Source organism: Polyangium sp. 15x6, from assembly GCF_029960785.1.
Taxonomy (GTDB): domain Bacteria; phylum Myxococcota_A; class Polyangia; order Polyangiales; family Polyangiaceae; genus Polyangium.
In genome coordinates this window covers 1-44278 of record NZ_JASBQE010000099.1, presented here as the reverse complement: position 1 = coordinate 44278, position 44278 = coordinate 1, and the positions used below count along the sequence as shown (strand labels likewise).

Annotated in this window: 37 protein-coding genes, 1 tRNA gene and 2 pseudogenes; 23 read left to right on the top strand and 17 right to left on the bottom strand. The window is 69.3% G+C overall.

The window, feature by feature from the left end; translation table 11 throughout:
- Both QHF83_RS42920 and QHF83_RS42915 read left to right on the top strand, forming a co-directional pair.
- Window positions 1-313 (top strand): annotated as a pseudogene (locus QHF83_RS42920) (hypothetical protein); the annotation flags it as partial.
- Window positions 314-349: 36 nt separating this feature from the next.
- On the top strand, window positions 350-1297 hold the full coding sequence (locus QHF83_RS42915; RefSeq protein ID WP_282423890.1) for an HNH endonuclease: 948 nt from the start codon (window positions 350-352) through the stop codon (window positions 1295-1297).
- A 153-nt stretch (window positions 1298-1450) separates the two neighbouring features.
- Here QHF83_RS42915 and QHF83_RS42910 read toward each other — a convergent pair whose 3' ends face one another.
- The 3 genes from QHF83_RS42910 to QHF83_RS42900 are packed head-to-tail and all read right to left on the bottom strand — an operon-like array spanning window position 1451 to window position 4398.
- Window positions 1451-2794 (bottom strand): hypothetical protein, encoded by a 1344-nt coding sequence (locus QHF83_RS42910; protein WP_282423889.1) that lies wholly within the window; start codon window positions 2792-2794, stop codon window positions 1451-1453.
- Between the two features lie 15 nt (window positions 2795-2809).
- Window positions 2810-3328 (bottom strand): hypothetical protein, encoded by a 519-nt coding sequence (locus QHF83_RS42905; RefSeq protein ID WP_282423888.1) that lies wholly within the window; start codon window positions 3326-3328, stop codon window positions 2810-2812.
- Between the two features lie 2 nt (window positions 3329-3330).
- Complete coding sequence (locus QHF83_RS42900) at window positions 3331-4398, bottom strand: hypothetical protein (protein ID WP_282423887.1); 1068 nt, start codon at window positions 4396-4398, stop codon at window positions 3331-3333.
- Between the two features lie 1142 nt (window positions 4399-5540).
- Between QHF83_RS42900 and QHF83_RS42895 the strand changes: the two genes are divergently transcribed.
- Both QHF83_RS42895 and QHF83_RS42890 read left to right on the top strand, forming a co-directional pair.
- Window positions 5541-6410, top strand: a complete 870-nt coding sequence (locus QHF83_RS42895; protein ID WP_282423886.1) for a diguanylate cyclase — start codon at window positions 5541-5543, stop codon at window positions 6408-6410.
- Between the two features lie 349 nt (window positions 6411-6759).
- Window positions 6760-7089 (top strand): hypothetical protein, encoded by a 330-nt coding sequence (locus QHF83_RS42890; RefSeq protein WP_282423885.1) that lies wholly within the window; start codon window positions 6760-6762, stop codon window positions 7087-7089.
- A 116-nt stretch (window positions 7090-7205) separates the two neighbouring features.
- On the opposite strand, the gene QHF83_RS42885 is transcribed toward QHF83_RS42890, so the two are convergent.
- Together QHF83_RS42885 and QHF83_RS42880 are read right to left on the bottom strand one after the other, a co-directional pair.
- Window positions 7206-8006: a hypothetical protein gene (locus tag QHF83_RS42885; protein WP_282423884.1), complete on the bottom strand. Its 801-nt coding sequence runs from the start codon at window positions 8004-8006 to the stop codon at window positions 7206-7208.
- Window positions 8007-8124: 118 nt separating this feature from the next.
- Window positions 8125-9600, bottom strand: a complete 1476-nt coding sequence (locus QHF83_RS42880) for a virulence-associated E family protein (RefSeq protein ID WP_282423883.1) — start codon at window positions 9598-9600, stop codon at window positions 8125-8127.
- 150 nt (window positions 9601-9750) lie between these two features.
- On the opposite strand from QHF83_RS42880, the gene QHF83_RS42875 reads away from it, so the two are divergent.
- A complete protein-coding gene (locus tag QHF83_RS42875; protein WP_282423882.1) occupies window positions 9751-9912 on the top strand; it encodes a hypothetical protein in 162 nt (53 codons plus the stop codon).
- 235 nt (window positions 9913-10147) lie between these two features.
- Here QHF83_RS42875 and QHF83_RS42870 read toward each other — a convergent pair whose 3' ends face one another.
- Together QHF83_RS42870 and QHF83_RS42865 are read right to left on the bottom strand one after the other, a co-directional pair.
- Complete coding sequence (locus QHF83_RS42870; protein ID WP_282423881.1) at window positions 10148-10420, bottom strand: hypothetical protein; 273 nt, start codon at window positions 10418-10420, stop codon at window positions 10148-10150.
- 576 nt (window positions 10421-10996) lie between these two features.
- Window positions 10997-11263: a hypothetical protein gene (locus tag QHF83_RS42865; protein ID WP_282423880.1), complete on the bottom strand. Its 267-nt coding sequence runs from the start codon at window positions 11261-11263 to the stop codon at window positions 10997-10999.
- Window positions 11264-11351: 88 nt separating this feature from the next.
- Between QHF83_RS42865 and QHF83_RS42860 the strand changes: the two genes are divergently transcribed.
- Window positions 11352-12128 carry a hypothetical protein gene (locus QHF83_RS42860; RefSeq protein WP_282423879.1) on the top strand — a complete coding sequence of 259 codons (777 nt, stop codon included), beginning with the start codon at window positions 11352-11354 and terminating at the stop codon, window positions 12126-12128.
- A 243-nt stretch (window positions 12129-12371) separates the two neighbouring features.
- On the top strand, window positions 12372-12800 hold the full coding sequence (locus QHF83_RS42855; protein ID WP_282423878.1) for a hypothetical protein: 429 nt from the start codon (window positions 12372-12374) through the stop codon (window positions 12798-12800).
- A 608-nt stretch (window positions 12801-13408) separates the two neighbouring features.
- Here the strand turns inward: QHF83_RS42855 and QHF83_RS42850 are convergent.
- Window positions 13409-13543: a hypothetical protein gene (locus tag QHF83_RS42850; RefSeq protein WP_282423877.1), complete on the bottom strand. Its 135-nt coding sequence runs from the start codon at window positions 13541-13543 to the stop codon at window positions 13409-13411.
- Window positions 13544-13902: 359 nt separating this feature from the next.
- On the opposite strand from QHF83_RS42850, the gene QHF83_RS42845 reads away from it, so the two are divergent.
- Window positions 13903-15309: a tyrosine-type recombinase/integrase gene (locus QHF83_RS42845; RefSeq protein WP_282423876.1), complete on the top strand. Its 1407-nt coding sequence runs from the start codon at window positions 13903-13905 to the stop codon at window positions 15307-15309.
- A gap of 331 nt (window positions 15310-15640) precedes the next feature.
- On the opposite strand, the gene QHF83_RS42840 is transcribed toward QHF83_RS42845, so the two are convergent.
- Both QHF83_RS42840 and QHF83_RS42835 read right to left on the bottom strand, forming a co-directional pair.
- Window positions 15641-15715: transfer RNA gene (locus QHF83_RS42840), tRNA-Thr, on the bottom strand.
- Window positions 15716-15862: 147 nt separating this feature from the next.
- Window positions 15863-16582 (bottom strand): TSUP family transporter, encoded by a 720-nt coding sequence (locus tag QHF83_RS42835; RefSeq protein ID WP_282423875.1) that lies wholly within the window; start codon window positions 16580-16582, stop codon window positions 15863-15865.
- Window positions 16583-16667: 85 nt separating this feature from the next.
- Here QHF83_RS42835 and QHF83_RS42830 point away from each other — a divergent pair, with 85 nt between their 5' ends.
- Window positions 16668-17501, top strand: a complete 834-nt coding sequence (locus tag QHF83_RS42830; protein WP_282423874.1) for a LysR substrate-binding domain-containing protein — start codon at window positions 16668-16670, stop codon at window positions 17499-17501.
- A gap of 4 nt (window positions 17502-17505) precedes the next feature.
- Here QHF83_RS42830 and QHF83_RS42825 read toward each other — a convergent pair whose 3' ends face one another.
- From QHF83_RS42825 to QHF83_RS42815, 3 genes are all read right to left on the bottom strand, one after another.
- Window positions 17506-18918, bottom strand: coding sequence for a sigma 54-interacting transcriptional regulator (locus QHF83_RS42825; RefSeq protein WP_282423873.1), 1413 nt, complete (start codon window positions 18916-18918; stop codon window positions 17506-17508).
- A 101-nt stretch (window positions 18919-19019) separates the two neighbouring features.
- Window positions 19020-20792: an adenylate/guanylate cyclase domain-containing protein gene (locus QHF83_RS42820; protein WP_282423872.1), complete on the bottom strand. Its 1773-nt coding sequence runs from the start codon at window positions 20790-20792 to the stop codon at window positions 19020-19022.
- The gene (locus QHF83_RS42815; RefSeq protein WP_282423871.1) at window positions 20789-22531 is read right to left on the bottom strand and encodes an OmpA family protein; all 1743 of its coding nucleotides are present in this window, start codon (window positions 22529-22531) and stop codon (window positions 20789-20791) included. The genes QHF83_RS42820 and QHF83_RS42815 overlap by 4 nt, the downstream gene beginning before the upstream one ends.
- A gap of 162 nt (window positions 22532-22693) precedes the next feature.
- Here QHF83_RS42815 and QHF83_RS42810 point away from each other — a divergent pair, with 162 nt between their 5' ends.
- From QHF83_RS42810 to QHF83_RS42790, 5 genes are all read left to right on the top strand, one after another.
- Window positions 22694-25036 (top strand): FecR domain-containing protein, encoded by a 2343-nt coding sequence (locus QHF83_RS42810; protein WP_282423870.1) that lies wholly within the window; start codon window positions 22694-22696, stop codon window positions 25034-25036.
- Window positions 25033-26547: a serine/threonine-protein kinase gene (locus QHF83_RS42805; RefSeq protein WP_282423869.1), complete on the top strand. Its 1515-nt coding sequence runs from the start codon at window positions 25033-25035 to the stop codon at window positions 26545-26547. Before QHF83_RS42810 ends, QHF83_RS42805 begins: the two co-directional genes overlap by 4 nt.
- A gap of 185 nt (window positions 26548-26732) precedes the next feature.
- Window positions 26733-27236, top strand: a complete 504-nt coding sequence (locus tag QHF83_RS42800; protein WP_282423868.1) for a hypothetical protein — start codon at window positions 26733-26735, stop codon at window positions 27234-27236.
- On the top strand, window positions 27233-28795 hold the full coding sequence (locus tag QHF83_RS42795; RefSeq protein ID WP_282423867.1) for a fused MFS/spermidine synthase: 1563 nt from the start codon (window positions 27233-27235) through the stop codon (window positions 28793-28795). The genes QHF83_RS42800 and QHF83_RS42795 overlap by 4 nt, the downstream gene beginning before the upstream one ends.
- Window positions 28785-29291, top strand: a complete 507-nt coding sequence (locus QHF83_RS42790) for a hypothetical protein (RefSeq protein WP_282423866.1) — start codon at window positions 28785-28787, stop codon at window positions 29289-29291. Before QHF83_RS42795 ends, QHF83_RS42790 begins: the two co-directional genes overlap by 11 nt.
- On the opposite strand, the gene QHF83_RS42785 is transcribed toward QHF83_RS42790, so the two are convergent.
- Window positions 29266-30153 (bottom strand): hypothetical protein, encoded by an 888-nt coding sequence (locus tag QHF83_RS42785; RefSeq protein WP_282423865.1) that lies wholly within the window; start codon window positions 30151-30153, stop codon window positions 29266-29268. The two genes, QHF83_RS42790 and QHF83_RS42785, sit on opposite strands and share 26 nt — an antisense overlap.
- 408 nt (window positions 30154-30561) lie before the next feature.
- Here QHF83_RS42785 and QHF83_RS42780 point away from each other — a divergent pair, with 408 nt between their 5' ends.
- Window positions 30562-32157 (top strand): HNH endonuclease signature motif containing protein, encoded by a 1596-nt coding sequence (locus tag QHF83_RS42780; protein WP_282423864.1) that lies wholly within the window; start codon window positions 30562-30564, stop codon window positions 32155-32157.
- A gap of 543 nt (window positions 32158-32700) precedes the next feature.
- Here the strand turns inward: QHF83_RS42780 and QHF83_RS42775 are convergent.
- Window positions 32701-33846: an acyl-CoA dehydrogenase family protein gene (locus tag QHF83_RS42775; RefSeq protein ID WP_282423863.1), complete on the bottom strand. Its 1146-nt coding sequence runs from the start codon at window positions 33844-33846 to the stop codon at window positions 32701-32703.
- 107 nt (window positions 33847-33953) lie between these two features.
- Here QHF83_RS42775 and hxsC4 point away from each other — a divergent pair, with 107 nt between their 5' ends.
- From hxsC4 to QHF83_RS42740, 7 genes are all read left to right on the top strand, one after another.
- The gene (gene hxsC4, locus QHF83_RS42770) at window positions 33954-34991 is read left to right on the top strand and encodes a radical SAM protein HxsC4 (RefSeq protein ID WP_282423862.1); all 1038 of its coding nucleotides are present in this window, start codon (window positions 33954-33956) and stop codon (window positions 34989-34991) included.
- Window positions 34992-35124: 133 nt separating this feature from the next.
- On the top strand, window positions 35125-35976 hold the full coding sequence (locus QHF83_RS42765; protein WP_282423861.1) for an ATP-binding protein: 852 nt from the start codon (window positions 35125-35127) through the stop codon (window positions 35974-35976).
- 52 nt (window positions 35977-36028) lie between these two features.
- Window positions 36029-37756: a serine/threonine-protein kinase gene (locus QHF83_RS42760; RefSeq protein WP_282423860.1), complete on the top strand. Its 1728-nt coding sequence runs from the start codon at window positions 36029-36031 to the stop codon at window positions 37754-37756.
- A 7-nt stretch (window positions 37757-37763) separates the two neighbouring features.
- Entirely contained in the window at window positions 37764-38759 is a 996-nt protein-coding gene (locus QHF83_RS42755) for a hypothetical protein (RefSeq protein WP_282423859.1), read from the top strand.
- Between the two features lie 35 nt (window positions 38760-38794).
- Window positions 38795-39922, top strand: coding sequence for an acyl-CoA dehydrogenase family protein (locus tag QHF83_RS42750; protein WP_282423858.1), 1128 nt, complete (start codon window positions 38795-38797; stop codon window positions 39920-39922).
- On the top strand, window positions 39919-40674 hold the full coding sequence (locus QHF83_RS42745; RefSeq protein WP_282423857.1) for an AgmX/PglI C-terminal domain-containing protein: 756 nt from the start codon (window positions 39919-39921) through the stop codon (window positions 40672-40674). The genes QHF83_RS42750 and QHF83_RS42745 overlap by 4 nt, the downstream gene beginning before the upstream one ends.
- A gap of 71 nt (window positions 40675-40745) precedes the next feature.
- Window positions 40746-40910, top strand: coding sequence for a hypothetical protein (locus QHF83_RS42740; RefSeq protein ID WP_282423856.1), 165 nt, complete (start codon window positions 40746-40748; stop codon window positions 40908-40910).
- Between the two features lie 366 nt (window positions 40911-41276).
- On the opposite strand, the gene QHF83_RS42735 is transcribed toward QHF83_RS42740, so the two are convergent.
- Window positions 41277-42413 (bottom strand): acyl-CoA dehydrogenase family protein, encoded by a 1137-nt coding sequence (locus QHF83_RS42735; RefSeq protein WP_282423855.1) that lies wholly within the window; start codon window positions 42411-42413, stop codon window positions 41277-41279.
- A gap of 9 nt (window positions 42414-42422) precedes the next feature.
- Window positions 42423-43898: a hypothetical protein gene (locus tag QHF83_RS42730; protein ID WP_282423854.1), complete on the bottom strand. Its 1476-nt coding sequence runs from the start codon at window positions 43896-43898 to the stop codon at window positions 42423-42425.
- Window positions 43899-44056: 158 nt separating this feature from the next.
- Between QHF83_RS42730 and QHF83_RS42725 the strand changes: the two are divergent.
- A pseudogene (locus tag QHF83_RS42725) lies at window positions 44057-44278 on the top strand (hypothetical protein); the annotation flags it as partial.

Here is a 44278-nt window from a genome sequence, read left to right as displayed (position 1 = left end):
CGCTCGCCGGGGTCATGGTCGAGCCGAGCGAGGCCGAGGACCAGGGCGCCTCGATGGGGAGCGCTCGCGGCCGTCCTCGCGCGTCGAGCCGCGCCGCCCGGGGGAAGAGCACGAGCACGAGCTCGCGGCCGTCCTCGCGGCGCTCGCGGCGCTCGCCGGGGTCATGGTCGAGCCGAGCGAGGCCGAGGACCAGGGCGCCTCGATGGGGAGCGCTCGCGGCCGTCCTCGCGCGTCGAGCCGCGCCGCCCGGGGGAAGAGCACGAGCACGAGCTCGCGCCGCTCGCGGCGCTCGCCGGGGTCATGGTCATGCTAGGCTAGGTCGACGGCCATCTGACGCCGAATGAGAACGATGAAGTGCATCATTTGTCTAGCCGACAATCCCCCTAAGAAACTCTCCAAAGAGCACATTTTTCCCGAAGCCGTTGGAGGAACACTGACGACGAATAGAGTGTGCAAGCCTTGTAACGATGTTCTAGGCCAAGTCGCGGACGCGCCATTAACGAATCACCCGCTCATCGGGCTTGTTCGTAACCGTCTCGGCCTCTCGGGGAAGGGAGGTTATCTGCCTAATCCACTGGAGCGAGGCACGCTACACGATGACCCGGACGTCAAAGTTAGAATCGAACAACGAAGCGGCGGGAAGCCGTATATCTACACGATACCCAGCATTAAAAAGGTCGACAACGGCGAGGGGGCGGAGCTGCATTTTTGCGTCGACGCACGCGACGCCAACAGACTCGGCGATATCATAAATAAGAGCCTTGCCCGCGAAGGTGCACCACCGCTGAACGAAGACGAAATCGCGCGGATTGCATCACGGGTCACCTGTACAGAGAACCCTACAATTAATGTGCCCTTGTCGCTCGATGTTACCCACTATCGACGAGGGATACTGAAGATCGTTTACGAACTCGCACATCTGTGGCTCGGCGATCGATACCTGGACGACCCGGCCGCGCCGGACATTCGCAATTGTATGCGGGATGCTCACATGCCTTATGAAATCGCGCGCAAGTACGCCATTCGTGGCCAGATTTCGTTTGGTTCGGAGCACTGGTCGTTGCCGTTCTGGAAGAATGAGCCGGATTCCCTTATCGGAGTCGGGCTTGCTTCACAGAACGCCGTTAGCGTATATGTGCGAATCCTTGGTGTGTTCGATGCTATGATCCCCGTCACGGAACATCGCTCTGACTACCCTCATTTTACGAATCAATTTATCCTGATTGATGCGGCAACCGGACGCAGAAGGGCTTCGACGTTCGCTGATGAAGTCAAGCGAATGGCGCACAGCGGGTGACCCGTAGGGCGGTGCCCGCGCATTCCCGCTGGCGAAGTATGCCGCGCGCCGCTTGCGATGCTACTCGTCAAGCGTAGCGGCCAGGATCACAGTCGCCTCTTGCTGGGTCCGATTGTCCAGGAAGACGGAAGGGAACCGCGAGGGGAGCGGCGCTCAATTCGGGACGAACACCCCGCGCCCGTCCCGACCTTGCCCGCGGGCGCGCGCCTCGGCCGCGTTTCGTTCGTCCTCGGCCCGCATCGCCGCGAGCCTCGAATCCGTCCCTCGCCCCTGCTTCTCCTCGTATTCGAGCGCCGTCCGATCGCCCTGCGCCACGAGGCGCGCATGATCGGCGCGGAGCATCGCCCGGGGCTTCCCGCCCGGATCGCGTAGAAGCAAGCGCGCCCGCTCCTCGCTGGTCAAGGTCCGCCCGTGGTTTCCCTCGTGCAATCGATCCGACAGGCTCCATTGCGTCGAGAGTGCTCGCATGATCGCGATATCGATCGTGTACGATTGCCGCTCGGCTTCGGTCCGCTCCTCGGCGGGTCTTCCCAGGAACCGACCGAGCATCACGGCCGCCTCGGCGAGCTTCGGAGTCACCGGCTCGAATTCGCTCCCCACCTTGCGCGCATCGACGCCGGCCTCGTGCGCCTCGGCCGCGAGCTCGCCGAGCATCCCGCGCGCCTCGCGTTCCAGCTCGCCCGCGAGCGCAAGCATGGCAACCGCGGGCGCAGCGTGCGAATACCAGCGCTCGACATCGGCGAGGGATTCGAGGACGGCACGAGCGGCGGCGCGGCGCTCCTCGGCCTCGGCCTTGATCTGCTCGGCCCGATGCGGCTCCGCCGCGAGCGCTCGCCGATCGCCCGCCTCGGCCGCGTCGAGAGCGGCGAACACCTCGGCGCGGAGGGTTCCGGCACGCGCGCGCGCCTCGCCGAACGCCTTGCGCGACATGTCGAGGATCGCCGCGAGCTTCGGCCCTGGGTGCGTCGAGACGTAGGCCGCGCTCGCCTTCTGCGCGTCCTCTTCGGCCCGCACGATGCGCGCCTCGGCCTCGGCCCGATCGGCGTCCGCGCGAGCCCCCTCGAGACGGATGCGCGCCGCCGCGAGCGCCGCGCGGGCCTTTTCGAGGGACGCGCCGGCCGCGTCATGCCGCCGCGAAAAGGACGCGAGGATCCCAGCGGCGCGCGCCTCGGCTTGCTGCGCCGCCGCGAGCGTCGATGCCGCGCGCTCGTCATCGGGAGCCGAGGCCGCAGCGTCCTCGGCCTCGTGCAGCGCCCGAAGCGCCGCTTGATGCGCGCGCTGCGCGTCCTCGTAGGGCATACGGGCCGCCGCAAGCGCCGCCCGCGCCTCGGCCTCGGCGCGCTCGCATTCGAGGACGGTCGCCTCGGCGCGCTGGACCTCGACAGAGGGCGGCGAGGGGGGAGCGGGCGGCAATGCCGGGCGAGACGGGGGCGCAGCGGGCGCGGGCGCGGAGGTCCCCCCGAGAGCGGAAAACAGACGGCCGAGAGGGTTTTTCATGGGAAACGCTTCCTTTCATCGAGCGCCGCCCGCGGGCGGCGAAACACTCATTGCGGCGGCGCGATCGGCTTCCGCGACGATGGGCGATATCGTGGGCGGAGAGAGCGCAGCGGCGGCGCGGCGGTACGCTTCCGCCAAAGCCTCGGCCGCGCGAGCGGCGAGCGCCGGATCCTTGCGCTTTGCCTTGACGAGCATCGGGGCAATGATGTTGATCGACCGATGCTCGTTTTGAATGGTCCATCCGGGCGTGCGGCACGCCGCGCCGAGGACGTGCATGACCTCGTGACAGACGGCCTCGGGCCATTGCCGTAGCTGGCGAAACGTGCGGGGCGTGCAGATCCGGATCCGTGCGGTCCGCGCAACGCGATCGGCGTCGCACAATCCCGCCATGCGTTCGCCCTTCGCCGGGTATCCCGCGCCCGCGTCGTTGCACGGGTAGCGAAGATTCTCGACGTGGCGCGCCTCGATCGTCCAGTCATCGAGGCCGAATGCCTTTTGCCAAAATGCCACCTCGGCCGCGAGGTTCGGGAGCACGGTCAACCCTCCAATGCGGTCGCGAGGCGGACCGCGGTGATCGTTCGTCCGGACGCATCGACGGGCGCGAGGCCGCTCGCGTCGTCGCCCGCCTCGGCCGCGAGCTCGCCGCGCGTGACGAGCACGAGCACGGCGGCGCGCGCTTCCTCGAGGGACATCCCGCCCACGTGGACCTCGAGGACGAGCACGGGCGCGGGGATCGGCGCAGAAGGATCCAGCGCGGCGAGGGACCGCGCCGCTGCGAGGACGGCCGCCCCTGCTTCGGAGAGCTCCGGGGCATCATCGAGGCGCGCCTCGTTCGCAGGGACCTCGGCGAGCTCGTGCACGGACGCGGGCGGCGCGTCGAGAGCGTGATCCGGATCGGCCTCGGCCGGCACATCGAGGCCGGCCTCGTGAGCCTCGCGCGTCGCGCTCGCGGCGAGCGTCGGAAGCGCCGGCCGGGCGTCGAGAGCTTCCTCGGCCTCGGCGGGCGCAGCGGCGGCGCGAGAGGATGCCGGGCGGCGAGCATCTTCGAGGCCGCGCTCGTGCTCGCCGATCGGCTCGCGCGGCTCGCGGCGAGGCGCCTCGGCCTCAGCGGGCGCGGACGGGGGACGATCGGCCGGACCGGCATCGACGGGAGCGGCGGGCGGCGCGGCTCCGTTCGTCTCGACAGACGGGCGCAGCGGGCGCGCCTCGGCGAGCACGGGCGCGACGTCGAGAGGCGGATCGGCGAGGGCAGCGGCAAGGGGGGCGCTCGTCCCGATCGAGCGGCGCGCAGCGGCCGAGGACGGGCGCCTCGGCGAGCGCGGAGGCGGGCGCGCATCGAGGCTCACGACGTTGCGGCCCGCAGGCGCCTCGGCGAGCGCGGGCGCGGAGGATGCGCGCAGCGGGATCGGCTCGCGCGGCTCGCGCGGACCGGCATCGACGGGAGAGACGCGGCGAAGGGCGCGAGGCGGCGCGGGCGGCGCGTAGCCTCGGCTGGACAGATGGCCGAGCATCGTGCGCCGGGCGTATTCGTTCCTCGCGATCCCGGCTTCCTCGGCCGCTGATTGTAGCGCCTCGGCCTCGGCCCGCGTGAGCCGAAAGGACACGAATTCCGAGGCCGGCTCACTGAAACATCGTCGGGGGCGGCCCATTGTGCACGCGGAGCATAGCAGCGCGGCGCGATTATGGCCAGAAGCGAGGAGCATCGAGGCGCGTTTTTCGCGAATAGCGTGCACGAAACGCGAGCGGCAAGGGGAACCGGCAGCGACATTCACGTGCACGATACGCATGAGATCGCAGGATTCGCCGTGTTCCCAGCGTCACCGACGATTTCGACGCGTTGGGGCTTTCGCGGGAAAGTCGCCTCCCTTGTGCCTGAAAATCCCCCTATACTGTTTAGAATGCACAGCCTCGCCAAACTGTGCAAAGCTCCTCGGCCATCGTGCGAGGAGCACGAGCGGCCGCGCGAGGGGTGTAAGCTACCTCTGATTGGCCTAGGGTTGGCCAACAGATTGGCCAGAGATTCCCCAATGGTTTCAGCGGAGTGTCCAATCGGCCAATCTGTCCAAGGGGTTCGCTCAACATCTTCCACGTGTACACGTGCGCGTATCGCGTGCGCGCCTCCCCTTCCGGCGGAAGGGTGCTGCATGTTCTCTATGTGTGCGCGTACGCTTATGCTTGGACACATTGGACACGTGTGCAGATGAGGCGGGATCGCAAGGCTTTTTGCGGTGTCCAATCTCTGGCCAATCTGCGGCCAATCTCCCAAGACTGGCCAGGGGGAGCCACGGGAAACGCCGCGTTTCCGGACCTCGAGAGCATCGAGGGGGGGGCGAGCACGAGCGCCGCGAGCACCCTGCCAACCGCACCCCCTCGCCGCTCTCCCCACGTGCGCGCAGCGGCGGCGCGGAGCACGAGCGGCGCCTCGGCGCGCGCATGGTCCCCCCAGCGCCCCGCGGACCTCGCCGAACGCCAGCGGGCCCCCATCGCCGCGAGGACGCCCGGTAGCAGCTCCCAACGGGCCCGAGGTCCCCCCGTCCCCTTCGATGCGTCCTCGGCCCCCCAGCGCCGCCCGTGAGCCGATCGGCGAGCGCCGGCCGTCGCACCCCGCGCGAGGAGCACGAGCACGCGGCCGATGTAGGGCGCCCGGCCATCGAGCACACGCAGCGGCTCCCACGCCCCCAAGGCCGCCGAAAAACAAGCGCTTCTTGCTTGCCTGCTCCCTTGTCGAACGTGGTACGATGGCATTATGAGCCGGACGGACGCGCGGATTAGGGAAATGCAATTTTTGGCACGGTTGGATCGTGGTGAGCTCGAATTTGTAGCACCGCCAGAGCGCGTCGAGGACCAGCAAATGATCATGTCATTTATTGCTGATGGTTATTGTAATGACGGCCTCGATGCACTGGAACGCTTGACGCGCTTGATGCCGCATCAGATAACAGACACGCAAGAAAGCGAGCGCTCGCGCAGTATGCTGAAAGTAATCAGGCGCGTGCCTTTGACGCTCAAAATCACCCACAAGGGCCGAGTGCGCCTTTCCGAGCTTCAGCAACAACTCCGCACTGGCCGCGGCCGAGATCCCACGGAGCTATGCGTGGCGATGCGGCACATGGAGACTGAGCTGGCGATTGCTTTGCTGTCCGCGAGCAATGAGACCCCCTTGTCGGTCGCGTACCTCGACATGAATGGGCTCAAGGCGATCAACGATAAGCACAGACACGCGGGCGGGAATAGGGCAATTAAGGCTTATCTTGAAGCCGTTATTGCGACGTTCGGCGAGCGCGGCGAAGCGTACCGTGGAGAGGGAAGCGATGAAGTCGTCGTCATCCTGCCCAATGTAGATGATGCAGCCGCCGCAAAGCTTCTCGACAATTTCGCGCGGCAGCTTGCGAAGGATCCCCTTGTGCTCGATGGGGAGGAGCTGATCCTCACGGCCTCGTGCGGGAGCGCATGCACTACGGATCCCAACCTGGACGCCAAAACCATTGGCGATCTCGCTGACAAGGCACAATACCGCGCGAAATACGAATCGAAAAAGCATGACCCACGCGTGAGTGCGATCGCGGTGGGCGCTGGCGATGTGAAGATATTCAACCCACACACGCGCGACGTCTAGGCAGCGCAGCGTATGCGAGGGGTCAGCACGCCGATCGCCCTGCCTTACCCGTCCTCGGCCGGTGCGCCTGTCACGACGCGCGAGCCGCGCCGAGGCGCCTCGATGCCCGTCCGGTCCCTCGATGGCACGTAGAGGCCGCTGCGCGCCGCCGCGGGCGATCGAGCGCTCGGCCGCGAGGGGGACGAGCGACGCGAGCGCGTGCACGTAGAGCCACGCGCGCCATGTCCGCTGCGCCCGTTGGTCTGTCCGCCCGCGCGTCGAACGCCGCGAGCCCGGACCTCGAAAGTCCAGTGCCACGCCCGCCCTTTCGACGTGACACGTCCAGCGTCGCATGTAACCATCCGCCCCCATGGCGCCAAAGAATCAACATGACCAGCAGGCCGACAAGGACCTCGCAGACCGCCGGGCGTGGCCGATCTATGAACGTGGACTCGACGCCATCAGCGATCCTGACGAAGCTCTGGCATTCGCCACCTACGGCCCGTCTAATGGGGAGCCAGGAAGTATCTTTTATCACAACCTTGGCTGCTACTTGCAGGACAATCCAATGGACCGCCCTGCAAAGTACGAGCTAAAGGCCATCCTTCGTTTCGTGCGGCGCGCCGAGGCGGCTGGACATTACAAGTCCGGGTCAGGGGACGCCTGCGAAGCATACATGCAGAAAGTCTACAATCTGTAGGCGTGGCGCACTCCCGGCCGAGCGCCCGCGTCTGTTCGCCACCCAGACGGCCGGCGTACTCGTCCCCATTGGCCTCGGCGCGCCACCCATCGAGCCCCCGCCCGGCCTTGCATTCGTCACGCGCGAGCGCTGGGATCGGCCTCGTGCTCGCCGCGCTCGCCGCGCTCGCCGCGCTCGCCGCCCGCTTCGGCCTCGCGTCCGGCCTCGTGCCCGCTGCGGTACGCTTCCCACGTCTCCCCCCACGACGCGCCTACGGGCGGCGCGAGCTCGTACACCTTTACCCCGCGAGCCGCGAGGCGCCGCGCGAGCTCGTATCCGTGAGGGCGCGGGATCGACACTTGGACACGCTTGCCCGGCGCGAAGGGGAGCCCATCGAGGGGGAGCCATTCGGGCCAGGGCACGACGTAGGCGACGGCCGCCCGCCCGCGCGCCTCGGCGTATGCGAGCAAGGCGAGCGCGTCCAGGGCATCAGGGACGAGCACCTTGCGCGCATCCCTCGCCGCTTCCGCCGGACCGATCCGAAGCAGGCCGCGAGCGCGCCGCCCGGGGGGCCATATCGTGACGGGAAAGCGTTCGTCAGGCGGTAGGAGCGAGCGCCGGGCGAAGGTGCGCTCGTGCTCGTGCTCCGCGCCCGCCTCGGCCGTCCAGGGGATCAAGAGACGATGCGCGGGCCATTGCGGGCGCATGCCGCCCGCGTCGAGACGCGCGAGCCCAGCGCCGACGAGCTCGGCCGTGGAGAGCGCACGCGCGAGGACATCGAAGGCAGGGAGCGCCGTCCACCCCGCGCGGCGCGCATGGCCGAGCAATCCAGCACGGTCGAGAGCGTGCGCAATGGGCGCAGCGTGATCGCTCTCGAGGGAACCGAGACGCGCGAGGGTGTCCAGCACGCGAGCGAAGGGCGCATCATCGAGGCGCACGCGCGGCGAGGCGGAAGCAGGCGACGAACGCGCGGGCGGCCGTCTGCCCGACGTCGAGCCCCCTTGCGACGCCGGGCGGCGCGGAGGGTTCCCATATCGGCCGTGAGGGCATATACGGTCAGTCATAGCAAAACCCATCACAATGGTCGTCCGGACGATTCGGGCCGAAATAACCGTTTGGCATGCATTCCGAATTGCTACAACAGCCATTTTTGCACGGACGACAGCTACATTCCGGCGTAATCGTGCAGCGGCACCCGTACCGGCCTCGCGGGCGCGTGTCCACGGGTCGAGACGGCGAGGCGGGAGCGGGTTCCGCCGGGTCGTTCGCGCCCGCGTCCTCGCGCGGTAGCTGCGCGCCTGCCTCGGCGCTCGCCGCGTTTTTCGCGGGTCGCTTGTAGACGGTCTCCCTGCGGCCGTCGCGGCGCTCGCGGCCGTCCCTGATCCAGCCCGCACGAGCGAGGCACGTAGCGGCCCGGACGCTCGCGCCATGGTCCATTCTGGATGCATCGAGCTTGACCGCGTGCTCCAGGATCTCTGAGATCGTGACCGCCTCGCGCGTCGGCTTTTCCAAGTAATCGTCAACGAAACCCTGCCAGGCATCGCCGAGGCGGCGCTTCTCGGCCTCGGCCGCGCACACGGCCTTTTCCTCGGCTGTCTCGGGCCACCAGCGGCGAGAATCAGGATCCGGATCCTCGTATCGCGCAAGCGCCTCGGCGAACAACAATTCGCGCTCGGCCGCGAGCGCGCCGAGGTCCGCCTCGTGCGTGCAGCGCACGGGCCAGAAACGCCGGTTTTCGTCGTCGCGGAGGTACGTCCCGAGCGCGTTCGGGTTGACCGTTCCCGCGAACACGCATTGCCTCGGCGCGGTGTCCGCCGCTTTCGCGTATGGTCGGCGGTAGTGATCCTCCTGCGTCGCGAGGAACGCCTTGACCCTGGAAACCTCGGCCTTGTGGATCCCATCGAGCTCGGCCATCTCGACGCACCAGCGCCCGCGCAGGACCTCGAAACGGTCCTTGCTCGTCCAGTCGATCGACGCGTCGGAGAACCACGTCGCGCCGAACAGGGTGCGCAGCGTCGTGCTTTTCTTGATCCCCTGGAGTCCTTCAAGGATCAACATCGTGTCGACCTTCTCCCCGGGCCGCATCGCCCGTGCCACGGCCGACACGAGAAACCAGCGCGACACGAGGCGCACGTACTGCGTATCAGGCGCGCCGAGGTGACGGATCAACCACGTCTCGAGGCGTTTTTCGCCGTCCCATCGAAGGCCGCGCAGCCAATCACGGATAGGGTGGATCCGGCGCTTTTTCGCCACAAGCTCGGCCGCTGCGTAGCACTGTGGCGGGGTCAATTCGAGCTCGTAACGGCGCACGAGCCATGCCTGTAGCTTCGTGACGTCCGTCTCCGTCCACTGCGATAGCGGCGCGCCGTCGTCGTCGTCGGGGTGCCACGGCGGCGAGTGAATGCACACGATCGCAGCGACGAATTCATCCCACGCGAAGACGCCTTGCCACGATTCGTCATGCGAAAGAATCGTGATGGCATTTGCTGTGACGTGGCGAATTTTGCGGCTGTCGCGCGTGTACGTGTACACGATGGCGGACCGCCAATCCCCCGGGGGATGGTCAGGCGCTCGCGGCTGGGATCGCTTGCGCCCGCGGGCCTTGCCTTGCGCCTCGGCGCCCTTCGACGGGCGAGGGGAGGAAGCGCGCTTGTCCTCCTCGCCAGGCGGACGGCCGCCATCATGCTCGGCCTCGGCCTCGCATGGTTCGCCGCGAGCCTCGGCCGTCCCGATCGCCGCGCCCGCCTCGGCCTTGCGCGGAAGCTCCCCAGCGTCGACAGGGCGGCCGTCGAGAGCATCGAGGGCATGCTCATCCTCGCCGGTCCCATTGCATTCGAGTTCTGATTTTGCTAGCTTCATGTCCTCTCGACCATCCGCGGCCGTCCGGGTGTCCCCCCGGGGCGGCCGTTTTTCTTGGTACACAATCCCAGCGCACACGATCGCCGCTCGCGCGAGCCATCGCAGCGCGCACCTATCCCGCCGCGCCGCCCTCCTTTCGACGCGTCCCCCTGCAATGTCATTGCGAGGGCGCGAGCGCCGCCCGGCATCGAGGCCGAGGACGCTCGCGCCTCGCGTTCGTTCAGGCGAGCGCCGCCGCGCCGCCCGGCATCGAGGCCGAGGACACTGCGCCGGCCGTGGTCGCGGTATCGTTCGCCGCGAGCCGATCGAGCGCCGCGCCGAGCTCTTCCCGGATCGCGTCCAGGTTCGCGCGGGCCCGCTCGAGAGCGATCCGCGTCTTCCTCGAGACGGGTTTTCCGCCGAGCACGTGCCCCGCGGTGATCGGGTGAAGGTCCGCCGCGCCAGCGACGAGCAGAACGCGCTGTCTATCGTTCAGTCTGTCGAGGTTTCGCATAGCTGGCCGATACTATCCACGACGCGCACGAGGCACGCAAGCCCATTTCGTGCACGTACGTGTGAGCATAATCGAGCGTCAATGCTATGCAATCGGCTGGGATCCCCGTCATGCATACCGCTCGATTGGCGAGGGTTGCCGCTCGATTGCTCGCGCGGAGGTCCGGCCGGGCGAGCGTCGGAATCTTGCTCCCCGCGGACCGGGCGGGGGACGGGCGAGCCGATCGAGCCGCGCCGCGAGCTCGTGCACGTCGAGCCGGCGCTCGTCCTTGGCCTGTTGCGCCCGCTGGGGCCTCGGCCTCGGCCCCCAGCGCCGCCCGGCGTCGCACGTCGAGCTGCACCCCGCGAGCTCTTGGCCAGGCGCTCGTCCTCGGCGAGCCGGCGCTCGTCCTCTTCGGCCTCGGCCGCGAGCTCGTGCACGTCGAGCCGGCGCTCGTCCTCGGCCCGCTGCGCCCATGGTCCGCGGTCCCTTGGCCCGGCGATCATCGAGGGCGGCGCGGAGCACGCTCGTCCTCGGCCGCGCCGCGAGTTCGTGCACGTCCACCGATCGCAAGCGCCCGGCCTCGGCCGCGAGGAGCTACGCCCGGCCGGACCTCGGCCCCCTCGCCGAAAACTTGGGGATCTCGAGGACGGACCACACGATCCCGCGCATGGCGACGGGGAAAGCGAGCACGAGTAAGCAGGGCAAGGGCGATGCGCGGCGCAAGGCCGCGAGCGCCGCAACGAAGAGCGCCGCCGCGACGAAGAGCGCCGCCGCGACGAAGAGCGCCGCCGCGACGAAGAGCGCCGCCGCGACGAAGAGCGCCGCCGCGACGAAGAGCCAAGGAACAGACCCCGTTGCCACGGCGAGCTTGGCAGCCGCACGGAGGAACGCCTCTAGCAATCGTTACGACCCTGAGAAAGACGGGCCCTTGCATAACGAGCATCCCTTGGTGCACAAGCTGCATGCGCTTTCCAAGCACTTCTATCAGCACGCAAACTATCACCTCGACGACGGCGCATTCGTTGTTCACCGAATTTTGTCTGCAATTGGACGTGCCATATCAAAAGATCAGGGCGCCGATCTGTGTGCGCCGCATGGTGTTTACAGCGCCGCCCGCAGGCTTCTCCGCGACTATGATGATCCGATGCCAGACGAAGATGAGAAAGGACATGCATTAGGGTTTGCGAGCCTGGCCGGACGGTTCAGAATTTTTCAAAATCGACTCGCCGTGCTCATTCACGGCCACAAGATTGCACTTGAGCGTTCAGAAGCCCATGCCACGATGGCGGCCACTGAAAAGCCCAAACAAGATCGCTCTAAACTGGACGTGCTCGCCCATGTGATGGCCAGGTTTCGTTATCATCCCATGGGCGTCGTGCCTATAGATCATTGGCGTAAGCCTGCCAAATTCGAGGACAACGTGCCGTTCGTCAAGTCGTGGGCCTATATCTATTTCCCGCAGATCCCATCAATCCAAGAGGCGCGACGGGATCGCGGTTGTAGCGAGAAACTTGGCGCACGGCTTGAAGCCTATCTGTGCAACCTCGACCAAATCCGGGCACGAACAATGGAAGAAAGCAGAAAAATCGGAATCGAGTGCGGTGTGAACGAAGTTGCCGCCGAGCTTGCTTTCGAGATACTTCGGGGCGAATGTAAGGTTTCGGGGATGACGGAAACTCAAATAAGCCGCTGGTTCGGATTCTACCTCAAACCCAAGCGCTCGTAGCGGCGCGTACGTTTTTTCGCCAGCGCCCGCTGGTGAATGGCCTCTTGCATGTAGCGGCCCGCACGCTTTTCCAGCAGCGCCCGCTGGAGACAGCGAGTTGATCGGGCCCGAGACCCCGCGCTAAACACTTTCGACAGTTCCGACAGCGCCGCCCCCCCGCGAGCGCTGGGATTGCGCCGTCTGGAAAGCTGCGCCTCGTGCGTAGCTTTGCAGCGCTGCGCCGTGATCCGTCGAAAGGAGACCATGAACCCGCAAGAGATCCCGCCCGACGTGCGCGAAGCCGCGTTGATCCTGCTTTCCTACTTCTTCCGCCTCGTCCGGAATGAGGCGGCAAAGCACACCAAAGGCGACGAGGGGCCGAGGTACTACGACCGGAAAACCTTCCCCTGGGGCGAACGGTCCTTCCAGCGGCTCACGGGGCAAGGGAAGCTCCGGAGCTTCAAGGCGCCCGACGGGAAGACGATCCTCGTGCTGCGGGATGAGGCTCACGCGTTCATCGAGGCGCAAGAGGGCGCGCCCCCGCGAGCGCCGCGCCCGCCTCCCTTCGCCCGCGCCGCGCCGCCCGTCGACGTGAACGCCTTATCGCCCGCCGAGGAGCACGAGCTCTTCATGGGTCGAGACCCGAAGCAGGGCCCGACCACGGAACGGAGCCCGCGCCCGCGCCGCCGCTGATTCCGCCGAGGCGCCTCGCGCGAGGTCCGGACCGTCGAGACCTCGATCGGCCTCGTGCTCGCGCGTCCTCGGCCATCGTGCGCGCCCGTGGGGGGCGGGCGCGCTGGGATTGAAGCACTCGAAAGGGAGGGGCGAGGCGCACGCGAGCGCCGCCGCTGATATGCCATGACGAACCATACACGAGCGGCGCCTCGATGCGCGCCGCCCGAACGGACCGATCCGCCCTTCGCCCGTCGAGACATCGAGGCCGAGGACGGCCGCGAGCTCGCCGCGCTTCCGAACGGGCCACGCTGCGCGGAGCATCGCGCCGCCGCGAGCCGATCGAGCCGCACGGGCGAGCGTGCGCCCGCCGAGGACGAGCACGAGGCGGACCTCGAGAGCATCACCCCGCGCCGCCGCGCCGCCGCTGCGCCGGGCGGACATGCGCGCGCCGAGGCGCGCCCGGACGAAGGGCGCGAGCGCGCCCCCCACCACGCGCGAGCCGATCGCCCGGACGAACCAAGCTCGAGAGCACCCCGACGCGGGCGCGCAGCGGGCGCGAGAAGATCGGCGAGGGGAGCGAAGCAGGGTTCGGGCGCTACCGCGACGCGGGCGCGAGCACGAGGCGCCTACGCGCCGCCGCGAGCCGATCGCACGGGCGCGCCGAGGCCGAGGCCGAACGCGAGCACGAGCCGGACCTCGAGAGCCCCCGCGAGCTCGCCGAGGTCCCCCCGCGCCGAGGCCGGCCGGCGCAGTTCTGCCACGTCCCCCCACGGGCGCGAGGACGGGCGCAGCGTGCTCGATGCGACGCCGGGCCGCTCTCCCCTCGCCGATCCCGTCACGGGCCCGCTGCGCGCCGCCGCGAGCCAACCGAGCGGCCGAGGCGGACCCTTGACGCCCGCCGGGGGGTGTGGTCGGCTGGTAGGGCAGTACAAAAAGCGGGCCCCCATGCATGCAGCTAACATGCACGGGGACCCTGAGACAAACCCCGCGGTAATCGAGGTTTGACCTATGGGCACCATACCGTCCATCTGGGCAAGATCCAGCCATTTTTCAAGCGCGGAGGTCCTGTAATATGGGCCGCCGTCGCACTGGTAACATATTGCTTGAAGGTGACCATTACGTGGCGCGCGTCCTTCTGGACGGCCGCTACGTGCGGATCCACCTCCCCCCGGGCATGTCCGAAGCTCGCGCCCGCGAGACGGCGAAGTTCTACACGGACAACCCCGACAAGGCGCGCGAACGGCTCGACCAGCAGGCGCGCGAGCGGAGCAAGGGCGCGCCCATTCCAAAGGGAGAGACATTCGCCGCGTATTTCGAGCGGTGGATAAGGGACCGCGAGGAGCGAGGATATACCAGCATCAAGAGCGACCGCTCCGCCTTTACGCTGCACGTCGTGCCGGCCATCGGAGAGAAGCCAATCGCAACGATCACGCGCGAGGATTTGGAAAGACTGGTCCAAGTCCTCGACAAGAAGATCGTCCAAGGTGAGTATTCGTGGCGCAGCGCGAAAAAGCTATGGCTTGCGGTGCACAAGCTATTCAGGGACGCATCGTCGGCGAAAAACCTCGCGCTGCGCGTCCGCAAAGACAACCCAGCGCAGGGCGTCGTGGGTCCTGACCGGGGCAATCAACGATCCAAGGTGTACCTTTTCCCGAGAGAGTTCCTGCAACTCGTGTCGTGCGAAAACGTACCGCTCGAAATGCGCCGGCTGGCGACGCTTGCCATATACCTCTACTCCCGCATATCGGAGATCCTTCGTCTGCGGTGGACCGACGTTAACCTACAGGAGGGCGTCATCTATGTCCGCCGCAGCTTCGATCGCGCTCGGAAACAGGAGAAGGGGACAAAGACCAGGCGCCCGCGGGCCTTCCGCATCGAGCCGAATCTACTTCCCCTGCTTCGCGTGCTGTACGCCGAACGTGACGAGAGCGGCCGGGTAATTCCGGTCTATGGCGAGCACATGGCGCGGCGCTTCCGCGCGGCGATGCAGACGGCCGGACTCGATCGCCCGGACCTGTACATCGCCGACGAGCTCCACAAGCGGATGACGTTTCACGATCTCCGCGCAACGGGGATCACGTGGATGGCCATGCGTGGGGACACTCCGCACGTCATCATGCAGCGCGCGGGACACCAGAACTTCAACTCGACCTTGGTCTACATCCGCGAAGGTGAAGCGCTCCGGGGCAACGCCGGCGAAGTCTTCCCACCCCTGCCTGCCTGCCTGCTCGTCCCGGCCGGCGAGGGATCCGCGGGCGGCGGGAATCTGTCGGAAAACGATCGGGGAGGCACGACCCCGACGAGTCAAGTGTCGGTAAAATCAAGCGAAAGTGAACGCGAGGCGTATTGCTCTAGACACTACGCGATCACTTCATGGCTCCGCGCAGGTGTCCCTGTCCATGTTGTCCAGCGGATGGCAGGTCACAAGCACCTGGCGACCACGCAGAAGTACGTGCACTTCATGAAGCAGGACCTCGAAGAGGCCGCCCGTAGGATCGCTAACAGAAAGCGATCGGACGCTCCCTAGCGGCTCCCAAGGGGTCACGAAGGCGCCCTCCCCGAGATCGCCTTCGATCCAGCGGAGATCCTCACGGTCAGGGCAACAGCAGGGCAACGGATGGGCAACGGGCCCAGCCGATCCCGGCGGAGTCCCACACGCGCCGTGCGTCCCTCGAAACCCTAGGTTTCAGGCACTCTTCGAAGCGTTCGGGAGGTTCCCGACGAGCCCGGCCGGTCGCCGACCGGCTTCCGGGTTTGGGCAACAGTTGGGCAACGGCCTGGAAACAGAGCCGCGACCAACCGGGGAGAGCGATCGACAACGGGCCCGCTAAGGGCCCGGAATCACTCGTGAAAACGCCTGGAGCCGCCTTCGAGATTTGAACTCGAGACCTACGGTTTACGAAACCGTTGCTCTACCGCTGAGCTAAGGCGGCGTTCCCGTCGAACGGGCGCGCAGTAAAACCATCTTCCGCGTCGCCTGTCAACGACTTTTTTCGCCCCCCCTCCAAATGCCCCCGACTGCCCGCCGAACGCCTCCCTCGACCCCCTCCTCCTCCCCTCCCCCCCTCCCCGCTGCAACCTCAGCCCTTCCCCACCCCCAGCATGCTCAGCCCCATGCACACCACCAGCGCACCCAGCTCCAGCCGCTCCGCTTTCCGCTCGTCGAGCACACGATCCCGCAGCCACAGCCCGACCACGTTGCCGCCCATCACCGCCACCGTCAGCACCGACGCTCGCACCACCGTCTCTCCCGTCATCATCCCGCCGAGCCCGTACGCCGCCACTCGCCCCGCGTGCAGCGCCACGGCCGCCGCGGCGATCGTCCCCACGAAGCGCTTGCCGGTCAGCCCCGCCGCCATGAACAGCGGCCCCACCAAGAGCCCCGCTCCTCCCGCCGTCGCGCTGATCGCCCCGATCCCCAGCCCCGCCGGCGTCATCGCCGCCGCCCGCGGCTTCCACGTGAACAGCCCGAACGCTCGCCCCAGCGCCGCTGCCGTCATCGCCACCATCAGCCATCGCAGCACGCCCTCCGGCATCCATGCCGCCATCAGCCCGCCCAGGAAGCTCCCGGGCACTGCGCCCCAGGCGAACGCTTTCGCCGCGTCCCGGTCGAACTCCTCCCGCAGGAGCCATAGCCGGTGCAGGTTGCCGAAGAGCATCGCCGGCGCCGTCGACGCCAGCGCCGCCGCCGGGCCCCACACGAGCGACAGCCCGAGCAGCAGCAGGATGCCCCCGCCGAGCCCCGCCATCGTCGTCAGTACGCCCGCAAGAACCCCGAAGACCGGGAGAAGCGCAAGCATCGCTTCACCTCCTCGATCCCAGACGTAGGGGCTCCGCCGTCATCGGACCAATCGATTGTTCGGAAGGCTGTGATAACTTCGGCTGATGCTGGATGCCCTTCGGCATTTCGTCCTCATCGCCGAACACGGGACGTTCACGAGGGCCGCGCGGCATGCGCACCTTTCGCAGCCGGCGCTCACGGCGTCCATTCAGCGGCTCGAAGAGGCGTTCGGCGCGCGGCTCCTCCATCGGGACCGCGCCGGCACGAGCCTGACCGCCGCCGGGCGTGTTCTCTTGCCGCGCGCGCTTCACATCCTCGCGGCCGTGGGTGATGCCATGCGCGCCGTGGCCGAGGTCGAGGGGCTCGAAGCCGGAGAGGTGCGGCTCGGCGCGGGCGCGACGGCGTGCACGTACCTCTTGCCGCCCACGCTCTCGGCCTTCCGGGCGACGCATCCCGGGGTGCGGTTTCGCCTTCGGGAAGCGACGACGGCCGAGGTGCTCGACGCGCTCGAGCGCGGGGAGATCGATCTCGGCGTGGTCACGCATCCGGAGGGAGAGCCCTGGATCGACGATCAGCTCATCCTCGTCGCCGCGCCGGGTCTGCCGACGGAGGGCGCTCCCTTCGTGACGTTCGGCCGGGGCTCGACGACACGCGCCCTGCTCGACCAGCATTTTCCGGATGCCGACGTCGTCATGGAGCTCGGGAGCATCGCGGCCGTGAAGGGGAACGTGCGCGCGGGGATCGGCGTCGCGCTCGTGAGTCGCTTCGCCGTCGAGCATGACCTCGCCCTCGGTCGGCTCGTCGAGGTGCCGCACCCGGCGACGCCCATCGTCAGGCCCATGCACATCGTGCATCGCGGCGAGGATCGCCTGCCTCCCGCCGCCGCCGCGCTCCGGCACCTCCTGCTCGCGCGCCGCGCTGCGCGGGCGAAGCGCTGAAGCTCTATTCGAGGGCGCCCGCGCGCCGCAACCCGTGGCGCTGGAGCAGGCGGTGCAGGTACATCCGGTCGAGCTGCGCTTTGCGCGCCGCGCGGCTCACGTTGCCTTCGGCCCAGGCGAGCAGCGCGCCCAGGTAGGCCCGCTCGAACTGGTCGATCATCGTGTCCTTCGCGGTCTTGAAGGGCACCTCGATGTCGACGGCGCCGGCGCTCGGGGCGGGCTTGTCTTGCGACGAGCTCACGCCTTCCTCCTCGTCGCGGAAGCTCGGGGCCTCCGTCTCCAGCACGACGCGGCGCTCCACGTGGTTGCGCAGCTCGCGCACGTTGCCGGGCCAGTCGTACCGCGACATCTCCGACAGCACCTCGGCCGTGAAGAGATGCGCCTTGTCCGTCGCCTCCAGCGCGGAGAGGAAGCAGTTCACGAGCAGCGGGATGTCCTCGATGCGCTCGCGCAGGGGCGGTACGCGCACCGTCACCACGCTGAGCCGGTAGTAAAGATCCTCGCGGAATCGGCCGAGGTTCACCTCGCGCTCGAGCCTGCGGTTCGTCGCGGCGACCACGCGGACGTCGACCTTGCGGGACTGGTTCTCGCCCATGCGGCGGATGTCGCGCGACGCGATCGCGCGGAGCAACTTCGGCTGCATGTCGAGCGGCAGCTCGCCGATCTCGTCGAGGAAGACCGTGCCTCCGTCGGCCGCCTCGAACGCGCCGATGCGGTTGCGATCGGCGCCCGTGAAGGCGCCACGCACATGACCGAAGAGCTCGCTCTCGATCAGATTCGGCGAGATCGCGCCGCAGTCGACGATCACGAGCGGTTTGTTCGCGCGGGGGCTTCGGCGCACGATCTCCGTGGCGATGAGCTCCTTGCCCGTGCCGCTCTCGCCCTCGATGAGCACGTTCGCGTCCGTCTTCGCGACACGCTTCAACAGGTCGAAGAGGCGGCGCATGCCGACCGAGGCGCCGAAGATCGAGCCGAAGCTCGGCGCGGCGGGCACGTCGGCCGAGGCCGTCGCGTGAAGCTCGCGCACGCGCACGATCGACTCGCCGAGCTCGATCCGGCACTCGGGCAGCGGCAAATCCGCGTCGCGGATGCGCACGCCGCCGATGCGCGAGCCGTTCAGCGAGCCCGTGTCGAGGATCCGAAAGCCCCCGACGCCGCGCGCGATCCGGCAGTGGAAGCGCGACACCATCGGGTCGGTGATCACGAGATCGTTGCTCGCGTGCGAGCCGATCCGGAAGAGCTCGCCTTCGAGCACGACGACGCGCTCGGTCGCCTTGCCTGCCTCGCGCTCCACGCAGAGCTCGATCCGCGGGATCATCACGGGGTCCGAGAACTGCGGCGTGGTCTCCGAGTTGCGTCCGAGGACGGACGCGCCGGGCGACAACGAGGGATCACTTCCGAACGGGGGCCTGTTCATTGCGCGCGCCTACTCTAGCCCATGCGAGCGCCCGAGGTCTTGCGATGCTGTCAGGGATCCGGCGGAAAGTGCCGCATCGAGGTGGTCTGCCGATAGCTCGGTCACGCCGTCACGAGCTCGTAGACCTTCGTGGCCGCGCTCCGGCCCGTGAGCGCGCGCTCGCCGAGGGGCGAAAGCTCGAACGTGCCGCTCGCCACGAGCGCGTGTGTGGCCTCCGCGACGAGGACCTGGTTCGGGCGCGCGATCGCCTCGAGCCGCGCGGCCACGTTCACCACGTCACCGATCACCGTGTACTCCATCCGCTTGTCCGAGCCGATGTTGCCCACGAGGACCTCGCCGGAGTTGATGCCGATGCCGAGCTCGATGGTCGTGCCGTAGCGCTCGCGGAACGACTCGTTCGCGGTCTCGAGGAAACGCATCATGTCCTCGGCCGCGGCGAGGGCGCGGGCGGCGTGATCCTCCTGGGCGACGGGCGCGCCCCAGACGGCCATGATGCAGTCGCCGATGAACTTGTCGACGGTGCCGCCGTGGCGGAAGACGACCTCCGTGAGCACTGAAAAGAGCTCGTTCAGGAGCGCCACGACCTCCTCGGCCGGCCTCGTCTCCGCGAGCGGGGTGAAGGCGACGACGTCGGCGAAGAGCACGCTGACCGCGGCGCGGCGCCCGCCGAGGGCGAGCTCGTGCCGGCCGCTCACGATCGCCTCGACGAGCTCCTTGCTCAGGAAACGGCCGAGATCCGCGCGCTGACGGGCCTGGCGTGCGATCTCGATCTCGCTGCCTTCGAGGTCGTTCGCCATGCGCGACAGCTCGGTCGTGAGCGTGCCGATCTCGTCGGTGCGTGACGACGTGAGCGCGAGCTCCCGCCAGCGACGCTCGCCGACGAGCCGCGCTTGCCCCGCGAGGTGCACGATCGGCCGCGCGATCCAGCGCGCCGAGAAGGCCGCCGCCGCGAGCGCGAGCAGCGCCGCGCCGAGCGCGACGAGCGCGCCGCGCCGCTGCATGGCCGACAGCACGGCGAAGGCGTCTTCTTCGCGACGCGCGAGCGCGACGCCCCAGCCGAGGCCCGGCAGGAAGCGGACCACGCCGATCATGTCCGCTCCGCTTTCCGCGCGATACGGCGCGACGCGCACCACGCCCACGACGCCGGGGTTCTCCTTGGAAAAACCCGTCCAGAGCGGGTGGTTCGACGTATCGGCGAAGGCCCCGATCTCGGGCATGCCGTGCGATGCGACGCTGCGCCGCGTCGCGTCGACCACGACGAGTCCGACGGCGCCGCCGAAGCGACGGCCCGCGATGTCGTCGATCTCGCGCTGGAGATCGGCGACGTCGAGCGCGGCGGTGACGTAGCCGCGCGCCTTCGTGGCCGCGCCCTCGACCGCGGGGATCGGCACGACGAGCAGCCCCTTGCCCGGCCCGAGCAGCGACACGCCCATGCCGTGCTCGTCGGCGGCCTTTCTCGTCTCGGGCGTCGAGGCCGGCACGTCGGCGCCCGCCTCGACGTCGTCCCCTTTTTGCCGCAGCACCGTGCTCACGCCGCGCTCGGGCACCTCGAAGCGCACGGCGTCGAGCTCGCGGCGCGTGCCGAGGGTCGCGCGCACCGCCTCGAGCCCGTCGCCCGCGCCGGCGGCGGGTTTTCCGTTTGCGGCCTGGTAAAGCGCGAACGCCACGGCGTCGGCGTCCACGCGCACGCCCTCGACGTGACGCATCGCGACGCGCTCGAGCTCCTCCAGCACGGCGGCCTGGAGCTGCTGCTCGCTCGTCTGCACCGCCTGGCGGTTCACGGACAGCAAAAGCGCCACGACCGCGCCGACGGGCACGAGCCCGACCGCGGCGAAGAGCAGGAGCGCGCGTGCGCCGATGGAACCGAGCTTCACTTCGCGGCGCCTTCCTTCCAGCCGGCCTCGCCGAGCTGCGTGCGGCGGAGGATCTGGAACTCCACGCGGCGGTTCTTCGCGCGCCCTTCGGGCTTGTCGTTGCTCGCGACCGGCCTGCGCGGACCGAAGCCACGCGCCTCCAGCCGTCGCGCGTCGACGCCGTGATCCACGAGCCAGCGCACGACCGCGACGGCGCGCCGCTGCGACAGCGTGACGTTCGCCCGCTCGGCGCCGACGTTGTCCGTGTGCCCGTCGATCGCCACGCGTGCGATCTCCGGGTGCTGCGCGAGCACCGAGCCGACCTGCTCCAGGAGCGCGTAACTCTCGGGCGCGATCACGTCGCTGCCCGTGGCGAAGTTGACCTCCTGCAGGATCACGATCTGCGTGCCCTCGACGCGCACGGACGCGGGGCAGCCGGTGATCTTGGGATCCGCGTTCGCCTCGCCGCGCTCCTTGGGACAAGCGTCGACCGCGTCGGCGATCCCGTCGCCGTCCGTGTCGAGCGCGCAGCCGAAACGCGCGGGATCCGCGCTCGCCACGCCGGGCTCGTCGGGACAGACATCGTCGGCGTCCGCGATGGCGTCGCCGTCTCGATCGGGCGGACACCCGGGACGCTTGGCCGTGGGCGTCGCGTCGCCGGCGCGGTCCGGACAAACATCGTTCGAATCCGGAATACCGTCGCCGTCGGCGTCCGGCGCCGCGGCGACATCGACGCCCGCCCCGGTTTTCCCTTTCGAATTCCCCTTCGAGCCCGCCTTCGGATCCCCGGCGTTCGTCGCGACCTCCCCCCTCGCCTGCGCCTTCTGCGGCACGTCGAACGACGCTCCGACGCTCGCCACGAGCCGGAACGTCGGCGTCCCGACGCCGGCCGTGAGCCCGGGCCCGCCCGCGAGGCCGAACGAGAGCGGCCCCACGGTGGCGCGTCCACCGAGCAGGAGCTCGATGTTCGTCGTCCCGCGCCCGAACGGCGAGGCCTCCACGGTCACCGTCGACCCGTAGAGCTCCCCGTACGCTGAAAACCGCCCGAAACGCCCGGCGATCGCGCCTCCCGCGACGAGCTCTCCGCCGAGCAACCCGAGCCCGCCGCGCGTGTCCTGCACGCGCCGCCCGAGCGCGATCGAGTAGGAAAACCGGCCCATGTCGGCCCCCACGACGATCGAGGGCATGTGCCGCACCTCGCCCGTGCCCGTGAACGCGGTCTCGTCGCCCGTCGGCACCCAGACCGCGTAGACGAGGCTCGCCGCGGGGATCGCGCCGCGCTGGGGCAAGAGCACGAGGCGCAAGCCGAGCCGCAGATCGTTCATCGCGGCGCCCTCGGGCGAACCGTAGGTGACTTGCGTGCCCGGCGGGAGCGCGGAGACGAGGCCCGTGATCGAGGGAGAATCCCCGCCCTGCGCGAGCGTGACCGGCACGTCGACATCGAACTTCAAGAACCGACGGATCTCGATCGCGGCGAGCACGTGCCCGGTGACCTGATACGAGACCACCTCGCCGGCGTCCCGTGCCGCATCCCCCGCCCCCACGCGGAGCGAGAGCGGCGAATCGGCGTACGAGAACACGAGCGCGGCCGAGGCGCGGAGGTGGCCGGGCACGTCGGCGCGCGGCACGGCGAAAAACCCGTCGCCTGCGGGAGCGGGTTCGAGGCGCTCCAGCGCGGTCGCCGTCTGCGCGCTCGCCAGGACGGGCGTGAGCCACACGGCGCCCGCGCACGCGAAGGAGCGGACCAGCCGGGCGACCATGGGGTGCGACGCTATGGCAGAGGGCGCAAGGGGGCAACTCGAAACGAAGTGGACGGCGGGTCGTCCACGGCAGGACGCGCGGGCCTCGCCAGGCGCCACGAACCGCGTCTATGCTGGCGACCACGGCGCGGTTCGGCGTGGCGCGCCTTCGGAGGAATGGGCATGCGCACAGCAGCGAAAGGAGCCTTGGCCGCCCTGGCCCTCGTGCTCCTCGCGCCGCGCGCCTACGCAGACGCGCCGCCGCCGCCCGGCTTCCTCGAGCCCATCGTGCACTGGGGCGTGCAGAAGGGCGAGACGTGCGAGGACATCGCGAAGGTGATGTACGGCGCGGCCGCGCACGTGCCGCTCGTGAGCCGCTACAACCGCGTCGACTGCACGAGCCGCAAGCCCTTGCCCGAAGGGATCACGCTGATCCTGCCGAAGGGCGTCACGAGCGTGCCCGACGCGCGCATCAAATCGAGCCACCCCGACGTGCGCGGCAGGCCCTCCGGCGGCGCGTGGGACGCGATCGCGACGGGCACCGCGCTCTACCGCAACCACAACGTCCAGACGATGGACGAGGGGCGCGCGCACATCGAGTTCATCGACCACACGCACGTCTTCCTCGCGCAGAACACGCTCGTCGTGATCTACGGGACCGCGGGCAAGACGCGCGTCTCGAAGACGCCGCCGACGGTCGAGATCGAGGCGGGCGAGGTGCAGGCGGGGCTCTCCGCGCTGCGCGGCGAGCCGGCCGAGGTCGCCGTGCCCGACGGCGGCGTGGTCCGCGCCGAGTCGAAGGACACCGTCGTCGAGCGGAAAAAGGCGCGCACTACGGTGGCCGTCTTCGACGGCAAGGCCGCGGTCCAGTCGGGCGGCAAGACCGTGAGCGTCCCGAAGAACTACGGCACGCGCTTCGAGGGAACGGCGCCTCCGGCCGCGCCGCGCCCGCTGCCCCCCGCGCCGCGCTGGGAGGACGGAGGATCGCCGTCCGTCGTGCTCGCGCCCCCGGGCACGGCCGTCCTCACCACGAGCTGGAACCCCGTCGAGAAGGCCAAGGCCTACCGCCTCGAAGTCTCGCGCGACGAAGGCTTTCACGACCTCGTCGTGCGCGAAGAAATCCCCGCCGAGGTGCGCTCCTTCCGCGCCGAGAAGATGCCGCCGGGCCTCTACCGCGTGCGGGTCCGGGCCATCGACGTCGAGGAGTACCTCGGCGTCGCCTCGGACGTGCGCACCATCGACGTCGTCGCGGCCGAGCTCCGTGGCGAGGGCGCGCGGTTCGAGGGCAAGACCGTCACGGTGAACCCCTACGGCGTCCTCGCGCTCACGGCGTCGAGCCCGGTCGAGGTCGCCCTCGACGAAGGCCCGTTCGGCCCGCCGCCCGCCGAGATCGACCTCCTCAAGCAAGCCCCGAAGACGCTGCGCTTCCGCACGAAGAGCGGCCTCGAAGAGCGGATCACCCTCGTCCCCACGCCCGTCGCGTCGACGCCCACCGCGACGTTCGACGAGGCGAAGCGCGAGATCCGCGTCCGTGTCGCCACCAAGGGCCTCGGCGAGATCGACGTCCCGAAGCGCGTCGCGCCGCGCCTCCGCGTCCGCCTCGGCGAGCGCGTCGAGACGGTCCCGCTCACCGTGGCCGAGGGCGGCGTCCTCCTCGCGTCGATCCCGGTCGGCGCCGCGCACGGCGAGGCGCGGCTCGACGTCCTGGATGCTCGCGGAAAGGTCCTCGGCACGACCACGATCCTCGCCCCGGACAAGCCCCCGCCGCCTCCGCCGCGGCGCCCGGTGTTCCGTCCGCTCGGCGCGTGGCTCCCGCCCTTCCGCCCGGCCGGCGTCACGGCCGTGCCCTGGACCAGCCCGACGGCGCCGCTCGCCGTCGGCCGCGGCTTGAGCGCCGGCATCACCGCGAATGGCCCGGTCTTCCAGGCCAATGGCCGCGTGAGCGGCTCGTTCGGCCCGCTCGGGCTCGACGCCCTCATCGTCACGACGCCCTTCGAACGCGCCGATGCCGTCCAGGTGCCGGGCAGCGTGCCGACGGAGGACATGGCGTGGCTCGGCGCGCGCTATCGTGTCCTCCAGCGCGGCGCGTCCGAGCTCGAAATCGCGCCGCTCTTCCGCATCGGTGTGCCGCTCGAACATCGGCGCGACCTGATGTTCGACGTGGGCGCCGCCGCCGGCGGAGCGGAGGGCCGCATGACGTGGGTCGCCAATGCGGGCGCTCGATTCATGCTGGAAGAACCCTCCGCGCAGATCCCCTGGGTACAGCCGTATCTGCTCATCGGCGCCACGTACGATCCTTTGCACTGGCTCCGGGCGTACGTCGTCGCCGACGCGCACGTGCTCGCCACGATCGGGCAAAACGGCACGGTCGTCGTTCCTTATGGCCTGATGGCCGGCGTCGAGGCGGGCGGGTCGGTCTTCCTCGCGCTGTCCGCCTGGGTCGGGCGGGCGGAGAGCGTCACCTGGCAGGCGGCGGGCACGGTGACCGGATCGCTCGGATTCCGCCTGGAGAGAGAAACCCGATGAGCGACGACGACGACGATCGTTCGCCTTCCAAACCCGTGCGCGTCAGCGTTCGCCCGCCCGGGGCCGACGATCTCGACGAGCTCGAAGCGCAGCACCACACGACGCTCCAAACCCTGCCCTCGCCGCAGGCCGCCCCGCGTATGCCCCCGATCCCGAAGGAGCGCGGCGGCGCGCACGTCGGGCTCGTCCTCGGGGGCAAATACCGCCTCCTCGCGCGGATCGGCTCGGGCGGCATGGGCGAGGTCTACCGCGCCGAGCACGTCACCTTGCGAATGCCGGTCGCGGTGAAGCTGCTCCATTACAACATCGCGATCGAGCCCGACTACGTGCGGAGGTTTTACCGGGAGGCGCGGGCCGCGACGCTGCTCGACCACCCGAACACCGTGCGCGTCATGGATTACGGTGACGACGACGGATTGCCCTACCTGGTGATGGAATACCTCGTCGGGGTCACGCTGCATTCGTGGCTCCGCGACCGCGACGCCGCGCCGCCGCTCACCGACGTGCGGGACATCCTCGGCCAGATCCTCGACGCCTTCGAGGTCGCGCACGCGCGGGGCATCGTGCACCGCGACCTGAAACCGGAGAACGTCTTCCTCACGGACGTGGGGGGCAAACGCACCGTCAAGATCCTCGACTTTGGCCTCGCGCACGTGGAATTGCCCAAGGAAGACGATCAAGGCTCGACGCTCACGAAGCCCGAGGCCGTGGGCGGCACGCCCGAGTACATGAGCCCCGAGCAATGCCATTCGCTCGCCGTCGGCCCCTCGACGGACATCTATGCGATCGGGTGCGTCCTGACGGCGATGCTGCAAGGCAGGCCGCCGTTCCTCGGAAAAAACTCCATCGAGATCATCTCGGCGCACCTGTTCTTGCCGCCGCCGCCGCTCGCGCGCCCGACCGGCTCGGAGCCCGTGCCGCCGCTGCTCGAAAAGTTGCGCCTCGAAATGCTCGCGAAGCAGCCGGAGCGGAGGCCGGCGAGCGCGGCGGTCGTGAAAAAGCGACTGGAAGACGCGCTCGATCCCCAATCGCTGGCGACGCAGCTCGTCACGCGCAAAGGCAACGAGCCGCTCGGCGGCCGGGAGTCGCGCGCCCCGCAATGGGAGGGCCAGCTCGCCCGCGCCCATGATTCGACCGATCCGGGGCATGGGCTCACGGAGGTCGGATGGATCCGCATGGCCAGCGCGACGGGCGTCGATCCCGCGTGCATCACGGGACTCGCGTCGCAAGGCATTTATCTGGTCCCGCTCGAGGCCCTCGACGAAGACGCCCGCGTGAAGCTCGGCGTCGTGCTCGTCGACGCGGGCCACGACATCGACGGCGCGGCCGCGCAGATCGCCGAGGTCGCGCGGATCATCCCGCAGGCGCGGGTCCTCGTGTGCGCCTCGTCGCTCACGCCCGAGCGCATGACGCGGCTCGTCTCGGCGGGCGCGGCCGACGTGGCGAACGCCCCCGCGAGCCCGGACGGGCTCGGCAAGAAGATTGGTCGAATCCTGCGGCGAGGGCGGTAGCCCCACCCGGATCGTGATGTCAGTCCTGCGACCCGCGCGGCCCTCGGCAGAGGATGCCGACGGGCGAAATTTCACGACTTTCGCCCACACTGGAGCTCGCGGCCAGGATTTTGCACACGCGCCGCGACGCCGATAGCCGTCAGCCCGGACACGGGCGCGGCCCCTTTGCCTTCCTTGGAGACACCATGAATCTGTTTCGCGCCGTTCGTCATTCCGTGAGCCTCCTCGCCACTGCGGGCCTCCTCTCGCTGCTCCTCGCCGACAGCGCAGAGGATTACTGTGCGGAGTCGTCCTTCGACCGCACCTTCGACATCACCACGACCTGCGGCGGTGACCTCAGCGGCCGCATCCGCGTCAATGGCACCATGAAGGTGGCCGTGAGCGATGATGCGGCGAATCTGTCGGTCACCAAGGTCTCGGGCGACGTCGCCCCGGTCGCCGGGGGCGTGGTCGGTGCGTGCAGCGATGAGGACGAGCCGTTCGAGAGCACGGGGGTCAGCATCCAGCTCCCGGCCTCCGCGACCGACGAGACGGGCACCGGGGGAGACGACGGCTCGGCGGGCGGCGGGGGGACGCCCGGCCTCGTGGCCACGTGCAGGGTCGACTTGAAGACGCAGCTCGGAAAGGACGTGACGTGCACCATCGACGGCGGCGGCACGTGCACGGCACGCCTCACGGCCGCGCAATGACCGACGCGACACGCCCGAAAGGGCTCGGCGCATGGATGGGGCTGAGCTTCCTCGGCGGCGCCGCCGTGATGAACGGCGAGATCGCCGCGGGCAGGCTGCTCGCCCCGCACCTCGGCACGAGCACCACGACGTGGGCGATGCTCATCGGCACGGTGCTCGGGAGCCTCGCGCTCGGCAACCTGCTCGGCGGCTGGCTCAGCGCGCGCGGCGCGGCCTCGCGGTGGATCGTGCGCCTGATGCTCTCGTCGTCGCTGCTCTTCGCGGCGCTGCCGCGCGTGGTGCCGTGGGTGCTCTCGTCGAGCCTCGCGCATTTCCGCGCGGGGAACGCCTCCTCGCTCGGGATGCTCGCGGCCCTCACGGGCCTCGCCATCGCGCTCCCCATCGGCTCGCTGGGTGCGCTGCCCCCGCTCGTGATGCACGCCGCCGGAAATGCGGGCGACGGCGAGGCGACCGACAAGCTCGGCCGCCTCGCGGGGCGGCTCTCGGCGCTGGGGACCCTCGGGAGCCTCGTGGGCACGTTCGGCGCGGGGCTCGTGCTCCTGCCATGGCTCGGGACGCGCGCGACGTTCGACGTGGCCGCGGTGCTGCTCTCGGTGGGCGCCGCGGCCTTCGCCTTTCGCGCCCGCGCGCGCCGCGAGGCCATCGTCGGGCTCTCGACCTCGACCGTGACCGTGGCTCTTTCCTTCCTACCGCAGTCCACGCCCGCGCCCGCGCATGGGCGGCTGCTCTGGACGGGCGAGTCGCGCCATAACCACATCGCGGTGGTCGAGCGCGGCGGCGAGCGGCAGATCCGCGTCAACGACGGCTTCGCCGTGCAATCGTTCGCGCGCCTCGACGGCGAGCTGCCCGTGCGCGACGTGTGGGCCTACTACGCGATGGCGCCGAGCTACGGGACCCGGCCCACCCCCGAGCGCGTGCTGCTCCTCGGGCTCGGCGGCGGCACGTCCGCGGAGGTGTTCCGGCGGCTCTACCCGGCGGCGTCGGTGGTGGGCGTGGAGCTCGACGCGGCGGTGGTGGAGGCGGGCCGCAAGTGGCTCGGGTTCGAATTACCCGAGGCCTCGGTGATCATCGACGACGCGCGCCCCTTCCTCGAGGCCGAGGCAGAGCGCGCGCCGGGGACGAAGGACGTCATCGTGCTCGATGCGTTCCAGTTCCCGTACGTGCCGTTCCAGCTCGCGACGGTGGAGTTCTTCGCGGCGGCGCGGCGCTGCCTCTCACCGGGCGGCGTGCTCATGGTGAATGCGGGCCGTCACGGCGAGGAGCGCGGCGTGGTGCACGCGCTCGCGCGCACGATGGCGCAGGTCTTCCCGCGCGTGCAGGCGGCGGATCCGGCGGGCCGCTCGAACACCATCCTCGTGGCGACCGAGCACGCACCCGCCGAGGCGGTCGGGATCACGGGGCTCTCGGTCTCGGCGCAGACGGCCGGCGTGCTGCGTGATCTCGCCGCGCGCCACGCCCCGATGCGGCCTGCGTCCTTTCCTGCGGACACGCCGGTGTTGACCGACGATCGTGCGCCGGTCGAGTGGCTCACGGACAGGATCGTCTGGCGTGCGCTCTGAGCCCCGAAAGCTCGACGGCGTCCCCGGCCGGGCGCTGCTCCATCCATGGTCGTACCTCGCGGCGGCGGCGCTCGCGTTCAACGTCTTCTGGCTGCGACGCAGGCATCCGGGAGTGGTGAGCGGCAAGCTCTCGGACCTCGCGATCTGCTTTCTCTTGCCGGTGTTCCTGGTGGCCGCGGCGGAGTGGCTGCTCACGTTCGCGCGGCTATGCGGCGGCCGCGTGGGGCCACGCGTGGGCCCCCGTGGAATCTGGCTCTCGTGCGGCGTGAGCGTGGCGTACTTCGCGCTGCTGAAGACGTGGCCCGCGTTCACGGGCGTGCACCGGGCGCTGCTCGGGGTGCTGGACGCGCCGTTCGGCGGGGGGAGATCGTTCCGGAACCTGGCAGATCCGACGGATCTGGTGGCGCTCGTGATGGTGCCGCTCAGCGCGTGGCATCTCGCGCGGGTGGCGGAACGTGAGGACGACAGGCTCAGGTCGAGCCCATCTCCGCCTTGATCCGCGCGATCTCCTGCGCCGCCTCCGCGGCTCGTTTCTCGGCGGCGGCGAGCTTCGCTTGCTTTTCGGCGAGCTCGGACTCCTGCTTGGCCTTCCGCAGCTTGGCCTCCTTCTCCTTCATGGATTCGAGGAGCGCCTTCTGCCGCGCGAGTTTTGCTTCGAGCCGCGTGATCGATTGAGAGAGCTCGGGGAGGGTCGGGGTCCTCGATCCGCCGCTCGACAGGAAGAATCGGTCGACGAAATCGCGCGGCACCTTGCCTTCGAGGCTCGCGTGCACGAGCTCGCCAATCTGACCGGCCGTGAGCTTGCGGAGGGCGTTCACGCCGTTGATCAGCTCCGTCCGCGGGCCGGCGACGAAGGTGTCCATGGCCTGCTCCGCGAGCGAGGTCTTGGTGACGGCGTCGTCGGCCTTGACGATGGCCACTGAAAGCTTCAGCGCGGTGGCTCCGAGCGCGGGCACGTTCGCGGCGCCGAGCGGCCCCACCCATGCGCGCATGGTCTCGAGCTGGGCGCCGAGAATGGGCCGCTTGAGGTCACTCGGGCTCTGCCCCTCGAAGAGCTGCCGATAAAGCGGGGCCTGAAAATCTTGATTGTACGCCGCGAGCACGGCCTTCTTCGTCTCGTCGACGAGGACATTGAGCACATCGTCGGCGGCCACCATGAGCGCCTTGGCGAAGGCGATGGCATCGAGGAGGGCGTCTTCCTCGACCTTGCGCTTGCGGAGCTCGGCGCGCAGGACCGTGAAGGGCTCGGCGAGCGGAGCGGTCTCCGGGTACGCCTTCGCGGTCAGCTCGGTGTGGCGAAGCTCCTCGTCGACGTCTTCGAAGGGCTCGTCGATGGCGATGGTGTGGGGTCCTGTCATGGGGGGCGACCCTACAAGGTGGGCGGGGAAGGTGTAAAGGGAAACGTCGGAGCGCGCAGAATCGGGGCGGGAGGCTTCGGAGAGGAGCGCGTCTTCGCGCGGAAACGCGCGGGGAGGGTTCGACGCGAGGTTTTTGGCGAGGCTTGCCGCGCGGGGAGGGGTCCCCGCAGGAATTTCCCCGCGGGGAGGTCGGGGGGAGAGGCCCTCCCCGCGGGATTTTGTCGCCGAAGGACGGGCGGGGGAGGGGTCCCCGCGGACAATTGCCGCGCGGATTTTTGGCGGGGAGGGGTCGCCGGTATGAGCGAGGAGCGGAAAATTGTCGCGGGGAGGCTTCCCCGGGGTGGGCGCGTTCGGGTTCGGTCGGGTGCGGAAGGGTGCCGTTGACAGGAGTCGCCGCTGTGACCTGTCATGGTGGCCCTGGTCATGACCTCTGATCGCGTGCTCTCACCCTCGTCGCACCCTCGCCTTTGGGTCACCGGTGCCGCCCTGATGCTCGTGGGTGCTGCTCTGCGGTTCCTTCGGCGCGGGTTTCCGGTGCTCTTTGCTTTTTGCGCCTCGGCATGGCTCCTCGGGTGCGGCGCGGCGGGCGTGCACATGGAGGGGTGGGCGCAGGAGCTGCACGGAAAGAGCGTGTTTCGCGTCTGCCGTCGGCATCCCCGCGTCGGCCCGAATGCGCGCTCCTGGTACGAGATCGGGGACGGAGTGCATCGACCGGCGTTCGAGCCGCTCGAAAAGCTCCTGGAAAACCCTTCGGTCAAGGCCGTTTTTATCCATGACCCCCTCGCGCCGTCCGAGAGCCGGAGGCTCCTGGGGCTCGCGTATCAGGAGCTGCCCTGCGACAAGCCGCCGCCGCCGCCGCCTCCGGTGAAGATCGCGGCGAAGGAGCCGGAAGCCGGACCGGCCGAGCGCACGACCATCCGAACCGTGACGCGGACGTCGGCGATGAGGCCCTGCGACAGGCCGGGAAACAGGCCGCCGGATCAGCGTTTCATCGGGCAAACGGCTCCCACGCCCGCCCCCGCGCCTGGGACGAGCGTGCCGTGTGCGCCGCCTCCGCCCGGGAAGACATATGAGGAACAGAAGGTCAACCTGGCGCGGAGGGAGGCCGAGGAGGAGGCGAGGAGGACCGGGGAGCGGATCGGGCGCGAGTGGGGGGCGACGCTTGGCAAGGCGGATGAACTGCCGAAGACCTTTGACCGCCCGTTTGTGGGGTTGGGGAAGGCGGGAGAATTCAACAAGTTATTCCAGCAGGCCCCCCCCGAACGCGCCGAGCAGATTCAGGCCAATCTGGCCCAACAGCTGAATGCGATTCCGGAGTTGCCGACGTACGACGACGAGCGGCTCGCCAGGATCGCGTGGGAGGCATTCCTCAAGGGGTATGGCAGAGGCTGGGCGGACGCCGAGCTGAAGTTCGCGATCCTGAACGCCCTGGCGGACACGGCATTGACGCTCGCCACCATGGGAGCGGCGGGCCTGGAGACCGCGGGGGCGAGGGCGCTGCGGGCGGCTCAGCAGAGGCTACGAAACATGCCGGTGTTCCTGCCGAGCGCGGCGGGCGGTCCCGGCGGGTTCTTGCGGCGGCCGAAGCTGCCGAGTGCTCCGGCTCCGAGCCCGCCGCCTGCGGCGCAGCCGAAGCCGCCCAGCGGGACGACGGTCACCACGACGACGAAGCCGGTCACGGCGACCCCGAACGTGTCGAAGCCCAACGGCGCGCAGAGTACCCCCGCGGCCGCCCAAGGAAACCCACCAGGTGATAAAAGACGATTCACCCCGTCAGACCGAGCGAAAGGGCTTGAGCGGGCGAAAGATGCCGACGGAGTTCCCCGTTGCACCTACTGCGGCAAAGAACTAGACCCCAAAGCCGGAAAGCCAAACTCCTATGAACCGGATCACCGCATCCCCCATGCCAGAGGCGGACCATCAACGCCAAACAACCTGGTGCCTTCCTGCCGGACATGTAATCGCTCGAAAGGCGCGAAGACTCCCGAGGAGTGGAAGCCATGAAGAGTGCCGAAACACCAGCTTATCTCTGTTCACACATCTTCGAACGTACGCGACCTGTCTTGCTGGTTTCGCGGTCTGAGGGCGACTGGCAGTTTCTCTGCGGAGGCACCCATCCTCAGGAGGATGTGCCGCATGTCGTCGGGGTAAATCATCTTTTCGAGGATGACCCATCGCTCGCCGAACTGGCTGACCTTCCCCCTGATTGGGAGGCTGAGAGGGATTCCGCAGCATCTCCGTGGCGACGACTACGAATTGCGGACTAGCATCGCCAGCTCTCTACTCTCCGAAAGCTGCAATCTCAATGATATGCAAATACTTGATCGCGGAGAACCTCTGAAAGGGTGTTCCGCGGGCTGCGACGCCGAATCCTTGCATCGACCGCACCGCGGTCGATGCACCCTAGGTCCAGGGCTTGCGCTGGTCCGGGTCCAGGGGCGGACAGCCCCTGGGGTTTGGGGCGTAGCTCGGCTTGCCGAGCGTAGCCCCATCGTTGACCAGACGGGTCCGGGGTGAAACCCCGGCGCTACGCTGCGGCCCCGCCTCTCAGAGCCCCATCTGCTTTGCGATGATCACCTTCATGATCTCGTTCGTCCCGGCGAAGATTCGCTGCACGCGCGCGTCCATGTAGGCCCGCGTCACCGGGTATTCGAGCATGTACCCGTAACCGCCGAAGAACTGCAGACACTCGTCGACCACCTCGCCGAGCATCTCCGTCTGCCAGAGCTTCGACATCGAGCACTCCTTCACGAGATACTTCCCCGCGATGTGCTCCGCGATCAGACGATCGAGGAATGCGCGGCCCACTTCCACCTTCGTCGCGCACTCGGCCAGCTTGAATTGCGTGTTCTGGAATTTCGAAATGGGCTTGCCGAACGCCTTGCGCTCCTTGCAATACGCGACCGTGTCCTCGAGGATCCGCTCCGCCGCCGCCTGACACCCGACGGCCACGACGAGCCGCTCTTGCTGGAGCTTCTGCATCAGCATCAAAAAGCCCCCGCCTTCCTCGCCGAGACGGTTCTTCACGGGCACGCGGCAATCCTCGAATGCGAGCTCCGACGTATCCTGCGAGGGCAGCCCCATCTTGCGCAGCTTCTTGCCCTTCACGAAGCCCGGCGTCCCCGCCTCCACCACGAACAGGCTGATGCCCCGGTGCGCGTTCTCGGGATTCGGGTCCGTCTTCGCCGCCACGATGCAGATGTCGCAGAGAATGCCGTTCGAGATGAACGTCTTCGCCCCATTGAGCACGTAATGGTCGCCGTCGCGCACCGCCGTCGTCGTCAGCCCCGCGAGATCGCTGCCCGTCCCCGGCTCGGTCATCGCGATCGCCGTCACGATCTCCCCGGACGCGCAGCCGGGCAACCAGCGCTGCTTCTGCTCCTCGGTCCCGAAGGTCGCGATGTATGGCACCACGACGTCCGAGTGCAGCGACATCGCGAAGCCGGAGTCGTAGGCCCGCGCCATCTCCTCGATCACGATCACCGAATGGAGGAAATCGCCGCCCGCGCCGCCGTAGGCCGGATCGAGCCACGGACAGAGAAAGCCTCCCTCGCCCGCCTTGCGCCACGCCTCGCGGTCGACGCTCCCCTGCTCCATCCACCGCTCCTGGTGCGGCTTGACCTCCCGGTCGATGAACCGGCGGAACGACGTTCGGAACAGCTCGTGCTCTTCGCGGAAAAGGTTCCTGTCCATTTGAATGAGGGGCTACCAAACCTCCCGGCCCGCGTCCATCCGGAAGGGGCGCGGAAGCGGTTGACGCGCGCCGCTCGCTGGAAGACGCTTTTCCCCGAGGCCGACGCTTGTCCGACGGAGCCAACGCTGCCGAGCCGACCATCGCCGAGCGGCTCTCCACACGCGAAGAGCGTATCCACGTCTCCATCGGCGCCATCTGCAACAACAACTGCGTCTTCTGCATGGAGGAAGATCGCGACGGCCGCTACGTGAACAACTCGGCCATGACCGCCGAGCGCGTGCGGTGGATCCTCGAGCAGAACCAGGGCGCCGAGGAGGTCTGCTTCACCTCGGGCGAGCCCACGACGCGCCCCGAGCTGCCCGACCTCGTGTCGATGGCCAAGGGCCTCGGCTACCGCAAGATCAGCGTGATGACGAACGGCCGGCGCCTCTCGCACCTGCCGTACGCCGCGCTGCTCGCGAAGGCCGGGATGAACCGGTTCTACGTCTCGATCCACGGCCACACGAAGAAGCTCCACGAAGGCCTCACGCGAACGCCCGACAGCTTCGAGCAGACCGCCGCCGGCCTCGCCTCGATCGCGAAGCTCAAGCGCTTCGGCGTCGAGCTCCACACCTCGACGGTGATCACGGACCGGAACCTCCCGCACATGCTCGACATCTACCGCTTCCTGCGGCAGGCGGGCGTCGACCAGGTCGTCTTCAACGTGATGCAGGCGAACGGCCGCGCCGACACGTACTTCGAACAGATCTTCCCGCGCTACACGGACATCGCCGCGGCGTTCCGGCGCTTCCTCGCGGACGTCGGCGAGCCGCGGCCGATGGCGTTCCTCGTGGACATCCCGCTCTGCACGACGGAGGGCGTCGCCGATTTCAACCGCGGGTACGTCGAGAAGTACCGGCACTTCGACCTCGGCGATCAGGCGAACCTCGACGCCGCGCGCGCGCCCGAGCGGGCCGGGGACGGACGCGGCCGGGGGCTCGTCCTCGTCACGAGGCAAGATCTCGACGAGGCCCAGCGGGACAAACGGCAGGCGTGCGGAACGTGCAAATACGGGCCGCAATGCGAGGGTGTCTGGCGCAACTACCTCAAGCGGTACGGCTGGGACGAGTTCGAGCCGGTCCTTGGCACCCCAAACGCTCGGTGATCACAGGGTAGAACGTGTTACCATCGCCCGAGCAGGCATGAGCGACGGCAAGAGCGATGGACGTGGCGACGGGGCGAGAGCGCAGGCAGCGCCTGCCGGACTCCCCCTCCCGGCTCCCCCACCCACGCGTCCGATGTTCCAGAGTGCCCCGCACTCGGGCCCGCACAGCGTCGGCCCTTCGAGCGTGGTCGTCGGGAGCCGCAAGAGCGACGTACCGCCGCTCTCGCAAGATCCCGAGGCGTACCGCAAGTGGCTCGTCGAGGAGCTCGAGCGCACGCGCGCGCGCCTGCTCCAGGCCGACAGGCTCGCCACGCTCGGCACCATCGCCGCCGGCGTCGGGCACGAGCTCAACAACGTCGCCGCGGTCCTGACCCACACCGCGACCTTCATCCGCATGCGCGCCGACGCCGGCAAGCCGCCGGAGCCCGACGATCTCGTGGCCCTCGAGCGCGGCGTCGCGCACCTGGCCGAGCACGCGCGAAACCTCCTGCACCTCGGCACGCCGAGCCAGGATCGGCAAGAGGTCCTCGACGTGACCACCGTGATCGCCGACGTCCTTTCGATGCTCCACGTCGCGGGCCGCACGAAGCGCGTCAGCATCATGACGCAGGCGCCGCCTTCGCCGGTGCGTGTGGCCATGAGCCGGACGAAGCTCGAACAGATCTTCGTCAACCTCGTGACGAACGCTGCGGACGCCGTGATGGAGCAGCCGCCGGAGGGCCGGCTCATCCGCATCGAGGTGAGCGAGAATCGCGAGACCGGGCGCGCGCACTGCCTCGTCGAGGACGCGGGGATGGGCATGTCGCCCGAGATCCTCGCGCGCGTCTTCGAGACCTATTTCACGACGAAACCATCGGGCAAAGGCACGGGCCTCGGGCTCTCCGTCGTCAAGAGCCTCATCGAGGCCGTGGGCGGAGACATCGAGATCGAGAGCGAGCAAGGCAAGGGGACGGCCGTGCGCTTCGATCTCCCGCTGTGCACGTGAGAGAACGTCCTTGCCGTCGGACGGCCGTGGGCGCCATCATGCACCCAGGTCCGTGACGTCGAATGCGTCTCCCATTGGCTCGCCGGCAGCCGCCGTCGCACCGGGCACCCTCCTCGCCCAGAAGTACCGCGTCGAGCGTGTCCTCGGGCAAGGCGGCATGGGGTATGTGGTCGAGGCCCGGCACGTCGCGCTCGACGAGCGGGTCGCGCTGAAATTCCTCCTGCCCGAGTACGCAGCGCACCCCGAGGCCTCGGCGCGCTTCCAGCGCGAGGCGCGCGCCGCCGTGAAGATCAAGAGCGAGCACGTCGCCCGCGTCCTCGACGTGGCCACGCTCGAGAACGGCGCGCCGTACATGGTCATGGAGTTCCTCGATGGCCGGGATCTCGCGCGGCAGCTCAAGGACGGCGTCCTCTCGGTGCCCGACGCGATCGACTACGTCCTGCAGGCCTGCGAGGCGATCGCCGAGGCGCACTCGCACGGCATCGTGCACCGTGATCTGAAGCCGGCGAACCTCTTCCTCGCGAGCCGCCGCGACGGCTCGCCGCTCGTGAAGCTGCTCGACTTCGGCATCTCGAAGATGCAGGGCGCGCCGGGCGATCACGCCCTCACGCGCACGGCGACCGCGATGGGCTCGGCGCTCTACATGTCGCCCGAGCAGATGCAGGAGACGCGCGGCGTCGATCACCGCACCGACATCTACTCGCTCGGCATCACGCTCTTCGAGCTGCTCGCGGGCACGCAGCCGTTCTACGCGGAGACGTTGCCCAACCTCTGCGCCGAGGTGCTCACCGGCACGCCGCGTCCTCTGCGTCAGTTTCGGCCGGAGCTGCCGGATGATCTCGCCGCGCGGATCGAGCGCGCCTACGAGCGCGACAAGAACCAAAGGTACCAGTCGATCGGCGAGTTCGCCGTCGCGCTCGCGCCCTACGCGCCGCCGCGTTCGCAGAGCACGCTGGAGCGGATCACGCGCATGGCCGGCCTGCCGACGCCCGAACTACCGTCGCGACAGCCTTCCCAGCCGACCTTGCCGGCGTTCGCGCCTGCCGACGCGCGCGCGTCGACCGAATGGGCCGAGGGCCCGAGCACGGTGCCGCTCGGAGGCACGGGGCGACGCAACGCGGCCGTCAGCTCGACGCTGGCCTCCGCGCCGCCGCCGGCCGATCTCGCCGCGCAAGCCGCGGCGCACAAGACGATGCCGCTGCCGGTGCAGATCGCGTCCGCGCCGGAGCTCCCGCCTTCGGCCACGACGACCGGGCCGAACATCATCACGATCGGACACACCCCGTCGCTCGACGTGATCGAGCCCGACCTGAGCCGCATCGAGGCCGATCTCTACACGGGCCCGCGCAGCGCGCACGCAGCCGCCGCGTTCGCCAGCGCCGCGCGGACGCGGCATCCGTCGTCCGATGGCGGTCGCTCGTTCCTGTTCGTCGCGCTCGGCCTCGGCGCGCTCATCGGGCTCCTCGGCGGCGTGCTCGTCTTCCTGTTCCGATCGAGCGTCGAAGCCTCTTCCACGACGCCGATCGCGACCGGCGCGCCCCAGGAGGCCCCCGCGCCCCCTGCGCCCACGATCACGGCGACGCCGACGTCCACGGCGCCCACGGTGACCCCCGAATCCACGGCCCCGCCGGCCCCTTCGGCCTCCGTGGCGCCGACGATGGCCGCGTCCTCGAGCGCGCCCGCGACGCCGCCGCCCAGCGCGAAGCCCACGAGCAAGGCGACGCCGGCCCCGACGAGCACGACGAAGAAAGATGCAAAAAACGCTTTCAATCGCCGCTAGCTCGCCGATGCCCCGCGCCCGCCTGCGGATCCTCGCCGCCGCGCTCACGCTCGCGGCGGCGCTCACGCTCGCGCCCGGCCATGCGGACGCGCAGAGCGGGGACAACAAGGCCATCGCCGAGGCAGCCTTTCTTCGCGGTCGCGAGCTCATGGACCAGGGCAAACCCGCGGAGGCGTGCCCCAAGTTCGAGGAGAGCGCGCGGCTCGATCCCTCGGTCGGCGCGCTGCTCAACCTGGCGCTCTGCAACGAGCAGCTCGGACGCACCGCCACGGCGTGGGCGCGGTACAAGGAAGCCGCGACCTTGGCCCACGCCACGGGCGACACCGATCGCCTGAAGATCGCCGAAGAGTTCGCGGGCAAACTCGCCCCCAAGCTCTCGCGCCTGCGCATCGAGGCGGACAAACCCGCGGCGGGCCTCGTGATCAAGCGCAACGGCGAGCCGCTCGGGGCCACGCTCCTCGGCGAGCCCATCCCCGTCGATCCCGGCGAGCACACGATCGAAGCGACCGCGCCCGGCTTTTTGCCTTGGTCCACGAAGATCGTCGTCGGCAAGGACGCCGACCTGAAGACGATCTCGGTGCCTGCGCTCGCGGCGGAGCCCACGGCGAAGCCCGTCGAGAAGGTCGACACGCCGCCCGCCACGTCCGGCGCGAACGGTCTGCGCACGGCGGCGTTCGTCGCGGGGGGCGTGGGCGTCGCCGCACTCGGCCTCGGCGCGGTGTTCGGCGGGCTCGCGTCGAGCGACGTGGGCAAGGCCGATCCGCTTTGCCCTCAAAAGAAGTGCAACGCCGAGGGATTCGCGCTCATCGAGGGTGCGCAGACGAAGGCCCTCGTCTCGACGATCGGCTTCGGCGTGGGCGGCGCGGCCCTCGCCGCAGGCGTCGTGCTGTTTTTCGTCTCGCGCTCCCCGGCGAAAGAGCCCGGCCCCGAGGCGCCGCGCGCGTGGCTCGTCCCTTCGTTCGGACCACGCGGCGGCGGCGCCTCGATCCTGGGCACGTTCTGAGCCCGAACCGACAGGACCCGTTCCCACCATCTGCCATGGACTTCGACCTCACCGAAGAGCAAAAGCGTTTCCAGGAAGCCGCGCGCGCGCTCGCCGCGCGGGAGCTCGCGCCGCGAGCCTCCGAGATCGATCACGACGCGCGTCTGCCCGAAGGCCACGTACGGCAGCTCGGCGACGCGGGCCTGCTCGGCCTCACGATCCCATCGGCGCAAAGCGGCTCGGGCGGCGACCTCGTCTCGCTGGCGCTCGTGATCGAGGAGATCGCCGCGGCGTGCGCGAGCTCGGCCGCGCTCGTGGGCACGCACGTGGCGCTCGTCTCGCGCACGCTCCTCCGCGCCGGAAGCGACGAGCAAAAACGGAAGCACCTCGCCCCGCTCGCGCGCGGCGCCTCGCTCGGCGCGGCCGCGATGCCCGATCTCGCGGAGGGCACGTCCCTCTTCGCCGAGCCCAGCGCCGCCGGCGGCTTCGTCCTCGACGGCGAGACCGGCCCCGTGCTCCTCGGGCCCGCAGCCGACGTTTTCCTCGTGTTCGCCGCGACGAACCGCGCCCCGAACGATCCCCGCCTCGTCGCGCTGCTCGTCGCGAAGGGCGCCCCCGGCCTCACGATCGAGCCCGCGGAGGCCTTCGTGGGCCGACGCGCGGCGGGCGCGGCCGTGCTGCGCGCGCGCGGCGTTCGTGTGGATGCGGGCGACGTGATCGGCGCGGCGGGTGAAGGATCAGCCATCGCCACGGCGGCGCTCGAAGACGCGCGCATCGCCGTCGCCGCGGAGGCCATCGGCATCGCGCGCGCGGCCTTCGAGAAGGCGGCGGCGCACGTGAAGCGCACGCAGGACCGCGTGAAGACGCCCGGCCTCCTCGGCATGCAGGCGCAGCTCGCCGACATGTCCGTCGACATCGAGGCCGCGCGCCTGCTCGTCCTTCGCGCCGCGCACCTCGCGGATCGCGGCGCGCCTTCCTCGGCCGAGCGATCCGTCGGAAAGCTCTTCGCCTCCGAGATGTCGACCCGCGTCGCGCACCGAGCCATGGACATCCTCGGCGCGCGCGGCGGAGGCGCGAGCGAGGGCCTCGGACGTCACTTCCGCGACGCGCGCACCACCGAGCTCGTCGAGGAGAGCAGCGGAACGCAACGATCGATCATCGCGCAAACCATGTTGAAGGGATGATGAAGACCAACGAAATCAGCCTTGGGTTTGGTTCTCCTCGGGCCCTCGTCGTCGCAATCGCGGCGCTCGCCTCGCTCGCGGGCTGCGGAGGCGAGGTGGCGGCGAACAAGCCGCCGGACACGGGCGGCGCGGACTCCTCGACGAGCGGCGGGAACGGCGGCGCCAACTTCGAAGCCGAGATCGGCGCGCTCGATCAAGACAAGGTGCAGTCGACCCTGCAGCGCACCTCGGACAAGCTCAGCGCCTGCTTCCACAACGGCGTCCGCCGCATCCCCTTCATGGGCGGCGAGATCAAGTTCGCGCTGCGGATCGCGCAGGGCGGAACGGCGACCGTCGCGTACCTCAAGGAGTCGACGCTCGGCGATCGCGAGACCGAGTCGTGCATGCTGGGCGCGCTGCGCAGCGCGAGCTGGCCGTCTCCCGTGGGTGGCAAGGAAGGTCTCGCCGAGGGCGGCTTCGCCTTCGATCCGAGCGCCGACGAGCGCCCGCCGGTCGCGCTCGCGCCCGATCGCCTGGGCAAGGAGCTGCCGAAGGCCAAGCAAGCTCTCGCGACGTGCCGCGCGAGCCAGGGCGCGGGCCCGATCACGGCGACGATGTACCTCGACACGGACGGCAAGCCTCTCGCCGTCGGCATCTCGAGCGCCGATCCCAAGGGCGACGCCGCGGCCAAGTGCGTCGTCGACGCGCTGCGCGGCATGAACTTTCCATCGCCTGGAAGTTACGCCGGCAAGGTGTCCCTCGTCGCGGAGTGAGCCCCGCGGCGCTCCGTGAAGAAGTGTTCGGCCGAGGGGCGTGGATCGAAGGGTCGCGCTAGGATCTCCGCGTGTGGAAGCTCATCCGTGAAGTCCTCGGCCTCCTCTGGAAGCTCGTCAAGACGCTCCTCAAGAACAAGCTCCGCGCCATCCTGAAGCGCGTCCTGCTCTACGCGCTGCTCTTCGGGGCCGTGATCGCGGTCGTCGTCTTCATCCTGACCCGCGTCTTCGTTTGATCGGACCATAGCGTAGCGCCGGGGTTTCACCCCGGACCCGAGCAGGGGCTCTCCGCCCCTGCACCCGGACCAGCGCAAGCGCTGGACCCGGGGTCGATGAACTGCGCGATGCGCAGTTCATCGAACAGGCCGAGGCAAGACCAGCAACGACCTTGCCAGTCAAAACCGCAGCGCCGACATGTCTGTTCGAGGGCGCCTTGGTCGGCAACGCCGCTCGTGGTCTTGCCACGGGCCCGTCGGAAAAACCGCGCATCGCGCGGTTTTTCCGCCCTCGGTCCAGGCCGTGCCTGGTCCGGGGTGCAGGGGGCGGACAGCCCCCTGCTGGGGTGCGGGGCAAAGCCCCGCGCATCCCTCTCTCAGCTCAGCTCAGCGCGTCGCGCTCCGGGCGATCACGATGCGCTGGATCTCGCTCGTCCCCTCGTAGATCGTCGTCACGCGCGCGTCGCGCAGATGACGCTCCACCGCGAAGTCGCGCACGTAGCCGTAGCCGCCGTGGATCTGCAGCGCTCGCTGGCAGATCCGGTTCGCCGCCTCGCTCGCGTAGAGCTTCGCCATCGCCGCCTCGGCCGAAAACGGGCGCGCCTTCTCCTTGAGCCACGCCGCGCGCAGCGTGAGCGCCCGCGCCGCTTCGAGCTCCGTCCGGCAATCCGCGAGCGACCACTGGATCGCCTCGTAGTCGCCGATCGACCGGCCGAACTGCTTGCGCTCCCGCGCGTACTCGGTGGCCTCCTCGAGCGCCGCCGTCGCGATGCCCACGGCCTGCGACGCGATCCCGATGCGCCCACCGTCGAGCGCCATCATCGCAATCTTGAAACCCTCGCCCTCGCTGCCGAGCAGCGCGTCCGCCGGCACCTTGCAGTCGTCGAGCTCGAGCGGCACCGTGTTCGACGCGCGCAGCCCGAGTTTGTCCTCGGGCCGGCCGCACCGGAGCCCCGGCGTCCCGCCCTCCACGAGGAACGCCGAGAGCCCACGCGTCCCCGGCCCGCCCGTGCGCGCCCAGACCACGAACACGCCGGCCCATGCGCCGTTCGTGATCCACTGCTTCTGCCCGCGCAGCACCCAGCCGTCCTCGGTCCGCTCGGCCACGGTCCGCATCGAGCCCGGATCACTTCCCGCCTCCGGCTCGCTCAGCGCGAACGATCCGGCCGCGTACTCGCCCGCGCAGATCTTCGGCACGTGCTTCTCGCGCTGCGCCTCCGTGCCGAACCGCGCGATCACCTCCGCGACCATGTTCGTCACGCTCATCGTCACGGCCGTGGAGGCGCAAGCGCGCGCGATCTCCATCATCGCCAGCGAGTACGCGACGACGCCCGCCTCGGCGCCGCCGAGCGCCGCGGGCACGTTCACGCCCATCAGGCCGAGGTCGGCGAGCCCTCGCAGGATCTCGCGTGGGATGTCCTTGTCTCGGTCGAGATCGGCCGCGACGGGCCGGATCACGCGCTCGGCGTAGTCCCGCGCCGTGCGCTGGACGAGCGCCTCGGTCTCGTTAGGCTCGAGGTCCATGGGTCCGCGTTACTGGCACTTCTGCGTGAAATCGCAAGGATCGCCGCCCTTCGCGGTCACGAGCAGGCTGTACTGCGTGCACGTCCCCGTGGCGCCGAGCTTGCGGTAGACGCGCACGTAGTACTTCGTCCCGTTGTTGTTGCAGTGCACGGGCTGCGTGCCGTCGTTCGCGCAAGGCACCTCGCCCTGGAGGCCGTCCGCCGATTTCCCGTCGACGCACCAGTCGTACGACGTGATCCCCACGGCGCCACCCGTCGGCGTGTCCGTGCACATGTCGCCGCGGATCACGTCGACCACGAACTCGTTGTTCGGCATCGGCGCCACGAAATCGATGCTCACGTGGTACGAGTTCGTGGTCCCCTCGTTCGTGTCGATCGTATCGAACGACCACACGTCCACGTCGCTCGCGCCGCCGAGCGAGCCCGTGATCGTGATGCTGCTCCCGTCGGTGTCGCTCACGCTGCCGACGGGCGTCGCGTTCGCGCAGAGATCGTTCGGTTCGCCCATCTCGGTCGGGCACGAGCAGCCCTGCGAGATGGGGCCAGGCGGATAACTCGCCCAGCCCGGCTCGCACGGCCCGAGCTCACACGAGCCTTGCGGCGTGCACGCCCACGACGCGTGTGGCGGCACCGGCCCCTCCGCGCTGCAGAGCGCGTTCGGCTCACCTTCGTCGCTCATGCCGTCGCAGTCGTCGTCGGAAGCGTTGCACGTCTCGGCCGCGGGGACCTTCGCCGTGCATCCCTCGAAGCTGCCGGACTCGCCGTTGCACGTCTCGACGCCCGAGCACGTGCCGTACGCGTTCGAGTTCGCGCAGTCCTTCTCGACCCCGTCGCGCTTTTCGCTGCACGGACACGAGAACGGCAAGTTTGGCACGCAGAACTTGTAGGCCTGCCCCTGCGGAGGCTTGGGCGGTCCCGCGTCCGGGCCGCCGTCGCCCGCATCGCCTGCATCCTCCGAGCCGCCTGCGTCGTCCGGGGGCCCCGCGTCCGGCATCTCGCCGCCCTGCTTCGGCGGATACTTCGCGCCCTCGAGGCACGTGAAGCCGTTCGGGCACTGGCCGTCGGTCGTGCAATCCCGCGCGCAGAAGCGATCCCCCGCGGGCGCGGTCAGGCACGTATCCGAGGGGTTCGGGCATTGCAGCTTCGTCATGCACGGCAAGCACTGGCTGCCGAGATCGGGCACGCAGATCGAGTCGCCGTTGATGATCGCGCAGTACGTCCCATCCGGGCAGCCGGGCGGACACGGCACGGTGCAGTACTTGCCCGCGCCGACGACGGTGCAGTCCCCCTGCTCGCAAGGTGTGTCGTCGTCGCAAGGGCCGCCGATCTGGCCGGGCGGAATGCCCCCACCGCCCTCGCCGCCTGCGCCCGCGCCGGCGCCTCCGCTGGTATCGACGTGATTGCCCTGCGCGCACGCCGCGAACAGCGCCGCGACGAACGATCCGATCAAGACGATCCGCCCATGGTAACGGTGCCCCAAGCTCATCGGACGGCGCCTCCTCGACGACACGAACCGCCTCGCGCGCGGGCAGCCGAAAATGGCTCTTCCTTCCCACGCAGAGGCCTTCGTCAGGTTAAATGTTTTGCACACCGGGCGTCAAACGCGTAACTGGGGAGTCGCTAGCGGCCCTGCCGCTCCCCGCCATGCCTCGCGCCCCTGCTCCCAGGCCCTCCGCGTTCGTCCCCGGTGCGTCGTGTGCGAGCCTCGCCGCCGTCGCCCTCGCCACGCTCGCGGGCTGCACGAGCGCGAAACCCGAGGCCGCACCCGCCCCGAGCCCCGCCGCAGAGCTCATGCCGCCGGCGCCGCCCGCAGCCGCGCCTCCCGCGGCCTCCGCGCCCGCAGCCGCCGCCGCGCCGGTGGAAGCG

Excerpts from the sequence above, each read along its gene's own strand:
- QHF83_RS42915 (WP_282423890.1), top strand. The coding sequence starts at position 350 with ATGAAGTGCATCATTTGTCTAGCCGACAATCCCCCTAAGAAACTCTCC.
- QHF83_RS42910 (WP_282423889.1), bottom strand. The coding sequence starts at position 2,794 with ATGAAAAACCCTCTCGGCCGTCTGTTTTCCGCTCTCGGGGGGACCTCC.
- QHF83_RS42895 (WP_282423886.1), top strand. The coding sequence starts at position 5,541 with ATGAGCCGGACGGACGCGCGGATTAGGGAAATGCAATTTTTGGCACGG.
- QHF83_RS42890 (WP_282423885.1), top strand. The coding sequence starts at position 6,760 with ATGGCGCCAAAGAATCAACATGACCAGCAGGCCGACAAGGACCTCGCA.
- QHF83_RS42875 (WP_282423882.1), top strand. The coding sequence starts at position 9,751 with ATGCTCGGCCTCGGCCTCGCATGGTTCGCCGCGAGCCTCGGCCGTCCC.
- QHF83_RS42870 (WP_282423881.1), bottom strand. The coding sequence starts at position 10,420 with ATGCGAAACCTCGACAGACTGAACGATAGACAGCGCGTTCTGCTCGTC.
- QHF83_RS42855 (WP_282423878.1), top strand. The coding sequence starts at position 12,372 with ATGAACCCGCAAGAGATCCCGCCCGACGTGCGCGAAGCCGCGTTGATC.
- QHF83_RS42835 (WP_282423875.1), bottom strand. The coding sequence starts at position 16,582 with ATGCTTGCGCTTCTCCCGGTCTTCGGGGTTCTTGCGGGCGTACTGACG.
- QHF83_RS42830 (WP_282423874.1), top strand. The coding sequence starts at position 16,668 with ATGCTGGATGCCCTTCGGCATTTCGTCCTCATCGCCGAACACGGGACG.
- QHF83_RS42825 (WP_282423873.1), bottom strand. The coding sequence starts at position 18,918 with ATGAACAGGCCCCCGTTCGGAAGTGATCCCTCGTTGTCGCCCGGCGCG.
- QHF83_RS42815 (WP_282423871.1), bottom strand. The coding sequence starts at position 22,531 with ATGGTCGCCCGGCTGGTCCGCTCCTTCGCGTGCGCGGGCGCCGTGTGG.
- QHF83_RS42810 (WP_282423870.1), top strand. The coding sequence starts at position 22,694 with ATGCGCACAGCAGCGAAAGGAGCCTTGGCCGCCCTGGCCCTCGTGCTC.
- QHF83_RS42805 (WP_282423869.1), top strand. The coding sequence starts at position 25,033 with ATGAGCGACGACGACGACGATCGTTCGCCTTCCAAACCCGTGCGCGTC.
- QHF83_RS42800 (WP_282423868.1), top strand. The coding sequence starts at position 26,733 with ATGAATCTGTTTCGCGCCGTTCGTCATTCCGTGAGCCTCCTCGCCACT.
- QHF83_RS42795 (WP_282423867.1), top strand. The coding sequence starts at position 27,233 with ATGACCGACGCGACACGCCCGAAAGGGCTCGGCGCATGGATGGGGCTG.
- QHF83_RS42785 (WP_282423865.1), bottom strand. The coding sequence starts at position 30,153 with ATGACAGGACCCCACACCATCGCCATCGACGAGCCCTTCGAAGACGTC.
- QHF83_RS42780 (WP_282423864.1), top strand. The coding sequence starts at position 30,562 with ATGGTGGCCCTGGTCATGACCTCTGATCGCGTGCTCTCACCCTCGTCG.
- QHF83_RS42775 (WP_282423863.1), bottom strand. The coding sequence starts at position 33,846 with ATGGACAGGAACCTTTTCCGCGAAGAGCACGAGCTGTTCCGAACGTCG.
- QHF83_RS42765 (WP_282423861.1), top strand. The coding sequence starts at position 35,125 with ATGTTCCAGAGTGCCCCGCACTCGGGCCCGCACAGCGTCGGCCCTTCG.
- QHF83_RS42755 (WP_282423859.1), top strand. The coding sequence starts at position 37,764 with ATGCCCCGCGCCCGCCTGCGGATCCTCGCCGCCGCGCTCACGCTCGCG.
- QHF83_RS42750 (WP_282423858.1), top strand. The coding sequence starts at position 38,795 with ATGGACTTCGACCTCACCGAAGAGCAAAAGCGTTTCCAGGAAGCCGCG.
- QHF83_RS42745 (WP_282423857.1), top strand. The coding sequence starts at position 39,919 with ATGATGAAGACCAACGAAATCAGCCTTGGGTTTGGTTCTCCTCGGGCC.
- QHF83_RS42735 (WP_282423855.1), bottom strand. The coding sequence starts at position 42,413 with ATGGACCTCGAGCCTAACGAGACCGAGGCGCTCGTCCAGCGCACGGCG.
- QHF83_RS42730 (WP_282423854.1), bottom strand. The coding sequence starts at position 43,898 with ATGAGCTTGGGGCACCGTTACCATGGGCGGATCGTCTTGATCGGATCG.